The organism is Glutamicibacter sp. AGC84 (genome assembly GCF_053543575.1).
The window spans coordinates 133,620-187,096 of record NZ_JBLVOC010000006.1; the positions used below are offsets into that span (position 1 = coordinate 133,620).

At 60.1% G+C, this 53,477-nt stretch carries 76 protein-coding genes and 1 tRNA gene; 71 read left to right on the forward strand and 6 right to left on the reverse strand.

Translation table 11 applies throughout. The features are described 5' to 3' along the window. The 3 genes from ACNPN0_RS04560 to ACNPN0_RS04570 form a co-directional block, all read right to left on the reverse strand. On the reverse strand, positions 1–1,092 hold a 1,092-nt coding region (locus ACNPN0_RS04560), incomplete at its 3' end, for a tyrosine-type recombinase/integrase (protein ID WP_448938783.1). After that, positions 1,074–1,466, reverse strand: a complete 393-nt coding sequence (locus tag ACNPN0_RS04565; protein ID WP_448938782.1) for an ImmA/IrrE family metallo-endopeptidase — start codon at positions 1,464–1,466, stop codon at positions 1,074–1,076. The genes ACNPN0_RS04565 and ACNPN0_RS04560, both read right to left, overlap by 19 nt. A 52-nt stretch (positions 1,467–1,518) precedes the next feature. Then, positions 1,519–1,992: a hypothetical protein gene (locus ACNPN0_RS04570; RefSeq protein WP_448938781.1), complete on the reverse strand. Its 474-nt coding sequence runs from the start codon at positions 1,990–1,992 to the stop codon at positions 1,519–1,521. Positions 1,993–2,271: 279 nt separating this feature from the next. Between ACNPN0_RS04570 and ACNPN0_RS04575 the strand changes: the two genes are divergently transcribed. From ACNPN0_RS04575 to ACNPN0_RS04720, 30 genes are all read left to right on the forward strand, one after another. After that, positions 2,272–2,547: a helix-turn-helix domain-containing protein gene (locus ACNPN0_RS04575; protein WP_448938780.1), complete on the forward strand. Its 276-nt coding sequence runs from the start codon at positions 2,272–2,274 to the stop codon at positions 2,545–2,547. 40 nt (positions 2,548–2,587) lie between these two features. Continuing rightward, positions 2,588–2,872 (forward strand): hypothetical protein, encoded by a 285-nt coding sequence (locus ACNPN0_RS04580; RefSeq protein ID WP_440102467.1) that lies wholly within the window; start codon positions 2,588–2,590, stop codon positions 2,870–2,872. Then, positions 2,865–3,065 (forward strand): helix-turn-helix domain-containing protein, encoded by a 201-nt coding sequence (locus ACNPN0_RS04585; protein WP_448938779.1) that lies wholly within the window; start codon positions 2,865–2,867, stop codon positions 3,063–3,065. Before ACNPN0_RS04580 ends, ACNPN0_RS04585 begins: the two co-directional genes overlap by 8 nt. After that, positions 3,062–3,208, forward strand: a complete 147-nt coding sequence (locus ACNPN0_RS04590; RefSeq protein WP_448938778.1) for a hypothetical protein — start codon at positions 3,062–3,064, stop codon at positions 3,206–3,208. Before ACNPN0_RS04585 ends, ACNPN0_RS04590 begins: the two co-directional genes overlap by 4 nt. A gap of 3 nt (positions 3,209–3,211) precedes the next feature. After that, a complete protein-coding gene (locus ACNPN0_RS04595; RefSeq protein ID WP_448938777.1) occupies positions 3,212–4,057 on the forward strand; it encodes a hypothetical protein in 846 nt (281 codons plus the stop codon). Continuing rightward, positions 4,054–4,293 (forward strand): hypothetical protein, encoded by a 240-nt coding sequence (locus tag ACNPN0_RS04600; protein WP_448938776.1) that lies wholly within the window; start codon positions 4,054–4,056, stop codon positions 4,291–4,293. Before ACNPN0_RS04595 ends, ACNPN0_RS04600 begins: the two co-directional genes overlap by 4 nt. Before the next feature lie 21 nt (positions 4,294–4,314). After that, positions 4,315–5,205, forward strand: a complete 891-nt coding sequence (locus ACNPN0_RS04605) for a hypothetical protein (protein ID WP_448938775.1) — start codon at positions 4,315–4,317, stop codon at positions 5,203–5,205. An 80-nt stretch (positions 5,206–5,285) separates the two neighbouring features. Continuing rightward, on the forward strand, positions 5,286–6,494 hold the full coding sequence (locus ACNPN0_RS04610; protein WP_448938774.1) for an AAA family ATPase: 1,209 nt from the start codon (positions 5,286–5,288) through the stop codon (positions 6,492–6,494). Between the two features lie 2 nt (positions 6,495–6,496). Continuing rightward, entirely contained in the window at positions 6,497–6,979 is a 483-nt protein-coding gene (locus tag ACNPN0_RS04615; protein WP_448938773.1) for a single-stranded DNA-binding protein, read from the forward strand. A 221-nt stretch (positions 6,980–7,200) separates the two neighbouring features. Then, positions 7,201–7,491, forward strand: coding sequence for a glutaredoxin family protein (locus tag ACNPN0_RS04620; protein WP_448938772.1), 291 nt, complete (start codon positions 7,201–7,203; stop codon positions 7,489–7,491). After that, positions 7,491–7,856: a hypothetical protein gene (locus ACNPN0_RS04625; RefSeq protein ID WP_448938771.1), complete on the forward strand. Its 366-nt coding sequence runs from the start codon at positions 7,491–7,493 to the stop codon at positions 7,854–7,856. Before ACNPN0_RS04620 ends, ACNPN0_RS04625 begins: the two co-directional genes overlap by 1 nt. Positions 7,857–7,885: 29 nt before the next feature. After that, on the forward strand, positions 7,886–8,368 hold the full coding sequence (locus tag ACNPN0_RS04630) for a DNA N-6-adenine-methyltransferase (RefSeq protein WP_448938848.1): 483 nt from the start codon (positions 7,886–7,888) through the stop codon (positions 8,366–8,368). A 157-nt stretch (positions 8,369–8,525) separates the two neighbouring features. Beyond that, positions 8,526–10,091 (forward strand): DNA cytosine methyltransferase, encoded by a 1,566-nt coding sequence (locus tag ACNPN0_RS04635; protein ID WP_448938769.1) that lies wholly within the window; start codon positions 8,526–8,528, stop codon positions 10,089–10,091. Continuing rightward, positions 10,088–10,306, forward strand: coding sequence for a hypothetical protein (locus ACNPN0_RS04640; protein WP_448938768.1), 219 nt, complete (start codon positions 10,088–10,090; stop codon positions 10,304–10,306). Before ACNPN0_RS04635 ends, ACNPN0_RS04640 begins: the two co-directional genes overlap by 4 nt. A 91-nt stretch (positions 10,307–10,397) precedes the next feature. Then, positions 10,398–10,658: a hypothetical protein gene (locus tag ACNPN0_RS04645; RefSeq protein WP_448938767.1), complete on the forward strand. Its 261-nt coding sequence runs from the start codon at positions 10,398–10,400 to the stop codon at positions 10,656–10,658. Beyond that, positions 10,655–11,263 carry a hypothetical protein gene (locus tag ACNPN0_RS04650; RefSeq protein WP_448938766.1) on the forward strand — a complete coding sequence of 203 codons (609 nt, stop codon included), beginning with the start codon at positions 10,655–10,657 and terminating at the stop codon, positions 11,261–11,263. The genes ACNPN0_RS04645 and ACNPN0_RS04650 overlap by 4 nt, the downstream gene beginning before the upstream one ends. A gap of 2 nt (positions 11,264–11,265) precedes the next feature. Beyond that, positions 11,266–11,631: a hypothetical protein gene (locus tag ACNPN0_RS04655; protein ID WP_448938765.1), complete on the forward strand. Its 366-nt coding sequence runs from the start codon at positions 11,266–11,268 to the stop codon at positions 11,629–11,631. 224 nt (positions 11,632–11,855) lie between these two features. Next, a complete protein-coding gene (locus ACNPN0_RS04660; protein ID WP_448938764.1) occupies positions 11,856–12,368 on the forward strand; it encodes a hypothetical protein in 513 nt (170 codons plus the stop codon). 131 nt (positions 12,369–12,499) lie between these two features. After that, positions 12,500–12,883: a hypothetical protein gene (locus ACNPN0_RS04665; RefSeq protein WP_448938763.1), complete on the forward strand. Its 384-nt coding sequence runs from the start codon at positions 12,500–12,502 to the stop codon at positions 12,881–12,883. 102 nt (positions 12,884–12,985) lie between these two features. Further along, positions 12,986–13,252, forward strand: coding sequence for a hypothetical protein (locus ACNPN0_RS04670; protein ID WP_448938762.1), 267 nt, complete (start codon positions 12,986–12,988; stop codon positions 13,250–13,252). After that, positions 13,249–13,518 carry a hypothetical protein gene (locus ACNPN0_RS04675; RefSeq protein WP_448938761.1) on the forward strand — a complete coding sequence of 90 codons (270 nt, stop codon included), beginning with the start codon at positions 13,249–13,251 and terminating at the stop codon, positions 13,516–13,518. The genes ACNPN0_RS04670 and ACNPN0_RS04675 overlap by 4 nt, the downstream gene beginning before the upstream one ends. A gap of 5 nt (positions 13,519–13,523) precedes the next feature. Continuing rightward, on the forward strand, positions 13,524–14,249 hold the full coding sequence (locus tag ACNPN0_RS04680; RefSeq protein ID WP_448938760.1) for a DNA adenine methylase: 726 nt from the start codon (positions 13,524–13,526) through the stop codon (positions 14,247–14,249). Beyond that, positions 14,249–14,575: a hypothetical protein gene (locus ACNPN0_RS04685; protein WP_448938759.1), complete on the forward strand. Its 327-nt coding sequence runs from the start codon at positions 14,249–14,251 to the stop codon at positions 14,573–14,575. Before ACNPN0_RS04680 ends, ACNPN0_RS04685 begins: the two co-directional genes overlap by 1 nt. Further along, the gene (locus ACNPN0_RS04690) at positions 14,572–14,916 is read left to right on the forward strand and encodes a hypothetical protein (RefSeq protein WP_448938758.1); all 345 of its coding nucleotides are present in this window, start codon (positions 14,572–14,574) and stop codon (positions 14,914–14,916) included. The genes ACNPN0_RS04685 and ACNPN0_RS04690 overlap by 4 nt, the downstream gene beginning before the upstream one ends. Then, positions 14,906–15,604: a hypothetical protein gene (locus tag ACNPN0_RS04695; RefSeq protein ID WP_448938757.1), complete on the forward strand. Its 699-nt coding sequence runs from the start codon at positions 14,906–14,908 to the stop codon at positions 15,602–15,604. Before ACNPN0_RS04690 ends, ACNPN0_RS04695 begins: the two co-directional genes overlap by 11 nt. Further along, on the forward strand, positions 15,601–15,918 hold the full coding sequence (locus tag ACNPN0_RS04700) for a hypothetical protein (RefSeq protein ID WP_448938756.1): 318 nt from the start codon (positions 15,601–15,603) through the stop codon (positions 15,916–15,918). Before ACNPN0_RS04695 ends, ACNPN0_RS04700 begins: the two co-directional genes overlap by 4 nt. A 4-nt stretch (positions 15,919–15,922) precedes the next feature. Then, the gene (locus ACNPN0_RS04705; protein ID WP_448938755.1) at positions 15,923–16,246 is read left to right on the forward strand and encodes a hypothetical protein; all 324 of its coding nucleotides are present in this window, start codon (positions 15,923–15,925) and stop codon (positions 16,244–16,246) included. Positions 16,247–16,255: 9 nt separating this feature from the next. Continuing rightward, the gene (locus tag ACNPN0_RS04710; protein WP_448938754.1) at positions 16,256–16,939 is read left to right on the forward strand and encodes a hypothetical protein; all 684 of its coding nucleotides are present in this window, start codon (positions 16,256–16,258) and stop codon (positions 16,937–16,939) included. Next, a complete protein-coding gene (locus ACNPN0_RS04715) occupies positions 16,936–17,760 on the forward strand; it encodes a hypothetical protein (protein WP_448938753.1) in 825 nt (274 codons plus the stop codon). Before ACNPN0_RS04710 ends, ACNPN0_RS04715 begins: the two co-directional genes overlap by 4 nt. A 191-nt stretch (positions 17,761–17,951) precedes the next feature. Beyond that, positions 17,952–18,024, forward strand: a tRNA-His gene (locus ACNPN0_RS04720). Positions 18,025–18,244: 220 nt separating this feature from the next. Here ACNPN0_RS04720 and ACNPN0_RS04725 read toward each other — a convergent pair. After that, entirely contained in the window at positions 18,245–18,439 is a 195-nt protein-coding gene (locus ACNPN0_RS04725) for a hypothetical protein (RefSeq protein ID WP_448938752.1), read from the reverse strand. 114 nt (positions 18,440–18,553) lie between these two features. Between ACNPN0_RS04725 and terL the strand changes: the two genes are divergently transcribed. From terL to ACNPN0_RS04740, 3 genes are read left to right on the forward strand one after another with little or no spacing between them, the layout of a single operon-like run. Further along, positions 18,554–20,059, forward strand: a complete 1,506-nt coding sequence (gene terL / locus ACNPN0_RS04730) for a phage terminase large subunit (protein ID WP_448938751.1) — start codon at positions 18,554–18,556, stop codon at positions 20,057–20,059. 15 nt (positions 20,060–20,074) lie between these two features. Beyond that, a complete protein-coding gene (locus tag ACNPN0_RS04735; protein ID WP_448938750.1) occupies positions 20,075–21,607 on the forward strand; it encodes a hypothetical protein in 1,533 nt (510 codons plus the stop codon). Positions 21,608–21,619: 12 nt separating this feature from the next. Next, the gene (locus ACNPN0_RS04740) at positions 21,620–22,672 is read left to right on the forward strand and encodes a phage minor head protein (RefSeq protein ID WP_448938749.1); all 1,053 of its coding nucleotides are present in this window, start codon (positions 21,620–21,622) and stop codon (positions 22,670–22,672) included. Here the strand turns inward: ACNPN0_RS04740 and ACNPN0_RS04745 are convergent. Continuing rightward, positions 22,652–22,819, reverse strand: a complete 168-nt coding sequence (locus ACNPN0_RS04745) for a hypothetical protein (protein ID WP_441720282.1) — start codon at positions 22,817–22,819, stop codon at positions 22,652–22,654. The two genes, ACNPN0_RS04740 and ACNPN0_RS04745, sit on opposite strands and share 21 nt — an antisense overlap. Before the next feature lie 26 nt (positions 22,820–22,845). Between ACNPN0_RS04745 and ACNPN0_RS04750 the strand changes: the two genes are divergently transcribed. From ACNPN0_RS04750 to ACNPN0_RS04770, 5 genes are all read left to right on the forward strand, one after another. Continuing rightward, entirely contained in the window at positions 22,846–24,039 is a 1,194-nt protein-coding gene (locus ACNPN0_RS04750; RefSeq protein WP_448938748.1) for a hypothetical protein, read from the forward strand. A gap of 3 nt (positions 24,040–24,042) precedes the next feature. Next, complete coding sequence (locus tag ACNPN0_RS04755) at positions 24,043–24,393, forward strand: DUF2190 family protein (RefSeq protein WP_448938747.1); 351 nt, start codon at positions 24,043–24,045, stop codon at positions 24,391–24,393. 18 nt (positions 24,394–24,411) lie between these two features. Further along, positions 24,412–25,488 carry a phage major capsid protein gene (locus tag ACNPN0_RS04760; protein WP_448938746.1) on the forward strand — a complete coding sequence of 359 codons (1,077 nt, stop codon included), beginning with the start codon at positions 24,412–24,414 and terminating at the stop codon, positions 25,486–25,488. A 78-nt stretch (positions 25,489–25,566) separates the two neighbouring features. Beyond that, positions 25,567–25,938 (forward strand): hypothetical protein, encoded by a 372-nt coding sequence (locus ACNPN0_RS04765; RefSeq protein WP_448938745.1) that lies wholly within the window; start codon positions 25,567–25,569, stop codon positions 25,936–25,938. Then, on the forward strand, positions 25,938–26,354 hold the full coding sequence (locus ACNPN0_RS04770) for a DUF6093 family protein (RefSeq protein ID WP_448938744.1): 417 nt from the start codon (positions 25,938–25,940) through the stop codon (positions 26,352–26,354). Before ACNPN0_RS04765 ends, ACNPN0_RS04770 begins: the two co-directional genes overlap by 1 nt. Here ACNPN0_RS04770 and ACNPN0_RS04775 read toward each other — a convergent pair. Beyond that, positions 26,351–26,545 carry a hypothetical protein gene (locus ACNPN0_RS04775; RefSeq protein ID WP_105661323.1) on the reverse strand — a complete coding sequence of 65 codons (195 nt, stop codon included), beginning with the start codon at positions 26,543–26,545 and terminating at the stop codon, positions 26,351–26,353. The genes ACNPN0_RS04770 and ACNPN0_RS04775 overlap by 4 nt on opposite strands. 31 nt (positions 26,546–26,576) lie before the next feature. Between ACNPN0_RS04775 and ACNPN0_RS04780 the strand changes: the two genes are divergently transcribed. From ACNPN0_RS04780 to nusB, 33 genes are all read left to right on the forward strand, one after another. Then, positions 26,577–26,942 (forward strand): HK97-gp10 family putative phage morphogenesis protein, encoded by a 366-nt coding sequence (locus ACNPN0_RS04780; protein WP_448938743.1) that lies wholly within the window; start codon positions 26,577–26,579, stop codon positions 26,940–26,942. Then, entirely contained in the window at positions 26,942–27,364 is a 423-nt protein-coding gene (locus ACNPN0_RS04785) for a hypothetical protein (RefSeq protein WP_448938742.1), read from the forward strand. Before ACNPN0_RS04780 ends, ACNPN0_RS04785 begins: the two co-directional genes overlap by 1 nt. A 12-nt stretch (positions 27,365–27,376) precedes the next feature. Then, positions 27,377–27,595: a hypothetical protein gene (locus tag ACNPN0_RS04790; protein WP_441720260.1), complete on the forward strand. Its 219-nt coding sequence runs from the start codon at positions 27,377–27,379 to the stop codon at positions 27,593–27,595. A gap of 2 nt (positions 27,596–27,597) precedes the next feature. After that, complete coding sequence (locus ACNPN0_RS04795; protein ID WP_448938741.1) at positions 27,598–28,116, forward strand: phage tail tube protein; 519 nt, start codon at positions 27,598–27,600, stop codon at positions 28,114–28,116. Between the two features lie 91 nt (positions 28,117–28,207). Next, positions 28,208–28,426, forward strand: a complete 219-nt coding sequence (locus ACNPN0_RS04800; RefSeq protein WP_448938740.1) for a hypothetical protein — start codon at positions 28,208–28,210, stop codon at positions 28,424–28,426. A gap of 26 nt (positions 28,427–28,452) precedes the next feature. Further along, positions 28,453–29,106, forward strand: coding sequence for a hypothetical protein (locus ACNPN0_RS04805; RefSeq protein ID WP_448938739.1), 654 nt, complete (start codon positions 28,453–28,455; stop codon positions 29,104–29,106). Positions 29,107–29,237: 131 nt separating this feature from the next. Next, positions 29,238–29,456 (forward strand): hypothetical protein, encoded by a 219-nt coding sequence (locus ACNPN0_RS04810; RefSeq protein WP_146112890.1) that lies wholly within the window; start codon positions 29,238–29,240, stop codon positions 29,454–29,456. 23 nt (positions 29,457–29,479) lie between these two features. Then, positions 29,480–32,650 (forward strand): phage tail tape measure protein, encoded by a 3,171-nt coding sequence (locus ACNPN0_RS04815; RefSeq protein WP_448938738.1) that lies wholly within the window; start codon positions 29,480–29,482, stop codon positions 32,648–32,650. 9 nt (positions 32,651–32,659) lie between these two features. Continuing rightward, entirely contained in the window at positions 32,660–33,409 is a 750-nt protein-coding gene (locus tag ACNPN0_RS04820) for a hypothetical protein (RefSeq protein WP_448938737.1), read from the forward strand. Positions 33,410–33,418: 9 nt separating this feature from the next. Continuing rightward, entirely contained in the window at positions 33,419–34,486 is a 1,068-nt protein-coding gene (locus ACNPN0_RS04825) for a hypothetical protein (RefSeq protein ID WP_448938736.1), read from the forward strand. Then, positions 34,487–35,365, forward strand: coding sequence for a hypothetical protein (locus ACNPN0_RS04830; protein ID WP_448938735.1), 879 nt, complete (start codon positions 34,487–34,489; stop codon positions 35,363–35,365). 11 nt (positions 35,366–35,376) lie between these two features. Continuing rightward, positions 35,377–35,550, forward strand: a complete 174-nt coding sequence (locus ACNPN0_RS04835; RefSeq protein WP_448938734.1) for a hypothetical protein — start codon at positions 35,377–35,379, stop codon at positions 35,548–35,550. Between the two features lie 27 nt (positions 35,551–35,577). Continuing rightward, a complete protein-coding gene (locus ACNPN0_RS04840; protein WP_448938733.1) occupies positions 35,578–36,075 on the forward strand; it encodes a hypothetical protein in 498 nt (165 codons plus the stop codon). Between the two features lie 3 nt (positions 36,076–36,078). Then, positions 36,079–37,518, forward strand: coding sequence for a hypothetical protein (locus tag ACNPN0_RS04845; protein WP_448938732.1), 1,440 nt, complete (start codon positions 36,079–36,081; stop codon positions 37,516–37,518). A 1,133-nt stretch (positions 37,519–38,651) separates the two neighbouring features. Beyond that, positions 38,652–39,368, forward strand: coding sequence for a DUF6270 domain-containing protein (locus tag ACNPN0_RS04850; RefSeq protein WP_448938731.1), 717 nt, complete (start codon positions 38,652–38,654; stop codon positions 39,366–39,368). A gap of 77 nt (positions 39,369–39,445) precedes the next feature. Next, positions 39,446–39,928: a hypothetical protein gene (locus tag ACNPN0_RS04855; protein ID WP_448938730.1), complete on the forward strand. Its 483-nt coding sequence runs from the start codon at positions 39,446–39,448 to the stop codon at positions 39,926–39,928. Then, positions 39,921–40,331, forward strand: a complete 411-nt coding sequence (locus tag ACNPN0_RS04860; protein WP_448938729.1) for a hypothetical protein — start codon at positions 39,921–39,923, stop codon at positions 40,329–40,331. The genes ACNPN0_RS04855 and ACNPN0_RS04860 overlap by 8 nt, the downstream gene beginning before the upstream one ends. A 77-nt stretch (positions 40,332–40,408) precedes the next feature. Then, positions 40,409–40,546, forward strand: a complete 138-nt coding sequence (locus ACNPN0_RS04865) for a hypothetical protein (protein WP_448938728.1) — start codon at positions 40,409–40,411, stop codon at positions 40,544–40,546. Between the two features lie 2 nt (positions 40,547–40,548). Further along, complete coding sequence (locus tag ACNPN0_RS04870; RefSeq protein ID WP_448938727.1) at positions 40,549–41,487, forward strand: hypothetical protein; 939 nt, start codon at positions 40,549–40,551, stop codon at positions 41,485–41,487. Positions 41,488–41,495: 8 nt separating this feature from the next. Then, positions 41,496–41,816 carry a hypothetical protein gene (locus ACNPN0_RS04875; RefSeq protein WP_448938726.1) on the forward strand — a complete coding sequence of 107 codons (321 nt, stop codon included), beginning with the start codon at positions 41,496–41,498 and terminating at the stop codon, positions 41,814–41,816. A 64-nt stretch (positions 41,817–41,880) separates the two neighbouring features. Beyond that, positions 41,881–42,225: a hypothetical protein gene (locus tag ACNPN0_RS04880; protein ID WP_388024221.1), complete on the forward strand. Its 345-nt coding sequence runs from the start codon at positions 41,881–41,883 to the stop codon at positions 42,223–42,225. Positions 42,226–42,681: 456 nt separating this feature from the next. Continuing rightward, complete coding sequence (locus ACNPN0_RS04885) at positions 42,682–43,053, forward strand: DUF948 domain-containing protein (RefSeq protein ID WP_105658292.1); 372 nt, start codon at positions 42,682–42,684, stop codon at positions 43,051–43,053. Between the two features lie 80 nt (positions 43,054–43,133). After that, on the forward strand, positions 43,134–43,343 hold the full coding sequence (locus ACNPN0_RS04890; RefSeq protein ID WP_105658293.1) for a hypothetical protein: 210 nt from the start codon (positions 43,134–43,136) through the stop codon (positions 43,341–43,343). A gap of 19 nt (positions 43,344–43,362) precedes the next feature. Next, positions 43,363–46,053, forward strand: a complete 2,691-nt coding sequence (alaS, locus tag ACNPN0_RS04895; RefSeq protein WP_434690544.1) for an alanine--tRNA ligase — start codon at positions 43,363–43,365, stop codon at positions 46,051–46,053. Next, positions 46,046–46,519 (forward strand): Holliday junction resolvase RuvX, encoded by a 474-nt coding sequence (gene ruvX / locus ACNPN0_RS04900; RefSeq protein ID WP_219844133.1) that lies wholly within the window; start codon positions 46,046–46,048, stop codon positions 46,517–46,519. The genes alaS and ruvX overlap by 8 nt, the downstream gene beginning before the upstream one ends. Before the next feature lie 45 nt (positions 46,520–46,564). Continuing rightward, a complete protein-coding gene (gene mltG, locus ACNPN0_RS04905; protein ID WP_400342398.1) occupies positions 46,565–48,016 on the forward strand; it encodes an endolytic transglycosylase MltG in 1,452 nt (483 codons plus the stop codon). 73 nt (positions 48,017–48,089) lie between these two features. Further along, positions 48,090–48,929: a shikimate dehydrogenase family protein gene (locus ACNPN0_RS04910; protein WP_434690539.1), complete on the forward strand. Its 840-nt coding sequence runs from the start codon at positions 48,090–48,092 to the stop codon at positions 48,927–48,929. A gap of 29 nt (positions 48,930–48,958) precedes the next feature. After that, positions 48,959–50,158 (forward strand): chorismate synthase, encoded by a 1,200-nt coding sequence (aroC, locus tag ACNPN0_RS04915; RefSeq protein ID WP_332486132.1) that lies wholly within the window; start codon positions 48,959–48,961, stop codon positions 50,156–50,158. Between the two features lie 13 nt (positions 50,159–50,171). Further along, on the forward strand, positions 50,172–50,660 hold the full coding sequence (locus ACNPN0_RS04920; protein WP_105661294.1) for a shikimate kinase: 489 nt from the start codon (positions 50,172–50,174) through the stop codon (positions 50,658–50,660). A gap of 79 nt (positions 50,661–50,739) precedes the next feature. Continuing rightward, entirely contained in the window at positions 50,740–51,831 is a 1,092-nt protein-coding gene (aroB, locus tag ACNPN0_RS04925) for a 3-dehydroquinate synthase (protein WP_105661293.1), read from the forward strand. A 4-nt stretch (positions 51,832–51,835) separates the two neighbouring features. After that, positions 51,836–52,366 (forward strand): tetratricopeptide repeat protein, encoded by a 531-nt coding sequence (locus ACNPN0_RS04930; protein WP_400342396.1) that lies wholly within the window; start codon positions 51,836–51,838, stop codon positions 52,364–52,366. 110 nt (positions 52,367–52,476) lie between these two features. Next, positions 52,477–53,037, forward strand: coding sequence for an elongation factor P (gene efp / locus ACNPN0_RS04935; RefSeq protein ID WP_013349066.1), 561 nt, complete (start codon positions 52,477–52,479; stop codon positions 53,035–53,037). Then, complete coding sequence (gene nusB, locus ACNPN0_RS04940; RefSeq protein ID WP_105658302.1) at positions 53,037–53,447, forward strand: transcription antitermination factor NusB; 411 nt, start codon at positions 53,037–53,039, stop codon at positions 53,445–53,447. Before efp ends, nusB begins: the two co-directional genes overlap by 1 nt. The last annotated feature ends 30 nt before the right edge of the window (positions 53,448–53,477 follow it).

The window sequence follows — 53,477 nt, forward strand, 5'->3', positions numbered from 1 at the left end:
CCCCCCCACAACTGTATCTGCAACAGCTGCCATAGCCGACCCATCACTATCCCACATATGCGCATAAGTGCGCAGTGTCTCGTTGGCATCCTTATGCCCCAGGCGTGCCGCTACGGCCACCGGAGAGAAGCCGTGGGATATCAGGACGCTCGCATGGTAATGGCGCAGCTGGTGCCACCCTGGGCCGATCTCCGGCAAGCTCTTACGGGCTTTCACCCACACCGCCTCGTATTTCCAGACCTGCACCACACCGGCATCGTGGAATAACCGTCCTTCAGGTCCGGCCGCGTTGCAGAGCTTCAGCAGGGTGTCACGAAGTATCGGCCCAAAGCTCACGCTCCGCCGCGAAGATTTCGTTTTCAACGGTCCCCGGGACAGGCCTCCGTGGCGCCGGCTCGTGTCCTGCAACGTCAACCTGATCACGCTGTTCGGAAAATCAATATCCTGCTTCGACATTCCGAAGAGCTCGCTCGGGCGCAACCCAGTGGCGGCGCCGACACGCATGGCTGTTGCGTATGGTTCCGGGACGCTCTGTATCAGCTTTTCGAGGGTTTCCTTGCTGAACTGGAAGGTCTTGCTCTCCACTGGCGGTAGGCTGATCTTCACGCAGGGAGACTCGCGGACGATCCGCTGGAACACTGCCTCTTTGAACATCTGCCGCGTATAGGTGTAGTAGAGACGTGCAGTGGATGCTGCCAGACCGTCAACCACCCAACCGTTGATGGCTGCCTGGATATCTTCACGCATAATTTCGGTCAGGTATTTCCCTTCGAACGTTGGCAGGATCCGTTTGCGGCCGGCGGAGTCGATCATGCGCAGCGAGCTGGCCCGTTGGTGTGTTTGTTGCTCGCGCCATTTTTCCCAGAAGTCCTTGAACAGCATGTCTGCTTTGAGTCCGTGGGGATTCAATGTGTGGTCGGTTGTTTTGCTGTCCAACCATGCTTGTGCTGTGTCTTTGTAGTCGAATGAGCGTTTCGTTTCTTTTCCGGTGTTGTCGGTCCATACGGCTTGCCAGCGTTTGCCAGTGCCGTATCTGCTGGTTCTGGTTCGGTCTTTGCGGTGCCATAGGTCGACTATTCTGCCGGTGGCCATGGGTGGTTCTCCTGTTTTCGGGTGCGCTTTAGTAGGCGCATGTATGCGTGGGTGTCTCTGGGTAGCACGTCGAGTTCGTGGGCCAAGGGTGTGGCCGTGTTGTAGATGCGGGTTGCCGCGGCCCATTGGGTGGGGTGGATTAGCCAGGAGGCTGAGAGTTCCTCTGCTGCGCGTTCTTGGCGTGGGTGGTGGCCCGTGTGGCCTAGGAGGGCGTGTGCGGTCTCGTGGGATAGCGTGGAGCGCCGCTGGATTGGTGCGAGGCGTGGGCGGAGGAAGATCGTGTGGGTGAGCAGGTCGTATGCTCCCCAGAGCTGGTCAGGAAGGTCAGTTTCTACGATGCGCGGGGCAAGCCGCGCAAGAACTACTTCGAACATATGTTCGAATATAGGGGCAGGGTCCGACAGTTAGAAAATCCTCGGCCATCTATTACTCGGGAAGCTGCTCCGGGTCCACGCCCGGCTCACCCTTGGATGCCGCGATCCGGTCAGCAGGGAAGAGCTGGCGCACTTCACCTATAGCCTCCGGATCGCCATTGGCTATGACGGACTGCTCCTGCCACCACAGCATGTTGTCAGCGGTTTCGCGGATGATGCGCTGGGATGCTTCCGGGAGGTTGCCGGCGCCCGGGAGGGTGAGGCTGGAAGTGTCGGTGTTGACAGGCAGGCCGAGTGACGTGGCGTAGGCGGTGACGACGTCGATGACTCGCACGCCCAGGCCTTTAGCTAGGCCGAGGATAACTGCGTTCTCTTTGGGCCAGCTCAGTACGGGGCGGTTGATCAGGCGATCCAGGTTTGCTCGGGTGGGTACACCACCGCAGGCTTTGGATAGGGATTCGAGGCTGCGATCTCCGCGCTTGTTGAGGATAAGTTCGCGAATGCCTTGGTTTGGGTTCGTGTTCATGTTTTGAATCCTCGGTCGGGTCGGGGGTGGCGTGCCATCGGACGCGTGTTCTACCTGATAACCCCTAATTCTGCCGTACTTGCCACTTGATGATAACCAAATAAACCCCGGAATCACGCGGAACCCCGCAATGTAGGTGAAAAGATTGCTACTAGAGGTTGCATTAGTGATAACCAGTAGTGCATACTATTACTACCAGCGATTGCAAGAAGTGATAACTAGAAAGGTTTGCAGATGTCCCCATTCAGAACCAAACGAAAGTGGCAGGAGGGAACCTACATGCGCTTATCATCCGCGCAGAGACTACGAACCTTCATCTACACCAGGGAAGACATGGACGCCTACCGCAATGGCTCGCCCATCGATCACCGCAAGATCACCCAGCGGTCGCTGGCCCGCCGTGCAGATGTAAGCCAGGCATTTATCAGCCAGCTCGCCTCGGGCAAGAAGACCAGCTGCAAGCCAGAAACCGCCGAGCGCATCGCGGAGGTCATCGGCGTGGACGTCACTGTCCTCTTCGACCCTGAAATTGCAACCAGCGCTTGCGCCGCTTAGCTCTGGTAGTAGCACGTAAGAAATAACGAAAGGACACGCCGTGACTGCACAGCCAATGGCCCTTGAAGACACCACATGGCGCGAAGAAGCGTTGGAGATCGTCGAAAAGCTAGCCCGCCAAGGCAAGCGGTTCACGGCCGACACCCTCCGCGCCGAAATCGGACGACCGGCACCACACCAAAACATGGTCGGCCCGATCTTCACCACTGCGCAACGCCGCGGACTAATCACCAAAGTCGCCAACGCCAACAGCCGGGTCAAATCCCGCAACGGCGGACACCAATACGAATGGATCGGAAACACCTGGAGGGATCACCTTGGCTAAGCACGAAGATGAACTGCTCACCGTGCCGGAAGCTGCCGAGCGGCTCCGTTCGCATCCGGAAACAGTCCGCCAGATGCTTCGCCGCGGCGATCTGGTCGGCATCAAATTCTCTTCCGCTAACCGGCACGGAACGTGGAAGATCCGCGAATCCAGCATCGAACGGTTCCTGCGCCGGCAGGAGTACGCAGCATGAGCCGGTGGATGGAACGCAATGGTTTGAAGCTCACCAGTTTTGGTGAGCGCGTCCTGGTCAGCTTGGCCGGTTTGGGAATCGTCACCTTGTGCGGTGCCGGATTCCTGTTTGAAGCATTCATCAACACTCAGATTGGGGCATAGGTCATGTCGCTCGTATTCAACGAAGCATCCCACCGCTACAAGCTCGATGGAAAACCGGTCAGCGGTGCCACCACCATTTTGGGTGGCGGGATCCCGAAGCCTGCTTTGGTTTGGTGGGCGCCAGGCGTGGTCGCCAAGTTCGTCACCGACCCGGACAACGCAGGGAAGGTCTCTGAACTGCTCGCCGGCGACCGGGATCAGTCCATCAAGTTCTTGCAGCTGCTTCCTAACAAGGAACGCGACAGTGCTGCCGAGCGTGGCACCGAGGTGCACGACCTCGCGGAGAAGCTCGCCACCACCGGTGAAGTCGACGCGCCAGAGGATCTGGTCGGGTTCATCGAAGGGTACTTGGACTTCCTCGACCGCTGGCAGATCACCCCCGTCCTGGTGGAAGTGGTGCTGGCGAACCGTGAGCACTGGTACTCGGGCAAGGTCGACCTCTTGGCAACGTCGCCACTGCTCATGTCCCAGGCGGATATCGATGCTGGCAAGTTGATCCAGATCGACTTGAAGACTTCCAAGGGCGTGTACATGGAAACCGCTCTGCAGACGGCCGCGTATTCCCGGGCCGAGTTCTACATGGACGGCACCAACGAAGTCCCGATGCCGGAGGTAGTCGCAACCTACGTCGCCCACGTCACCCCCATGGACCGTGACGGCATCAACGCCCGGTACGAAGGTTCACCGTTGGGCACCAGCTTGTACCCGCTGGCAACGTCGCCGGCGGAGATCGACGAGCACTTCCAGCAGTTCCTGCACGCCAAGGCAGTCCACGAGGACGCGAAAGCACGGGGCAAGCAGAAGCTCGAACCCATCAACCCACCAACCGAAATGAAGGTAGCAGCATGAGCGCCTACAAGTTCGAGTGCGAAGTCCAGCACAGCAAGCTTTCCCTCTACTACGAGGACGATGCGATCGCAGTCGATATGGGACCAACGGATAAGCACCGCGTATGGGGGAAGCTCCCCAAGCTCCACCGCCCCGACTTCGAAGCCATCATCCCCGTGGACGACGCCGAAACCCTGGTCACTGCATTGCAGGACATGATCACCGAAATCCGGGCACGCCAAACCCGCGCCGCCTAACCCACCACAAGGAGTCAAGCAATGAGCATCCAGCCGTTCAACCCCGCAGGCGAAGTCGCCACCCCGACCAACCTCCCGACCAGCACTGGCACTATTCAGCTCGCAGAGTGGGCCGCCGAGCTTGGCGCCGCACACCAGCTCGGAACCGCCCTGTGCAAGACCGCTTTCGTCCCCAAAGATTTCATGGGGAAGCCGGAAGCCGCAGCAGCTGCGATCCTCGCCGGCAAGAGCCTCGGCCTTGACCCGATGAACGCACTGTCGAACATCTTCGTTGTCCACGGCCGCCCAGCCCTGTACGCCCGAACGATGACCGCGCTGGTCATGGCTCAGGGCCACGAAGTGGTCCGCACGGAAGCCACCCCAGAATCCGTGACTGTCGCCGGCCGCCGCAAGGGGCAGGACCGCTGGCAGGAATTCACCTGGACTATCGACCGGGCCAAGACCGCCGGGTACACGTCGAACAGCAAGTACCAGTCCGATCCGATTGCCATGCTGACCGCGAAGGCGCAGGCGGAAGCTTGCCGAACCATCGCACCAGACGTTCTTGCCGGTATGCCGTACAGCGCCGAGGAAATGGAGCTGGAAGACATGGGGGAGAAGCCAGCAGCTGCCGAAGCTCCCGTGAAGACTCGCAAGCTCACCCGTAAGCCTGCCGAGAAGAAGGCGGAGGACGCGGAGCGCCCGGCGCGCCCCGCCCCAGCATCAGAACCAGAACCGGTTGCGGATGAATCCACCGGCGAGATCCAGGACGATGGCCCGGCCGCGGTACTCGAAACCGACTGGGAAGCCGAACTCGCCGAGGCCAGCAGCAGCCGTGATGCACTGCTCACCCTCTGGAACCGTGCCGTAGCTGAAGGCGCACCGCAGGAGATGGTGTCCCGCATCGTCGATGCCGGATCCAAGTTCGCCTAACCGCAACATCTAACCAAACCGCGTGGGTGCCCAGTCTTGGGGGCCGGGCACCCACCAACAACAAGTAGGAGTCAAACATCATGAAGGTCATCAGCCTAACCACCACGAACTACAAGCGTGCCAAGCACGTCGAAATCAAGCCAGACCCGGACGGCAACCTGGTCATCGTTGCTGGGAAGAACGGGCAGGGCAAGTCGAGCGTTCTGGACAGCATCGCTGCAGCCCTGGGCGGCGCCAACAGCAAGACCACACCGAAGCCGATCCGCGACGGCGAAGACCGCGCTGAAATCGTCCTTGAAACTGAGGAACTCACCGTCACCCGGGTCTTCACCCCATCCGGTTCCCGCCTGACCTTGACCAGCAAAGACGGAGCCAAGTACCCGAAGGCACAAGCGAAGCTCGACGAGCTCGTCGGCAACCTGTCCATGGATCCGCTCGCGTTCACCCTGCTCGATGACAAGAAGCAGCTGGCTCAGCTTCTCGATCTGGTAGACCTGCCATTCAATCCCGACCAGCTGGAAGCCGAACGCAAGCAGGTGTTCGACGAACGCACCGCGGTGAACCGCCGGGTGAAGGAATTCGAATCCGCACTGGCCCAGTTCGGTGAACTCCCTGCAGACCTGCCATCCGCGGAGGTTTCCGTTTCCGGATTGCTCAGCGAATACCACGAGGCACGAAATAAGAACGAAGTTCTTCAGCGGAGCCAGCAGTTCGTCGAGACCCTGCAAGCAGAGATCGAGCAATTGGAAGAACAACTGGCAAAGGCCAAGAACGATCTATCTGAAGCACTGGCAACCGTGGACCCGAACGCCAAGCCAATCGACCTCACTGCAATCCAAGTCCAGATCGACGGGGCGGAGGAAACGAACCGGCTCGTGCGCAAGGCCCAGGAACGCGGTGCACTGTCCTTCCAGCACGAAGCAGCCAAGGGCCAAGCAAACCAGCTCACCGCGAAGCTCGACCAGATCGCCAAGACCAAAGCCGACGGTCTCGCATCAGCACAGTTCCCAGTCGAGGGGCTGGGCTTCACCGAGGAAGGCGTCACCTACCAGGGCGTCCCATTCAAGCAGGCATCCAGCGCCGAGCAGATCCGCGTGTCCATGGCCATGGCCATCGCACTGAACCCGAAGCTCAAGGTCATCCGCATCCAGGACGGCTCCCTGTTGGACACCGATAGCCTCGCCCTGATCGAGGAAACCGCACAGGAGCACGGATACCAGATCTGGCTCGAAGTAGTCGGCGACGACATTGAAGACGCATACACCATCATCGACGGAGAGGTGGCCTAACCATGGCTGGCGAAACTCTAATCACTGTTATCGGCAACCTGACTGCTGACCCGGAACTGCGGTTCACGCCGTCCGGCAGCGCGGTAGCGAACTTCACCATCGCTAGTACTCCACGCACGTTTGACCGGCAGTCGAATGAATGGAAGGACGGCGAAGCGCTATTCCTCCGGGCCTCGGTCTGGAAGGAAGCGGCAGAGAACGTCGCGGAAACGCTGACCAAGGGCATGCGCGTAGTCGCCCAGGGCTTCTTGAAATCCCGCTCGTACGACGCCAAGGAAGGCGAACGCCGGACTGTCATGGAGCTGGAAATTCAGGAGATCGGCCCGTCCCTGCGCTACGCATCAGCCAAGGTCACCCGCACACAGCGGGGCAACGGTGAAGGCGCCGCCGGCCGCTCACCAAACAGCAGCTCGGGGGCCGGCTGGAACAACTCTGCAGGCGCCGGGGGATGGGGCAACCCGCCAGCCCAGGACCCACCGTTCTAAGCCCATGGCAACGCTAATCGTCTGCCCACGCTGTAAACGACCTGCATTCAACCATTCAATCCCGCATTGCAGGAAGCGTTTATGCGGGTGGCTTGTCTGCAGGAAGTGCTCTCTCACCTATGAGATCCCACCAAAGCAGTAACTCGCAGTAACACCCCGGGGTGGTCTGGCCAGCAGTCGGACCAGGCCACCCCGCACCACACCGATCTTCAGGAGAAAAAATGCCTATCGTCACCGTCTACACCACCGAGAATTGCCAGCAATGCCGCGGAACAAAGCGCGTCCTGGACAAGGCCGGGGTCGAATACGAAACCGTCCAAGCCGATGCAGCTGACAAGGTTCAGCTTGCAGATGCGATCCGCGAACGAGCAGCCGAACTCGGTGTGTCAGCGACTATGCCGTACGTGACCGTTTACGACATCCACAACACGCTGATCGCTGACTGGTTCGGCTTACAGCCCGGCAAGATCACCGACTACGCATTGGTACGAGACGCAGAGGATGCTGCGTAATGAGAACCTTCCAAGCGTTATGGCCAGTCGTGGACAGCACGATTCCATACGAAGAACTGAAGGCCGAAGCCCTCGCCGACCTGCCCAAGGTCGCACGCCGTCACGGAGTCATCACCATCGGCGAACCGAAAGTATTCGTCCGCCTAGGAAATGAGATCCCTGGCGCTGGCCCTGCAGCGCTCGTGGTCGTCGTTGAGTCGCCCGTAGCCCAAGTCCCGCCAACCCGGGTCGTAGACCACAAGTATTCGAGAGCTTGCGACCGGTGTGGCGTGGAGAACGCCGTCACTTGGGGAGTTGACGAGTACTTCTGCAAGGACTGCAAACGGTTCGTCATGGCTGACGGCTGGTTGGCGGTTGCGTCATGAGAACAGAATCTCCCTCGCCTCGTCGCGCCATGGGTTCGCACCATTCCGCACGAGCGGATACAACCACCTGGCTAACCCCACCACACATCACTGAGAGCCTTGGGCAGTTTGACCTCGATCCGTGCGCTGCACCCAATTGGCCTACAGCGAAACGCCACATCATCCTCCCTGAAGATGGGCTCAAGGCGGAGTGGCATGGGCGCGTGTGGCTCAACCCTCCCTATGGGAAGGCGGCATGGACGTGGCTCGACAAGCTCGCCGTGCACGGCAGGGGAACCGCGCTGGTATTCGCCCGCAATGAGACCGCTGGATTCGTAAAGCAGGTCTGGGGCAAGGCAACGGCGGTCAAGTTCCTGCACGGTCGCTTGCACTTCCACTACCCGGATGGAACTCGCGCCCCGGCGAACAGCGGAGCCCCGAGCGTCCTCGTTGCCTACGGACTCGCGGACGCCCACGCACTCGAAGCATCAGACCTACCCGGAACATTCCTAAGGATTGGAACCTCATCATGACCTTCTGCAAGAAGTCATGCTGCTGGACTCCGTTCCAGGTGTGCGCGACCAAGAAAGAATGCGGTTGCCATACCAGTGAGCGGCCGATCTATGAGCGGCTCACATTCGAAGAAATCACTCGGGCCAACGCGGTCCTTCAGCTCAAGGGGAAACGAAAGTGCTAACCATTACTGACATGTTCTGCGGTGCCGGCGGATCATCCACCGGGCTGCTAGAGATCCCCGGCGTGACCGTGAAAACGGCGATGAACCACTGGGAACGCGCCGTAGAGACCCACAGCCTGAATCACCCGTCGACTGACCACGTGCTCGCGGATATCCAGGTGACTGACCCGCGCTACGTCGCATCGTCGGATATCCTATGGGCTTCACCGGAGTGCACCAATCACTCGGTGGCCAAGGGCAGGAAGCGGATCGCCAACCAGCCGGATCTATTCGGGGAATCCATCGCTGACGAAGCAGCTGAGAAATCTCGGGCAACCATGTGGGACGTGCCCCGGTTCGCCGAACAGCACAAGTACAAGCTGATCATCACCGAGAACGTCGTGGACGCGGCAAAGTGGGTAATGTTCGATGCCTGGCTGATGGCCATGAGCTCCCTCGGCTACAACCACCACATCGTGTACATGAACTCGATGCACGCCCAGCTTGGCGGCCTGCCAGCACCCCAGTCACGCGACCGCATGTACGTGATGTTCTGGCTCAAGGGCAACCCACGCCCGGACTTCGACAAACTACGCCCCATGGCGTACTGCCCAACCTGCGATGAAACAGTGCGGGCAATGCAGATCTTCAAGAAGCCCAACGAGCGCTGGGGTCGCTACCGGGCCCAGTACAACTACCGCTGCCCGAACTCGACCTGCCGTAACCAGATCATCGAACCTGGCTGGCTGCCGGCAGCGCACGCAATCGACTGGTCGATTCGTGGGCAGAAGATCGGCGACCGTGCACGACCGCTGGCCGATAAGACCATGGCACGCATCCGGGCAGGGCTGGAAAAGTTCGGCAATCAGCGCCTGTCGATCGATGCGGTCCGCGGTGCACCGATCCTCTCGGCTGTCGATCATGAGCCGTTCGCAACTCAGACCACGAGCTACACACGGGGTCTGTTGTCGCCGTTGATCGTGAACAACCTCAGCGGGTCAGATTCGACGCGGACGGACACCGTTGACGGTACGCTCCGGACGCTAGTTGCCGGCGGGCTGCACGAATCGTTACTGATCCCGGTCGAAGGCCGAGATGGGAAGTACGCGCAGCGAGTCCATGAGGCCATGCGCACGCAAACCACCCGCAACGAAACTGGGCTGTTGACCACGCCTGGGCATCACATGCTGATGGAGTACTACGGCAACGGCGTGACCCACCCGGTATCGCGGGCGATCCCGACGATTCCGACCGTGGACCGGTTCGCCATGGTCACCACCATGCGCGGCACTGCGGAGAACCAACTGTCGAACAGCTCCCGGCCAGCCAGCGACCCGCTAGGAACACTCACCGCCGGAGGAAACCACCACGGGCTAACTGAATGGACTACGGAGGATATCAACCAGTGCGAGTTCCGCATGTTGGAGCCACACGAAATCATGGCCGGCATGGCGTTCCCCAAGACCTACCAGATGACCGGGAACAAGCGTGAGCAGGTCAAGCAGTCCGGCAACAGTGTCACCCCGCCGGCAGCCCGCGACCTGGGCACCATCGCAGTAGAAAGCCTGATCGCGGCATGACCGCGCAACCGCATCCCCACCGTTCGCCAAGACCTCAATGCCCGGACCCGTGCTGCACGAAAGTCTGGGCGCCCGACAAGCGCACAGCCAAGCAGCTACGTGCTGAAATCATCGCCGAGAAAGACGGGGCCGCCGAACGTGTGCGCTACTACGAACACGCCGGCGGCTGGCACTGGACACGGCAACTCGATAAGCCGCAACGGCAGTATTTTTAGCGTGAAACATGATGCAAGTGCTGATAGCAATTCTTGTTATTAGCGCTTGCTATGATGGAAATCCAATAGATAGTTAGGAGCAGTAGAGGCCATGAGTGCAGTCTACGAATACCGGCCAGGACCAACCCACGTCCGCGAACGCCGAAGCCACAAAGACCACGCCGACCACATGCGCAAGAACCCCGGAGTGTGGGTCAAGGTCACCGACAAAACCACCCTCGCCGCCGCATACAACATGACATGGCAAATCAAAAACGGGGGACTCGCATCATTCCGCCCCGCCGGCGCATACGACGCATACAGCAACGGCACCGAAGTCATCGCACGCTACACCGGAGGAGTGGAACAGTGACCGACCAGCTATTCGAGACTGCGACCAAATACACCGAGCGCGACATGCTTGACCTGCTGCTCAACCGATACAACACCGAGCGACGGGGAACCATCGCGGACCGATATGTGCGCGCCGAACACGTCCGTTCCTCCCAGAACTTCTATGGCATAAGCATTGCCGACTTCATCGCAATCGATAAGTATGGCGCGAGCCAAGCTCTGATCGGCCACGAAGTCAAAGTATCCCGCTCAGACTGGCTCACCGAACTGCGCGACCTCAGTAAAGCTGAACGGATCAAACGGTTCTGTACCTACTGGTATCTCGTAGTTTCTGACGCATCCATCGTCAGAGCCGAGGAGCTGCCCGAAGGTTGGGGGCTCATGGTCAAAGCAGGAAATCGACTGCGCATCAAGCGCCGCGCCCCGAAGCTAACCCCTGAAGCCATGACGCTTGACTTCGTCGCAGGGCTCGCGGCCGCAGCGCAACGCACGGCCTACCGAGAACCATTGCACCGACCTGCAAGGACGGTCCACCTCTGGCGCGAGAAGCAGCAGGACGTCATTAGCGTCTGCCAATCCTGCGGACAACCCGCACCCTGCCGACTACACCAACGGAAGGACTAGCCGTGGCCTGGTTCAACGCAGACGACAAGATGCACTCGCACCCGAAAATGCGTGTCGCAGGGCTCGAAGCAATGGGCCTGTGGCTCGTGTCCGGCACCTACTGCACCGACTACCTCACGGACGGCGCCGTGCCCACCTGGTTCATCGAGTCCTGGCCTCGCGGGAAAGCTCTCGCGAAACGCCTTGTCGAGGTACGGCTCTGGGAAGAAAACCCAGATGGATACCAGTTTCTCTCATGGGGCGAATACCAGCGAACCAAGGAGAAAGTTCTCAAAGACAAGGCGGATGCAGCTGCACGCAAAGAGAAGCACAGGCTCAAGAAGGAGCAGGAGGAACGCGGTAAAGGTGGGGGAGAAGCCCCGTTCTAGCAATGTTCGGAACGGTGTTTAGAACGCGTTCCGAACACGTTCCAAACGCAGACAAGAACACGCTCGGAACAATGCCCAAGACCAAGACCAAGACCAAGAGTTAAGTGGTCACCTCGAACTCTCATCTTTCTTTTTGAAAATTCAATCAAGAAAGCAGCATTCGTTCAGAAACTTAACGCACGCGAACACAACGATGCTGATGCAAAATCCACCAAGGAGAAACCATGATCCTCACCCAATCCCAAGGCGAACGCCTCACCCGCATGATCGCCGCCATGCGACCAGACTTCGACAGCAACGGCATCGCACGCATCCTCCAAAAAGCCAACCAAGGCCAAGGCCTACCAGCCCACGACATGGACCACGCAATCCGAGCCGCCGCGCACTACACCACCCAGCACGCCCCAGACGGCGCCTACGCCAAGCACACCCCAGCCATGTACCCCGCCACCGGCCAACACTGGGACCAAACCGCGCCCACCGGATCCAGGCACAAAAAACACCCGGAACCGCCCTGCGAAGAACATCCTGACTTCGACGCACGAACCTGCGCCTGCTGCTGGGCCGACATCAAACTCGGGGAACGACCAGAAAACATGCTCGGCAAACGGATCCACGCAGAAGGGAAACCCAACGCGTTCGGAGCCCAAGCCGTCAAGCAAGCGCTACGGACACTCAAAAGCCCCGAGAGCGATGTCGAAGCATCCGAAACAACCCGGGGCGTAGCCCCATTCTAAATCTCTTTGCGCCAACCATTGCTATCAGCAAGCGCTAAACGCAGCACCAGCAGGCGCAGAACGTGCGCTAAAACGAACGAACACCCCTCCGGCGGGTGTTTCCCCATCCGCAGTCCTGAAAGGCTCTCAAAATGGATTCTGTACCCTCCGGCGAACTCCGGCTAGAACTTCCGAAGCTTGCGAACTGGATCAACGCCAACGACAAGCGCCATTGGGCGCCCCAGGCGAAGCTCGTGAAGGCTTGGCGCAACGGAGCGCACATCATGGCCCGACACCAGAAGCTTCCGAAAGGGCTGCAGCGGGTGCAGGTTGACGCGTACGTGTGGAAGAAAACGATGGTGCGGTACGACCCGCACAACCTCATGCCGACGTTGAAGCCTGTGATTGATGGGCTGGTCACGGACTATGGGCTTATCCCTGACGATTCCAGCGAGTACCTGGCCGGCCCATTCATCCACCACGGCGGCTATGGCACCGAAAAGCTCGTGCTGGTGATTCAACCGGTGGACGCATAATTTGCTGGTTGTGATTGCAACCAATGATTGCTAAGGTTGCAACTGTCGATAAGTAAACAAGCTCCCGCTGGTAGCAAACAAGGCGGGGGAGGGGGAACCATCATGTACAAGAAATCTTTGGTAGCCGTCACGGCCGCCATCGTCACGCTGACCGGTTGCGCGCCGGCTGAGCGGGTAGCGGACAGCGTGCCTGTCACCGACGAGGTGAAGGCTGACCTGTTCGGCACCAGCCCCGGGTTCGAACAAGACTTACGCGGCTGTCTGGAAGCGCACCCGATCCCTGCGGATCACGCACCAGACCACCCTGCAGCGGCACCACTCGCTGAGTGCGTGGCCGACGTGTACGCAGCCCACGGCGGTGCGAAATGAGTAACCTACCCGGCAACCCTAATGAGGAAGACGCGATGATGTACAGCTGCGAAGCGTCAGAGATTCAAGCGCACGAAGATCATGAGCGCCTAATCCTCGCGCAGCAGGCCACGACGCACGCCACCCTAGCCCTCGCCTACGAGCAGCGCTTGGCTACCTTGGCAACGCTGTTCAACCTCCCCGATGACAGCGCGATTCCCGGCGTGGACTACGCCGAAGCCGCCCGACAGCTATCTGAAGGACTGGGAATGAGGGCCGAGAAGTGAGGTACATGGGCGGCAAAGGCCGAATCGCGAAGAAAATCGCAGAATCTATCTCCAACCACATCCCTCATCACAGCGGAACCTACTGGGAACCGTTCATCGGCGGAGGAGCAATCGCCGCGAAACTCGGAAACCAATTCGACACCGCAAACTACAGCGACATTCACCCAGATCTCATGCTCATGTGGCAAGCACTCCACGATGGCTGGGAGCCGCCGTCGGTCGTAAGCTACGACGAATATCAGGAGCTCCGATACGCCGAGCAGCCAAGCGCACTGAGAGGCTTCGTTGGCTTCGGGGGATCATTTGGCGGCCGGTTCTTCGAGGGGTATGCGCGAGGCGGGCACAACGCCAACGGAACACCACGAAACCACCAAGCCGAATCAGCCAGAGCCCTGCTGCGAGACGCACCAAAAATGCGAGCCAAAGTAGAAACAAACTACCGGCAAGCTGACGCAATCACGATCAATCCGCAGGTCGGGGATGTCGTGTATTGCGACCCGCCATATGAGGGCACTAAGAACTACTCACGGACCGACCGCATCGACCACGCAGAGTTTTGGGAGGTTGCCGGGGGATGGGCTGCGCGTGGCGCTCATGTATTCGTCAGCGAGTACAAGGCGCCGGATGGCTGGAAGTGCATCTGGGAACAGCCGTTGCGTTCATCCGTCCGTGTCGGGTCAGAAGATCGCCACATCGCCACCGAGCGACTATTCACGATTGGAGCACGATAATGCCTAACCAGCCCCCGCTAAACCCGGACGCGCTCGCCAACCTGAGACTGCTGGCAGACCGAGCGACCGAGGAACTACGCCACGCAGTCATTGAACCGGACATTCTGCATAAGCTACTCGACCTCGCCGTCGCCCAGCCGGCAGTAACCGGTGAGCAGGTCAACCTTGCAGGCTGGACTTGTGACGGTATCCATGAGCCGGGTAGTTACGCCACCTGTGAGGACTGCCGGGGAGCTTGTGACGACCTGGCAAACTTCTACAACAACATGATGCAGCAGCCGAAAGCGGACGGTCCGTGGACGGGGCGCCCGGCGGTGAAGCCATGACCATTCAAGAAATCCTCGAAGCGCACACGGTCAAGCGTCCGTGGAGCGAAGCCAGCCGTATGCGCTGCAAGTGTGGCGAGGTCGTGATGGCTGAGACGGAAGGTCAGCTGTACGCCCTGCACCGCGCTCATGTTGCCGAGGTGCTGGACAAGCACATGCAAGAACGAGAAGCCAAGCTGCGTGATCTTATCCGTGACCTACTGGACATGGATGACTGCTGGTTCGACCACCATGGCGGATGCCAAGCCCACGGCTACCTGTCCCTGAAGCCCGGCGAGCTATGCCCACACGCAGAAGGCAAGCAACTACTCGGAATGGAGGAACCCGCCAATGGTCGTTAGAGTCACTGCGGAGAACCTGGGCAAAGCGATCAAACGGTACAAGGGCGACCCCGCATACGCGCCAGGACAAGAACGCGACGGGAAGCTGATCTGCGGGGCGAAGAAGCGCGGCAAAGACGAAGCCTGCGGATCCTCCCCAGTCCCGGGCGGTGTCCGGTGCGGCCGGCACGGTGGTAATAGCCCGAAAGCGAAGGCAGCTGCCGAAGAGAGGATCGCGGAACAAGAATTGAACCAAGCCATCGGCACCCTCGGCATCCAAGAAAAATATCCTGACGTAGACCCAGCCCAAGCCCTCCTGCAAGAGATCCGGATCAGCCACGCGCACGTCCAATGGCTCCGAACCAAAGTCGCTGAAGTCGAACCTAACGAGCTTGTATGGGGGATAACAAAGACTGAGACTGGTATCGGGGCGCAAGGCCCCGTGGATATGACCGTCCAAGAAGCCGGATTCTCAACTTGGTACACCCTCTACACGAAAGAGCGCGAACACTTCGCCAAGCTCACCACCATGGCACTCAAAGCAGGTATTGAGCAGCGGCGCATCGAACTGGAAGAGCAGAAAGCCGAACTCGTCGTGGTCGCGTTGAAGCAGATCTTCGCACAGCTAAACCTGTCCAAGCTACAAGCCGACATGCTCCCAACCATCGTCCCCAACGCCCTACGCCAACTCACCGGAGGAACGCCATGAAGCGCATCTACTACCTGCCCGACACCCCGCTCAGCACCAATCCGCCAACCCTGGACGAGTTGGGTAACGCCGTCGACCTCACTGACTACGTGACCGATAGCGGCCTGAGATACGAAGCCGGCATACGGCGTGCAGCGGAACAAATGGCCACGGCCATGGGTATCAGGCCAGACGTCGCCGGCGGCTCCCTGCGTGACCTTCTTCAAGCACTCGACGCGCACGTCTTCGAGAAGCCCCGGCCTCCGCAACGCCACATGAACACCAACATGAGATACCCCACCAGCGCACCAGCGTGGGCCAGTAAGAGGAAGTGACCCCATGACCACCACCCGCGAAGCCCGCCACCTATCTGGCGCAGACCTCGGCAAAAACATCGAATTCAAGAAAGGCGACGCCACTCTTAACGGCATCCTCGCCGAAGTGCACCCACAAGCGCAGCTGATAGACGACACCTGCATTGCTGACGCGGTGGCAGGCCGAACCACCTACACCCTGGGCCAACGATTCGTCGGCATCATCATGCTCATAGACGGCGAACCAACCGGCACCAGCCTAACCATGAGCCACCCCGTCACCATCACCGGAACCAACACCCCACCAGGCTTGAACCTCCACCGACCAGTAGCCGACCAGGAAGGATAGGATTAGTGCATGAATCTTGCTGACAAATTCTCCTGTGACATGCCGGATTTCGGCAGTACTATTCTTAACTGCGAGTTACCCAGTGCGGGCTTGCTGGAATGGATTACAGGTATAGGAACGCTGCTTTCGGCTGTCGCGGCAATTGGACTTGCTTGGTTTACTGTCGTTCAGAGTAATAAAGCTGTCGCCCGTGAAGATGAGGATAGTCGTCGGACTACGCTGGAAAAGGAAGCGGAGCTGCTAATCGCCTCAGCTCCAAAACCCCTGGAAAGCCTTTCCGATATTAATGATATTGGATCGGCTGCAGTCGCCTGGAGGAATAGCTCCGAGCGTTATAACCGCGCTGCCCAGACTTTTGGTGACGAAGGTGTGCTACTTGGTAATTTGGTTCTTCGGCTCATAACTGAGACGTCGCAACATCTCGCAAATAAGAGGGTGTTAGTGGGAGGAATTGAGAACGCTGCGGTCCAGAACGCCATAGTTCACAAGTTGACTGATGATGAGCAATTGAGCGAGAACCTGTATCTTTCCTTGCTGCTCGAAACTACTAAAGAAGATGTCGAAACGGCCGTTCTGGCATTTGCTCGATCTGCAGATTCAGAAGAACAGACGAAGGCCCGTGAAGTCCTTCAGGCAAGAGCAAAGATCATTCGCAAGGCGAATAAGGATAGGTCCAATAGGGGTAGGCAATGAGCTGTTTAGTTTGTGAGTACACCACCACACAGGGCCTGTACCTGTGCAATCATTGCGACACGCGTTTCCGTGGCATCTTGGATCGTGTGCCGGCGACGTTGCGGACCGCGCAGGCGACGTTGGCGAATCAGGGTGTGCAGCCCCGTGTCGGCTCCGCGGGAACCAGCGCCCCGGGTGCGCCGTTGAACCTGGATATGGCTGAACGCTTGGGCGAGTATGAGCGCCGGCTTGCCGAGCTGGCGCACTGGGTGAATGGCAGGGAAGAGCCGAACCGCTTGCGGATCTTCACAACCACGTTCCACGCCGCGGAGTACCTCCGCGCCATGGCCCACAACCTGCGCAAACGCGAGTTCGTCGCCGACATCTACCAAGAGCTACGCGACCTTGAACGACGCGTCATCTCAGCAGCTGACAGGCCTATCCAGAAGCGTCCACTAGGGGAGTGCGGGGCACTCAACCTCAACGCTGAGGGAACCGTCACCAAATGCCTGGGTGTAGTCGAAGGCCACGAAACAGCCACCGCCGGGCGCTGCAAAGAATGCCACCGAGAACACGACCTCACCGACCGCATCACCGAACGATTCGCCCAAGCCTGGCACGTCCGCGGCCCACTCCTGCAAATCGTGAAAGCCCTCAACGCCGCCGGCTACACACTGAAATACGGCACAGCGAAACTCTGGGTGCACCGCGGCAAACTCGCACCGAAATGTGACCTAGCAACACGCCAGGAGGGGCACACCCCAGCCGAGGTGCTCGCTGTCTTGCAAGCAGGTGCAATTGACAAGCGCAATAGTAGCAAGCAGAAGTTGCAAATCTCATGAACTGTAACTAGGGTAAGACCCAAGATCGAAGAACTGTGACCAGTGAAGATCTGCGCAGCAGGCGGAACCACTTATCGACAGTAAGAACGCCGAGAGCAGAGCCACGCAACCCCATGGCGTGAGCAGTCTGCCATGACCGGCACCACCCGCACGCACAACCAAATAGCCCCCAGGTGCACGAGCCTGGGGGAGCGACTGTAGCTCGGTGGCATGAGCCCACGGCGTGAGGGCCGTGAATCGCAGGTTCGAGTCCTGCCAGTCGCACGAGGGGTAAACACACCAATGTGTGAAGGCGCCCATGACGGCTGCGAGTAGGGAAACCTAGTCTTCAACAGCCCAAGGCCAACCTGCCCCACCAAACTTGACGGCGGCCAACAAGCCGACAACACAACAAGACGCACACAGTAGTGCCCCGCCACACCGAGTGGGTATAACGGGGCACGCGTGATGCGAAACTACAGCGGACCAGCCGCCGTCAACAAAACTAATTACAACGGGCCACCAGCGCTTGTGACACGAGGGCACGGTGACCGCCAAGATGGGCGTCATAGCTGCACGCCAGTCCGCCTGGGCATGTGGCGCTGGTGATATGAACTTCGCCAGCACTCAGCGTTTTGTAGCGGTAAGTGATTTCTTTCTGGGATTCCGGGCAAATAACAATAGGATCGAATTTCTTCACGAGTACATCCTTCGAATGAGTGGACTTGCTTACCTTAATAGTTTATCATATGCAAATTCTTGTTTATTTATAAACTAATTGAATAGGTATTAAATAAAGAAAGAAGGTGCCACCGTGTCTGCCGCTTATGACTGGGCGGAGTACGCGGCCCGAGCCTTCGAGATACCAGAGCATGATTGGGCTACCCCCGGCCAGCTGGCGAAAGCGATCGAGCCGACCACGTTGCAGACCCCGGCACTTGATCTGATCGACGAGTACCTGGTGAAGGTCGAAGCGGGGGAGATCGACCGGCTGATCATCAACCTTCCGCCCCAGGAAGGCAAGAGCACCCGCGTCACAACGATTGGGCCATTGTGGTTCCTGACCCGTAACCCTGACCGGCGTATCGCCATCGTCTCCTACGCCCAGGATCTTGCCGACGAGTTCGGGCGCAATATTCGTAACCACATCGCTTCCAATGACGGTGACGACGAAACACTCGACCTCGGGCTGCGCGTAGCCAAAGACAATGGCGCTGCACGACGCTGGAAGCTCGACGGGAAAAAGGGTGGAGTCCGCTCCGTCGGTATCCGCGGCGGCCTGACCGGTCGAGCCGTTGACGCACTGTTCATCGACGACCCCATCTCCAACTTGGAACAGGCCTACTCCAAAACCTACCGTGAGCAAGCATGGGGGTTCTGGCAGTCCGTCGGCATCACCCGACTCGCCCCCGGCGCCCCAGTCATCCTCGTTCTTACCCGCTGGCACGCTGACGACCTCGCCGGCCGACTGCTCGCCGGTGAAGACGCTGACCGCTGGACAGTGCTCAACATCCCTGCCGAAGCCGTGGAAAACGACCCACTAGACCGTAAACCCGGTGAATGGCTCGAATCCGCCCGACAGCGCACCCCGCACCAGTGGGAACAGATCAAAGTCTCCGTCGGCCCCAAAGTGTGGCAATCCCTCTACCAGGGCAACCCAACCTTGGACGACGGCGGCGTACTCCCAACAGAGTGGGCCCGCTACGAACAACCAATGTGGATCGAACACGCAGACGGACGGCACACCGTCCCCGGCATCGACCGTGACGACCACGAACTCATACAGTCCTGGGACCTTGCTTTCAAGGGCGAGAACACCAGCGACTATGTTGTGGGCCAAGTCTGGTTGCGCGTCGGCAACGTCGCCTACCTGTTAGACCAAGTGCGCCGGCGGATGAACTTCAACGAAACGTGTGAAGCCATCGAAGCCTTGACAGCGAAGTGGCCGGAAGCAACCGCCAAGCTCGTTGAGGACAAGGCCAACGGCCCCGCGGTCATGAACGCTCTGCAGAAAACAGTGATCGGGCTGATCCCAGTCGAACCAGTTGGCTCGAAATACGCTCGCGTGTCAGCTGTCAGCCCGTTGGCGTTCTCCAAGAACATCGTCCTGCCATCCACGACGCTCTGCCCCTGGGTGGAACACTTCACCCAAGAAGCCCTGTCCTTCCCCGCAGGCGCAAACGATGACCAGCTGGACACCATGTCCCAGGCAGTGAATCAGTTGCTCCTGCACCGTATCGACGGGCTGGGGGATGACATTGTGCAGCCGGATGAATATGACCAACTCGAAACCGACGGATACTATCTGTCGCCCTACTAGGAATGGTGGTGCCGTGTGGATCTGAACCTCGAAGATTGGGCGCCACTAGCCGAAGCTGACACAACCGAGCGCGTCCCAGTAGGCACCGTGTCCACGCTAGAACACAAGCTAGAAACCCTGACTGAGTCCATGGCCCAGCTGTCATTGGCACGTGAAGATGCTGGTTGGGAACGGATCCTGCAGGATGGGCAACGTGAACTCACACCGGAGGCGCGCCGCCGCAATGCTGAGCTGTGCCGTGTGTATGCGATCGCTAACCCGCTGATCAAGCGCGGCCTGGAGCTGCGTGCAGCGTACGTGTTCGGGCAAGGCGTTGGCACCACAGCCACCGGCGAACGCGTCAACGAGCTCGTGCAGACTTGGTTGGACGACCCGGAAGTACGTGAAGTGTTCGCCGGATCCGAAGCGCAGGCACGCAACGAACTAGCCTTGGGCACTGACGGCAACGTGTTCTTCGCACTGTTCACCAACCCTCTCACTGGGCGGGTGAAGCCCCGTGTGATCCCGTTCGAGGAAATCCAGGAGCAGATCACCGACCCGGAAGATTCCCTGTCTGTCCGCTACTACAAGCGGGTCTGGAACCGGCGCGACGCATCCGGCAGAGAGCAGGAGGTCACGACCTACCACCCTCGGTACGATTACCGCCCTCAGATGCGCCAACGCCGATACGGGGCCACCCCGAACAGTGTCGGCCACGACATCATCTGGGATGCACCGATCTACCACATCAAGGTCAACGCCCTCACCGGCTGGCAATACGGCATCGGCGACGCTTTCGCCGCCCTGCCGTGGGCCCGCGGGTACAAGGAATTCCTTGAAGCGTGGGCGATCATGATGAACGCCCTGTCCAAGATCGTTTGGCAGCGCGTCGGCAAGAGCGGGAAGCGTACCGCGGCGACAGGTCGTCGTGAGCTGCAGAAGATCGAGAGCATGGCGCCAGGCGGTGGCGTGAACGCTACTGACGATTCGAAGCTTGAAGCGGTGCCGAAGACCGGCGCCACCATCGACTCTGACTCAGCGAAACCATTGGCAGCCATGGTCGCCACCGCGCTGGGCATCCCAGTCACCATGCTCCTTGCGGATCCCGGCCAAACCGGTGCACGCGCTGTAGCGGAGACGTTGGACTTCCCAACCACCCTGACCATGCAAGGTCGCCAAGAGGTTTGGCGTGAAGCACGCCGGCAGATCCTCGGCTACGTCATCGACCAAGCAGTCATCGCCCCGCGAGGTGTGCTTCGTGGCCAAGGCAGAACGGTGCGAGACGGTGACCGGCTCCAAACGGTGCTCACCAAGGAAGATGACCGGACGCTCACCATCGCGTTCCCGGACATCACCAAGGTTGATCCGAAAACCATGATGGACGCTTTGGAGAAGGCCGACGGGCACATCCCACCACTACTGTTGGCTGAGATGATCATGCGCGCCCTGGGCGTGCGCGACGTTGACGAGTGGCTGGAAGAGATGACCGACGAGGAAGGCAACTTCCTCGACCCTCTCGTGGCGGCTGGGCAGGCCGCGGCTGACGCGTACCGGGCTGGACAAGAATAGGCGGTGATGTTGGTGGCTGTCACAGATGAAACCCTGCTGATAGCCGCCGACACTCGCCGGCGCCTCCAACGGATGACCGACGAACAAGCCGTAGCACTCACAATGGCCTGGGTCGAGGCGTGGGATACGCTCACACCGTTGTTCAACGATGCCTTGCTGGACTTGCTGCAGGGCGCTCCTGACCGGTTGCCTCGTGCAGTAGTCGCACGCAACCGGAAACTACAGGCAGCGCTCAGGCAAGCCCGCACGGTGCTGAACGAGCTCACTCGGGGCGCGAACGAAGTCATCGAAAACAGTTTGGCTGACGCAGTGCTGGACGCGGTGCAATCGCATGAAGCAGTCCTGCGTTCACAACTGCCGCCGGCATCAGCTGGTGTCGAATTCGAACTGGACGCGCCAGCACCAGACGCGCTCGATGCGATAGTTCTTCGCACTACTCAGCAGATCCACTCGGCAACACGGCCACTGGCCGGCTGGGTGGCCGCTGCGATGCGTAAAGAGTTGGTCCGCGGTATCGCAGTGGGGGACAACCCCCGCGAAGTCGCCCGCAAACTGATCCGCGCAACAGAAGGCCAATTCAACGGTGGACTAGCCCGGGCTACACGGATCGCACGAACCGAAATGTTGGACGCCCACCGAAACGGGTCACTCACGTCTGCGAAGCAGAACAAAGAGCTGCTGACCGGCTGGAAATGGCAATGCACCCTAGACCGGCGCACCTGCCCATCCTGCCTGTCCAAGCACGGCACCCTGTACCCAGTAGACCAGTTCGGGCCCGAAGACCACCAGAACGGCCGCTGCGCACGCATCGACATCACCAAGTCGTGGAAAGAGCTCGGGTTCAACATCGAAGAACCAGCCGACACGTTCCCCGACGCCCGAGCTTGGTACGACGGGCTGACCGACGACTCGAAACTATCGATCATGGGCCCCACCAGAATGCAGCTGCTCGCTGACGATCAAATCAAGTGGGAAGACCTCGCAACCCTCCGCCAGGCCGATGCTTGGCGAGACTCGTACATTCAGACACCGGTGAAAGACCTGCTAGGTTCCGTCGCTGGCTGACGGGTAATAATCCACCGTCCCGCACCACTTGCACACCACGGACATTGAACCACCCGTAGGTCGCAAGAACACGCGTCCTACCTTCCATTCGTGGCCTGGGCATGCGCCCGGCTCGCCCGGGGTGTCGTTCGCGTCGTCAGCACTCATGGACACCAGTTTAGGAGATCCAACAGATGACCCATATCCGAGAATCCGCGACAGCTACCCGGCGCGGCCCCGGCCGTATCCTGCTGACTCTGATCAGCCCCGGCCAAGGATCCAGCGGCGACTACACGCCGGAGGTCCTGGCGACTGCCGCCACAGAGCGTGCATTCCCGCGTGGCACCTTGGGCATGATCGACCACGACACCCCCACCGAGATGATGGAACGCCCAGAAGGATCCCTCCGGAACCTCGCCATCGTCCTGGAAGAAGACGCATACGTTGGCGAAGGCGGCGCGCTGCAGGCCGAAGCGAAAGTTGCTTCCGCGTGGCGTGACCTCGTCGACGACTTCCACGAGCACATCGGGGCCAGCATCTTCGCCAGCGCCGAAATCAGCGTGAACGAATCCGGACAGAAGATCGTGGAACGCATCATCCCCGACCCATTCAACCGTGCCGACCTCGTGACCGTGGCAGGCCGCGGTGGAAAGATCGACCAGGTACTCGAAGCCGCGAAGGTCATCGAATCCCGGTCCATCATCGCCGAAGCCACCGCCAGCGACATCCGCATGTGGCTGCAAGCCACCATCCGCGGATCCCACGACGATTACGCATGGGTCGCTGACCACGATGACACCTACGTCTACTACGAAATCGGTGACAAGTACTTCCGGCAAGCCTACGAGCTGACCGGTGTGAACGTCACCCTCTCCGGGGAACCTGTTGAGGTTCGCCGCCGGGTCGAATACGACCCCGTCATTCTCCCCGCCACTCCGGCCGGGGTAACCGAAAACAAGAAGGAGGATGCCACCATGGCAACCACCCAGATTGAGGAAGCGGAACTGACCCAGCTCCGCGAGTCCGCCGGCCGGGCCACCGCGCTGGAAGCAGAACTGCAGGCCGAAAAGGACGCACGAGCCAAGGAAGCCGCCGAGCGCGCAATCGAAGCCGCTGCGAACCGGGTCAAGGAAGCTAAGCGCATCGTCGCCGAAGCTTTCGGTGAAGACGCACCAGCGCTCTACACCCGCCTCGCAGAATCCGTCGCAACCCCGGAGGACTTCGACGCGGACGCGTTCCGCGCTGAGGTCACTGAGGCGGCAGCCAAATCCGAAGCCGACCAGGGCGCAGGCACCCCGCGAGGCATGGGCACCTATACCCCACGCGCCACCGAATCCAAGAAGATCAGCGACGACGAACTGATCGCCGCCCTGCACGGAAAGGCCTAAACCATGGCTCTGAATCAGCGCTACCCCAACGCACTGCACATCGCACTGCCAGTACCATCCGGCACCAAGTCCGGCGAACCAGTCCAGGTCGGCCGCATCTCCGGCGTCGCCCAGATCGACCGCCAGGAAGACGGCAACGCCACCGTATGGCTCGACGGCTCCTGGGACATCGAAGTCACCGGTGCCATCACCAACGTAGGCGACCCCGTCTACATCACCAGCGACCGAAAGCTCGACGCAACCGCCACCGGCAACACCCCATGGGGCGTCGCCTTGGCCACCAAGACTGCCACCGCGGCACCGTTGGAAGTCGTTCCGTTCGGCTACACCGCTCCCGCTCCGGCCGGCGCCTAAGAAAGGAAGTCACACACCATGACTATTGAACTAGCACGTGAAGGCTTCCGCGCCGCACCCACTGAGGAAGAGCGCGTCTTCGAAGCCGCCAAGCTATTCGGCGAAGGACGCAACCCTGCGAACTTCTCCCGCCAGAACACCCTGATGGAAGCGTTCACCACTTCCGACTTCCCGAAGCTGCTTGGTGCCGCTTTCGAGAAGGAAGCGATGGGTGCTCAGAAGGACGCGGTCAAGGAATACGACCTGTTCGCGTTCGAGAAGAACCTGTCTGACTTCCGCCCGAAGAAGATGGTCGACCTGTTCGGCAACGAGTACTTCGAAGACGTGAAGGAAGGCGACGAGTACAAGGGCGGCAAGCTGGCCGAGACTGACGTCGAAATCAAGACCGGCAAGACCGGTAAGAACTTCGGCCTCACCTGGGAGCTGCAGCTGTCCCGCGACTTCTCCGACCTCGCTGACTTCCCGAAGGTACTCGGCAACGCCGCGGTGAACACCGAGAACCGCAAGATCTACGAGGTACTCGTAGGATCGACCGGTTTGAAGACCGGCTTCTTCGGCACCGTGGACACCAAGCCACTCACCGCTGAGAACATGATCGCCGCCATCGAGGGCATCTCGCTGAAGGAGAACCACCGCAAGGAACTGGTTGACGTCAGCACCATCGTTCTCGTGGTAGGCCCTGGCCTGGCCATGCGTGCACGCCAGATCCTCAACGCGGAAAAGATCGTCCGAAAGGTCGACGACGGTGCCGGCAACGTCACCGAGACCGAGGAAACCAACCCGTTCCGAGGCTTGGTGCAGCTGCAGGTGTCCCGCGAGTTCATCAACCTGAACGGCGCGGCCACCAAGAACACCAGCTGGGCGCTCCTGCCGGGCAAGGCTACCGCTAACCCGGCTGTGGTCAAGACCGGCCTGATCGGTCACGAGAACGTGGATATCCGCGTGAAGCGTGACCAGGGCGAGCGCGTCGGCGGTGGCCAGGTGCCAGTGAACGACGGTTCGTTCAACGACGACACCATCTGGTTCCGTGGCCGCCACGTAACCGGTGGCGCCAAGGGCTTCACCGTAGCCGTCTACGGCTCCAAGGGCGCTTAGCCCAAACCCGTAGGGCTGAGGGGCATCACCGGATGGTGGTGCCCCTCAGCTATACCCAAAACTTTCGAAGAGGTGGTCATGGACTACGAAGCAGCAATCCGACAGGTACGCGTACTGATCGCAGACATGGGCACCCCTCCAATAATCGACGACCCAACCCTGCAAACCTATCTGGAACTGCAGGACTGGACCGAAGGCGCCCGATGGGCTGTGAAGCGCGCAGCCGCCGACGCGCTTGAAGCTATCGCAGTGTCCGAGGTGTTGGTATCGAAGAAGATCCGCACGCAAGACCTGACCAGCGACGGCCCTGCAGTGGCTGAGTCGCTCCGCAAACTCGCTGCAGGCCTACGCACCCAGGCCGACGACGACGACCCAACCTTGGGTGGAACGTTTGAAATCATCGACACCGGCCATAGCCGTCTCGAAGCTGAGGAATGGAGGGTCTTCTGATGCCATTCCCCGGAACCAAAATCATTCCAGACGGCTGGTCCGAGCATCACCGGCCAGTCGCCGCGGGCGGCATGACCGCTGATTGCGTGATCGAACGCGTCACTGACGGCCCTGCACCATTCCCTCTGCCTGAAGGCTGGACAGGACGCACTCAACTCTGGTCGGGCAAGGCCCGCATCCAAGAGCTGAAGCGAGAACAAGCCGCAGACCTTGCAGGCCAGCCCACCGAGTCACGCCAATACCTGATCCAACTCCCATACGACGGCACGCTGCCTGAACTTCATGTGGGGGAGCGCGGCGACATCGTCACCAGCGCTGGCACTGAGTACACACTCAAGCAACGCATGACCGGCTCTGAACTCTGGGCACACGACTTCATCGCATGGGAAAACCAAACCCAGCAAAACCCGGCCTAGAGTCCCTTCCGGCCGTTGGCCCAGTTGATCCACCATAAGGCGCCGGTGATCAAGCACATCACGGCACCAATTACACCAATCACGGTGAAGAACGGGGCTGCGGTACCGGCAAGGAAACCGAGTACGGCGACCACGAGGAAGAACAGCGCTGCCCGGTTCAACTTCACAGGCTTGATTGGTTTCTCAGTCATCCATCCACCTTACCCAGCGAGGGGAGGCGTCATGAGCTTTGATGCTTCAGAGTTACGCAACCTAGGCGTGGAATTCGGAACTGTTCCCAAGGTGGTTGGTCAACTGGCGAAGACCGTGGTCAAGAAAACCGCGAAGGACATCGAGGGCACAGCCAAGACCTTGGCGCCGGTGGACACCGGTTTCCTCCGCTCTGGAATCAAAACCTCCGACCTGCGCAATGTCAGCCAGGAATCACCGTCCGCGGAAGTCGTGGCATCCGCCAGCTACAGCCCGTACCTCGAATTCGGTACCAGCCGCATGGCACCTCAACCGTTCATGCGACCAGCCGCGGACAAGCATGCTGACGCGTTCGAGCAGGCGATGGCGCAGATCATCGAGAAAGCAGTGAACAGCTGATGGACGCAACCACATTCAGTGCTGAGCTCGAAGCCAAGCTGAAAGCTATCCCAGCCCTTGGCGGGCGAGCCTACGACGGGTACATCCCGGGCAAGATCCCCACCGACGGCGCAGGATACGTCCTGCCATACGTTTTGTTCTTCGCTGGAATCCCGGCAGACATCGGCGACCCAGATCTGACTGGCATGACGGACACCCTCGTGCATGACTGGGCACCGCAGACGAACTGCGTCGGACCCACGCCGGGCCACGCACGCAAATGCGCAGAAATAGTCGCCGCCGCGCTGACCAACACACGAATCGGGAACCACCGGCTGCACGTCGACACCGAGGCGTTCCGGGTCGCCGTGCCCATCAAAGACGACCAGGCAACACCAGCCCGGTTTTTCCTGCCGCTCTCGTGGCGGCTCACCACCACCTAAAGGAGGCCCACCGTGGCAACCCCTAAACAGGTCACCGAGCCAGCCACCCCCGCGGTGGTAGCCCGGATCACCGAACCCGCACAACCAGACCGCGTCTACGACCCGCGCAAGAAGGTCAAGGTATACGACACCAACACCAAGCAGGTAGTGCGCCGCCCAGTACCAGAAACCTGGCTGGACGGACGCTTCCCAAACCTTGCACCAGTCCCATCCTCGAAAGAAGGTAAGTAGCTATGGCCGCCAAGGGTCCAAAGATGCTCAACATGAACAACCGCGCCCTGTGGTGGGTACCAACCATCGCTAACAAGAACGCGCCAACGGTCGCCGAGGTCGCGGCTGGCATCCAGCTGACGTGCCTCGTGACCGTAGCGAACTACCAGTTCGGCATCACTGGCACCGCCGTGATTACCGACCCTTCGCCGTGCGACTCCATCGAAGCCGGCGCCCCAGGCATGGACACCGTTGAAGCTGGCTTCGACATGTTCCGCTTCAAGGACGCTGTCGAAGACATCGCGTGGACTACGTTCACCGATAAGGGCATCGGCGGGTACCTCGTGGAGCGTATCGGCCAGGTCGCTGACGGTGAAGACCCATCAGAGGTGCCACTGGCCACTGGTGATGAAGTCGCCGTGATGGAGGTCCTGACCTTGTCGCCACGCACTCTGTCGCCGGCGACTGCGGGTTACGAGAAGTTCAACCAGTCGTTCGCGCCGCAGTCCTTCGCGCCTCGCGCCGTGGTCGCTGCAGCGTAACCAAAGACCAGTCCGGGTAGGGGTGCTTGACTCCCGCCCTTGCCCGGACTCTAAACCTTTCTGGGGTCACCACAAACATTAGGAGTCAACCATGGCTGAGAAACGCCACAACGAGGGCACCGTATCCCGCGACCAGCTGAAAGCAGCTGTTGAAGCGTTGGGGCTGAAACCCGAAAACACTGTGTCAATCAACATGACAGCAGATCGTGTCCGCGTCATCGAATACGTACGCGACGAGAACGGCGCCCGGATCCTCAACGAAGCATTCGAAGGCTTCGACCGCCGATGCTACACCCTGCAAGTCAAGTAAAACCCATCCTTTAGGAGTCAATCATCATGTCCGAAAACATTGCACCAAACAGCGAGCTAGACCTCGACGAGTGGCTGGCCATGGGCGAACGCACCGTCCATAACGTCAACCTGTACAACCGCTTCGACCTGATCGCCGAAATCGACGCACTCGAAGCGCAGAAAGTCCCAGTCGAAGAGGTGCCCGAGGGCGACGAAGCCCTCGGCGGGAACAGCAACCCGAACGCCGGACTCGATGCTGAAATCGACGAACTGAAAATGCGGATCCATGCATCCAAGAAGATATTTCGCGTCACCTCACTGACCGACGCTGAAATTGCCGGCATCCGGGAAACCGTCCTCACCGAGTGCTCCAAGGAAATCGACAAGCAGGCTGAGCTCGGCAAGAACGAAGCGCGCAAGACCGCGGCCCGCATGGAAGTAAAAATCCCTGCCGACGTGAACGCCCTCGTGCGCGTCAACGTCAACGAGTTCACCCGGAAATTCATTGAGCGTGAATCTCGGCTCCGCATCATCGCAGCATCCACCACACTCATGAACAAGGGGCAACTGGTCAGTCTAGACCTAGAGCAGGCCCGCACACTCTACGAGAAGCTCGGGGAAGCACAAATGCGGTTGCTTTCCGATGCGAACGCACGCGCCACCCAGGACATCCCCGAGGTGACCGTCCCAAAATCGTAGAAGCCCTCGGAACCCCGCGCTGGGCCCACCTGCTCGACCTGGTGGAAACAGCGCGGGACTGCCGCATCCCCGTCACCGTGCTCCTGGGCGTACGGGAAGACGACGGGACGTACTGCGACCAAGACAAAATCATGCAGATCGCATACACGAAATACCTGAAAACGATCTGCTCCGGCTGCGGCCTACCCGCGCACATCACCCGCGGGGACGACAACGTCGGACGGTTCGAAGTGCACGACGACACCATGTGCCACGGCTGCGAAGCGTTGGAAACGTTTACGTCCAACAAGAACCGCACCACATGGCCGGGCCAGAAACTCCACCTGAAAGACACCCATCTTGACGGATAACTAAATAAAGGCGGTGCCCAGCGGTGGACAAAAAGCTGAGAGTTCTTGTTAGCGCCGAAATCGGTGCGTTCATCAAGGACATGGACCGGGTTTCCGCAAAAGCCAAGGAAACCGCCAAAAAGACCGAAGACGCGGGCACACAGTCCCAGTCCGGCATAGGCCGCCTGGCAGACGTAGCTAAGCAGCACGAAAAAGCGTGGGGCCAAGTCGCCAACACCATGGTCGGCGCTGGCACCGCCATCACCGGTGGGCTTGTCCTGTCCGCCAAGGCAGCCATGGACTGGCAGTCTCAGTTCGCTGGTGTCCGCAAGACCATCGACGACACCGAAGAAGGCTACGCAGAGCTCTCCGACGGGCTACGCGACCTCGCCAAGGAACTGCCGTCCACGCACGCTGAGATCGCAGGCGTGGCCGAGGCCGCCGGTCAGCTGGGCGTGGCCCGCGACGACGTTCTAGGCTTCACCGCCACCATGATCGACCTCGGCGAAACCACCAACCTGACCGCGGAAGACGCGGCCACGAACATCGCCCAAATCTCGAACGTCATGGGCACCATGGAACGCGAAGGCTCGCAAGGCGTGGAACGCTTCGGCTCCGCACTGGTCGCACTGGGTAACGATGGGGCATCCACTGAAGCTGAGATCCTGTCCATGGCCCAACGCATCGCTGGTGCCGCCGCATCGCTGGGCGCTTCCGAAGCTGACGTGCTGGCCCTGTCCAACACCCTGGCATCCATGGGTGTCCGCTCAGAGCTCGGTGGCGGTGTCGCCACCCGCGTCCTGCTGAAGATGCGCACAGCAGTCGACGAAAGCGGAGAATCCCTCGAAGCGTTCGCCGGCGTAGCAGGCACCTCAGCCGAGGAATTCGCTTCCAAGTTCAGCAGCTCCCCAATGGAAGCCCTGCAGGACGTCGCCGAAGGCATCGCACGCACCAACGCCGCTGGCGGAAACCTGACAGCCACGCTAAAGGACATGGGCATCAAGGGCACCGAGGAAATGCAGGTCATGCTCGCCCTCGCCAACTCCGGCGACTTGCTTACCGAGTCCTTGGAGCTCGGAGCCCAGGCGTGGGAAGAAAACTCGGCTCTGGCCGACGAAGCCGCGCAACGCTACGCCACCGCCGAATCCAAGGTCAAAGTCGCCTGGAACAACATCAAGGACGCAGGAATCGACGCGGGAGCCGCCCTGCTACCTGTCATTGCCGGACTGGCAGAAGGCATCGCCGATCTCGTTGGATGGTACACGGACCTGCCAGAACCAGCACAGACTGCGCTAACCATACTCACTGGATTCATCGGTGTTGGCGCGCTGGTTGCGGGCGCGTTCATGAAGATCGCACCAAACATCGTCTCCACTGTCACTGGACTTAGGGACCTCCGTGCTGCCACACAGCGCGCAGAAGGCCCGATGACTCAGCTTGAAACCCGAACCCGCAAACTCGGCAACACTGCCAAGACCGCGGCGACCGGGCTGATGGCGCTAGCCACCGTGGGACCGATCATCGGATCAATGGTTTCCTCCGGCGACCTAGCAAACCTCGACAACCTAAACGCCATGCTTCTCGGAACAGGCGATGCCGGCGCCCAACTAGACGAAATATTCACCGGCAAAGGCAACTTCTTCAACGGGCTGGACGTTGACGGCATCGGCGACGCGTTCAAAATCATCGGCGACCCGTCAATCAGTGACAACATCGACCAGACGCTATCGAAGATTTTGACACTCGGTTCCCGCGGATCCAGCAACATGGAATTCGTTACTAAGAATTTCGAACAGCTGGATTCCGTCCTTACCGGAATGGTGAAGTCTGGCAACACGGAACAGGCAGCGGATACCTACGAGGCTCTGGCCGCGAAGGCTGAAGAAGCTGGCGTGCCGGTGGAGAAGCTTGCTGAGATATTCCCTCAGTACGCGTCTGCACTGAGGCTGGCTGACGCAGAGTCCAAGAACGCGGCCAAGGGTGCCGACGGGACAGCTACGGCCTACGAGAACGCGGCTAAGGCCGCGCAGGAAGCGGCTGATGCTGTTGATGAATGGTACGACTCGCTGGTCAACTCTGGCATGGTCATCATTGGTGAGAACGAAGCGATCCGGCGACTGCAGGAATCAATCAACTCGGCAACGAAGACCATCAAAGAAAACGGTGAGGTCGTCGACAAGAACGGCGAAGCATTCGACCGAACCTCAGACAAGTACCTTGCCAGCTCGTCGGCCCTCGACGGTATCGCATCCAGTACGCTCGCGGTCATTGACCCCATGCGTGAAGCCGGTGCGACCACCGCTGAAATGTCCGAAGAGATCGCGCACGGCCGGGAGAACTTCATCAAGCAGGCAACTGCGATGGGCTACAGCAAGGAAGCAGCTGCAGCCTACGCAGACCAGCTGGGCCTGATACCTGGCAGCGTGTACGTGCAGTTCAACTCCAACACTGATTCGTTGGCGGGGAAGATCACTGAGATTCACGAGTTGGTGCAGTCCACTCCGGACGGCAACGTAACCATCACGGAGAACTCGCCTGAAGTACGGGCGGCACTGGAAACCCTCGGATACATCCTCACCGAACTGCCCGATGGGCGTATCGAAGTCTCCGAAACCGGCACCGACGAAACCGGCAAAAAGATCGACGAGACCGCAGCCAAGAAGCGCGTCGCGAAGATCAACGCGCAAGCAATCACCGGCGCAGCAGAAGAAGCACTGAAGAACGCGGCACGCACACGCTTCGCCACCATCGCAGTAAGCACCCGATTCACTGACTCGGGCGCATCAGCGGTACATCGTGGCGGTACAGGCGGGCTGACCGGCAACTACCGGGGCGGGCAAATCAGTTTGCCTGGCTACGAGGACGGCGGGAAACTCCCACGTACCGGTCTCGGCCGGGACATGATCCTTGGGGTGAATTCTGATGGTCGACCCATTGCGAACGTGGACGACGAAGAGTGGATCATCCGCGCAACGTCAGCCAACAAGTACAACCGTGTGCTTGGCGCGATCAACGCCGACGACCCATCGGTACAGCACCTCGCCAGCTTCGCCGGCGGGGGACGGCCGGGTGGGCACGCGGCATCAGTTGGAGGTAGCGGTGGAACGACAGTGACGCTGAACATTCCGGTCTATGAGGCCACGGATGCCAACGCGGTACGGCGTGAAGTCGCCGACGAGTTGAAGTTCTACTTCGAGAACCAATTTCGCAGTTAGGCGGTGAGTATGAACCTCGTAAAGCTTGGCGTGCAAACGCTCACGGGTGATACCCACGCCCATGAATGGAAAGTTAACTCTTTGGATGGCTGGTGGGATACACCTGACATCAAGGAAAACAGGGAGGACGTGCCATACGGACACGGCGGGTACGTCCTCCCTGAGTTCTACCGGGAACGCTTGATCACCATCACAGGACGTGTGCGCTCGAAAACCCATTCACACCAGCACGAAGCAATCAACGCCCTGAAAGGCTGCCTCATGCCGGGCCAAACCAAAACCCTTCAAGTCCTTGGCCATGGGCCTGACCAGTGGGCGAACGTCGTGCTGGCGCGCCAGATCAAAGCGGTCCCAGTTACGGATGTGCACACCTCATTCCAGATCAGTTTGCGTTCGCCGGACCCTCGGATTTTCGGTATGGCGCGTTCTGAACCTGCAGCTGCTGGCGTAGCGACGATGGTGGAGAACCGTGGCTCGGCTCCGGCATGGCCGAAGATCGTTGTGCCTGGGGCTGTGTCTTCCGGCGGGTACACGATTACAGGCCCTGGAGGTGAGCAATACACGGTGACCGCGTCGCCGTCGTCCTCGCAGACCCATTACGTAGATATGTGGGACGGGATGTTGCGGGTGAATTCCTCGATGGCTGCCGGCGCTGGTCTGGTTGGTGCTGCTCAGACGTTCACCATCCCTCCCGGAGGGAAAGTTCCAGTCACATTGTCCAAGGGCGGACGGATCGAACTGTATGACACCTACATGTAAGGAGTACTCGTGGCTTGGCGTGTTTGGAGTGTTGATACCCGTTCAGGGCAGAAGCAGTCGGTGATCCCGGTGACCGGGTTTACGTGGATGAACGCTTTGAACCAGGGCTCCGGGGGTTCAGCGACCGTGCTGCTGAATGATCAGCGGATGGCTGGCCTGAACTTCCGTGACTTGTTCGACCTGGTCAGGCGAACGCTCGTCATTGAGTGGGATGGTCACCCGGTCTATGCGGGGGTGATCTGGGACTGGACGTATGACTATGATTCGAAGCGACTGAGTATCAACCATTCGGATATCTGGTCAATTCTGTCTCGTCGTTTCCTCTTCACCGCGAACTTCTCAACCTATGCAGAGAACAAACTCACTCTGGCTTCACAGAGCCTGTGGGATCTGGCTCGTGGGGTCGTGGAACAGGGGCTGTCCGGCACAGGAAATAGCCTGCCGATCTTCATGCAGGGAACTACAGGCGGTTCTCATACTCGCACTTGGTACGGGTACGAGATACCGGTAGTTCTTGAAGAGCTGGAAGCGATCATGGAGACCGAAGGCGGACCGGATGTTGCTTTCGTTCCGCGTTGGTCTGACGACGGGTCGAAGCTGGAATGGCTTATGTACGACGGCATCGAAGTTGGCGGGATGATTCCGGTTAACTTGTCCGCGAACCAGAAGATGCTCCACGGGGTGAAGGTAAAGCTTGATGGCAATGAGCTCTCAAACCTCGTGATTGGTACGGGGGAGGGCGCCGAGCGGCGTTTGATGACGGCTTACAAGCTGATGTCAGGAGCGGCGTACCCTCGGCTGTTCTCTGATGCCTCTTTCCCGAAAGAGAAAGTCCAAGCCACGTTGCAGGCCCGAACAAATGCTGAGTCTGACTTGCGTGGCGTACCAACTGAACAATGGTCGGCGAACATGAACGCGTCGGACGCATTCAGGGTGACGATGGTAAAGCTCGGGCGCCCTTTTGAGATCTACACCCACGGCGACCCTTTGCTACCTAACGGGCAGCGAAGGTTTCGCGTGATCCAGTACTCCGGGGATTTGTCGGAGACAGTGAAGCTCGAACTCCAGGAGGTCTGAGTGGGGAAGATCAAGAATACCTCGCGGAGCAATCTGAAGAACCTGCCGAAGCAACAACGGGGGCAACGCTACGCGACACCCTTGAACCGGGCAGCGATCGGCCGTGAAGGTCTTGAAGTTTACGACGGCGGTTGGATTCGCATCCTCAACGGTGGCCTGCAGGTCATCGGCACGGCCACGATTTCAGGAACACTGTCGGTCTCTGGGACAGCTACAATCTCGGGAATATTGAACGTCACTGGCCAGGCTAACTTCTCTGGGCAGGTCGGAATTTCTGGACCGCTGAACGTCACGGGGACGACGACCATTGGCGGCAATACGAACATCACCGGCGAATTGAACGTCACAGGGCCGACCACGCTTGATGGAATCACCGAGATAGGTGGGGACACCACAATCACCGGCGTCTTATCTGTGGAGGGCGACACGGAAATTTCCGGGAACCTAGACATCACAGGCGACACGACCATCAGTGGAACGCTCGGCATCGAGGGTATTGCAACGCTCAAGAATGATCTGAACGTTGTAGCTGGTGGCCGTGTCATCGTTGGCCAGGTTGAAATTGATCCGAGCAGTGACGGCGGGAGCATCGGGTTCGCTGGTGCCGGCATAACCAACGGCAGCGTCATGGGGTTCGCTTTCACCGGAGTCACGCAGCCGGTCACTATCGAGAGCCTTTCTGGTCCAGTAAATCTGCGTGGTGTGACTATCGAAGTGCACAACAGGCTTGTTGCACGGGGCCAAATCGATGTAGCTGGTACAGCGATCTTCCGCAGCTCGATATTTGACCTGCCGAATCTGGGCACAACAAGCAACCCGCCAAATCTTTATATCAATCCGGCCAATGGCCGGCTTGCCAGATCAACATGGACACCCTAGGGAGCAACGCGATGAGCGATAAAAACAACGAGGAGGAACTCGCCAAGCTCAGGGCAGAGGCAGTCATCAAGGACTCGATGATCCTGGAATACCAGCAGGCCTTATCTGATGCGCATTACAAGATCGCGATGCTCAACGGGCAACTGAAACTGGCGAATCTCGGCGCCATGGACTCCACGAACTAGTGGAACAAATCTACTTAGGAGACAAACGTGGCAACAGCGACATTGACCGGTAACCTCCGGACATTTGGCGGCGCAAACTTCAATCATCTCGACCCGGTCATTATCTTCCGACCCATCGGGGCGAGCTTCAACCAATCGAACATCTTCTCAGGGCCAGACGTGCGAGTGAGCACATTCGATTCTGGTGGCGGTTTCACTGTGGATTTGGAACGCACAGACACCATGCTGACCGCTGGCGCTCACTACAAAGTGCTGATTGAGTGGCGTAACCCTGGCATCACCGGATCATCGGGCCCGGGTGTAGCGCAACATGACACGGGCTGGGAAGTAACCGTAAAGGGCAGTGGCCCAATCGGTGACAATGCGACCCCACCGGATCCGAACCAGCTGATCTGGTGGGTGAGCCTCACGCCCCCACCTAACAGGGGATTCATCTGGAACTATCTAGACCCAAACAATCCCGACAGGGAAACAGGCCCCAACCCTGAGTTGGTGCTTGGCGACATCGTGACAAGGTGGTGGTGATACGTGTACGTAGTCATCGGCAATAATAGAGGGCCTCGCGGGCTGAAAGGCGACAAGGGCGACACCGGTAGCACCTACCAGCGTGTCCTGACTACCAGTGACACTATCGCAACCCTTGGTCCCGGCTCTTACACGGTGCCTTCGGTTGCTGTTGCTAACTCTCTGGGCTTGCCCGAAGCCCGCTATGGCGACCTAGCGGTCTCTGGACCGGCCGGCCAGCCCCGCTCGGCCGTGTTCCGGTCAACGGAAATCGATAAGGCTGCTAACCCATCCCGCAGTTGGGTGATGTCTACAGATAACGCGGGAAGCTTTACGGGGCGAAGCTGGCGTGAATTGACTAGCCCGACTCGCGGTGTGCCTGGCAACTACGCAACTAACGTGTGGGCTACTCGCCCGGGGTACAACGGCGTTTGGGCTATCTCGATTTCAGGAGTGGAAGCCGCGGGGAGCCACAATCCGACGCGCTTCTCACACAACCTTGAGCATGAGACCCAGCCGAACGGCGGTTCCGTGCAGCGTGCCTTCGCCACACACGAAGGTGACCAGGGTGCATATTTCCGTGGTGAGAAGTCCGCGGGTGGTGGAGAATTCACCCTGTGGAAGCGGTTGATGGATGAACGCATGAGCCCGGCACTGAACCGCCATGAACTTCTCTTTCAGGAGATGGCAGCAGCTTATGGTGGCAAAGTGTTCACGGGCGATGCCGTCCCAGTCGCATTTACGTGGGACGACTATCCTCGCGATTTCCGTGACCGCATCATGCCATTGCTTCAAGCTCGCGGTTTTCCATGCACCATCGGCTTGTCGTCCAAGATGTACGAGACAACGTCCACTGTGATTCAGCCAGGCGCGGTGGGAACAACTTGGGCTGAAATTGATGCATGGCCGGAATGGATTAGCGTTGCAAACCACTCGGCTACTCATATGGCAGCTGAGGATCGCAAGAGCATGGATGCCGAAATCGTTCTTGGGCTGAAGGACTTGCGCACCGCATTGCCTAACAAGCAGATCTACACCTGGATGCAACCTTCGGTCGCATACGACGCAGGATTCGATAACGGGAACACGTTGGAATCCTACGCGGAGACAATCGCCGGGCACATGCAGCTCGGGCATCACGCGTATGTGACCGGTACTCGGCGTACTGCTGGTATGGCGACAACTTGTGTCATGATTGGCAACCGCCCGATCCAGGGGCTTGTGCGTAACTGGCTAGATACCAAGGCTGGGATCGATATTGCTAAATCTCGTATCACGAGTGCAAGGGCGAAGAAGCACGGATTGATCATCGCAGGCCATGCAGATCGGTATGGGCTGTCCGGCATGGCAACGATGGCAGAGCTCATTAGCTTCTTGGATTGGCTCAAGGCCGAGCAGGACGCTGGCCGAGTCAAGGTGCTCAAGCTGGAAGAGTTCGCTATCGCCCAGTACGGAAGCCTATAGAGAAGCTATTAGTCGGAGGCCCTTAATCCGGGCAGGGCAATCACCATGGGTTGCCCTGCCATCCGGCCGGTACCATTCATTGCACTCTTGGCAGCGGTCAAGGCCTTCGTCCTCCAACAGCTCATCTGAGGTAGGGAGATAATCTTCCGAGTAATTGGGTAGCTCGAATCCCTCATCCATTCCGATTACCTACTTTCTCTCCAAAACTTAACCGACTCACTGAAATGCCAACCATACTCTTCACCGGTAATCTTTGCGTGCCCTGGGACTTCTCCCTCATAGAGTGCCAGCTTGCGGTTTCCGAGAGCGTTCAACCCCGTGGTTGGTGACATGCCGTGTGCTTCAGCGAATGGGGAGAAATGCTTGGCAACATGCTCGGTGTCAGAACTACTCTGCGCATAATAGACAAAATTGCGAGGTTGAAGAGTTCGGTAATGATCGACCATGTCAAACCTCTCGGGAAAAGCCGATCGCAGAAGTTCTGGGTCCCAGCCGGGCCACATAGTTTCAAAATATTTGGAAACAACCGAAGGGACGTAACTCCCAATACGAGTCTGGGGATCCTGGATGAAAGCCAAAGAACCGGGCCACGCAGCCGAAGCTCGAAGCGCAGCGTATCCGCCTCCAGAGCCCCCAACAAAAGCCACATGCGATGCGCCTGTGCGACCAAGAGCCTTGTGTATCACCCTGGAAATTGAAGGTAGCGGATCGAACCCTGGGCCTCCTAAGAACCAAGAGAGCCACATATTCTGTTCCAACCCAGACTGAATCGTCGGGTCCGCAAAAGCTATGAAAGACTTGACCCGCGGTTGCATGGAGTAGACCCGTTCAAACCTTGGATAAAAATGATTCTTGGAAGTGTTTGCTCCATGGAACACTACAAAAAGTTCTGTTGATTTACGGAGCGTAGAGTAAAAGTCGAGAGTCGACCCACTTCCTAGAGGAACCTTATGCACTGCAGTAGGCTGACCGTTCAATCTCAAAGTATTGAGACTTTTCTGTTGAACTAGGGGAACGCCGTAAAAGTCGTGTTTGGTTTCTCGAAGTCCAGTTCTGGGATTAATCGAAGTCACCAGAGCATTCTACAGTGATCCGCAAAATAACCCGATGGGCAATTTCGTTAGACTGAAATCATGAAGCGAATTTTTATTTATGGCAGTTGCGTTACACGGGATGCAGAGACCTTCTTCAACGACTTCGGGTTCGAATTATCTGGGTACGTCGCAAGACAATCCCTAATATCGGCATTCCGCAAAGCTGAAGTCTCCGAGTATGACTTCACCAAGGTGTCCTCCAACTTCCAAAGGAACATGACCAAGGGAGACGTGGAGGGAAACTTACGTTTCGAGATTGCCAAGGTAGCGCCTGACGCTATTTTCTGGGACTTATGCGACGAGCGACTTGGTGTTAAAATTGCCAGATCAGGCGGAATGGTGACGAAGTCCAGAGACCATGTTGTTGAGGGGATTCATCCGGGACCGTTCGGTCGGACGATTAGTTTTGGAACTGATGAGCATTTCGACTTGTGGGGCCGAGCGTTGTCAGAATTTTTGAAATCTTTAGACCGAATCAACTTACGGAACAAGTTGTATTTGAATGCCACCCCATGGGCGGTAGAGGATGAATACGGGCAAAACCACAATGGCCAAGCTGAAACGGCAGCCAAGTTCAACCGTGACGCCGAACGATACCTGGATTATGCGTGGCAATCCGGTGTGAACGTAGTGCCGACTGCTCAAAACGACGCGATCTCCCGTACTGATGGACATAAATGGGGGCCAGCGCCATTCCATTACGTCGAAGGAACGTATCTCTCGATGCTGACCAATCTGAGTAAAGCAATCTCGTAATTCTGGCTTAGACCGAGCTGAAGGCCTCCACATCTTGTGGGGGCCTTTTGCGTACCCAAAAATTTTAGGAGGTAACAATGCCCACCCACGTTTTCAAGCCGACACGTAACCCGCCAAGGTGGTGGGACAGGCTGCTGGTTCACCCGTTGGATACGACCGTTGCGGTAATCGCCGTGCTCTTCGGTGTGCTCGTCGTACTTTCCCTAGCTACCCCGGACTATATTCCGTCCAAGAGCATGGATCAGATGCCGTGGCCTGTCGTCATTCTCGTGTCCGGGTTCCTCGGAACGGGCGGACTCATGGCGCTCACCGGGCTCAACTGGTTTGGCGACAACGTGTCCACCGGTTGGAAGATGGAACAGTTCGGTTGGTGGCTCGCAGCTGGCGGGTTCGTCACCTACGCGATCAGCGTTTCGTGGCATTACCCTGCGTCGCAATTCGCTTGGGGTGTGCCATTATTCCTAGGTATCGGGTCTACAGTCCGCGCAATCTCAATCGTCATGATCGAACGCAGCGTGAGACGAACCTTGCGCGAAGTTGAGGAGCACACCCATGAGTGAAGGCTCAATAATAGCGATCATCGTAGCCCTACTTGGGGTTGTGGGCGGAGGTGGCTATTGGGGGTACAAGCAGTACAGCAAAGAAGCGCCAGTGAAGAAGCGAGACGCTGACATTGCTGTGGCTGAGAAGTCGCAGCAGATGGCTATGGCTATAGCAGACGACCTGCGCGAGGATTACACCCGGTTGCGGGGTGACCTGAACACTGAGCGTGAAGAGCGCACAAAACTATCGGGGCGCGTCGATTCACTAGAAACGCATATCCGGGAGCAGGACAAAACGATTCGCAGACTGCGTGATGCTGTGCGCCTATTCACCGCGGCTTGGGATGACCTGACTAGCCGTTGGGCGCATTACCGCCAGTCTGAGCATCCCCCACCACGACCGAATGTCAACATCGACTGACCGCACGCACGCGGTCATTTTTTATGCCCAGACACCGCCCGGTGTCTGGGCATCGTCGTACCCGAAAGGAGCCCACCGTGGCTAACGATCTGAACCCCATGGAAGCCATCGACAAGGACAACTACGAAGACCCGAACCCCGAGGAAGTCACGGACCCGAAGCATCCGGATTATGTGGCTCCGGCCAAGGGCATCAAGCCGCTAGGAGGCAAGTAGTCATGGCGATCTACAACGGATACACCGGCGCGAAGTCCTGCACCAAGGGGCCAGCAGAGGGCGCACTCGGCGCCATGGCCTGGTTCCTCGCCAAGTACAAGGAATTCGGCGGCCGCAACTCCGGCATCTACAACTGCCGTCCAGTGCGCGGATCCAACAGCACCACCTCGTTGCATGGTGAAGGCCGGGCGATGGACTTCGGCCTGCGCTGGTACGACAAGATCGAGATCTTCGAAGAGTTCGCCGAGCAGCTGCGCCTGAACTCCAAGGAGCTCGGTATCCAGTGCATCATCTTCAACCGCAAGATCTTCTCCGGCGGGTACAAGAACAAGGGCTGGTATAACTACACCGGCGTGAACCCGCACACCGACCACCTGCACGTGGAGATCTCCTGGTCGGCTGCTCGCCGCGACAAGGACGACACCATCGAGCTGTGGGAGCGGGAGCTGGGCGGAAAGCTGACAGGTAAGCCTGTCCCGGTCATGTCGCGTCCGAAGGTCAAGGATCAGTCGCCGACCAACGTTCCGAACGGTTCCACGAACTTCCCGGACAACTACGCCGATCTGAAGATCAACGGCAACTTCCTGTCTTGGGAGGTCGGTGCGCTGCAGATCCTGCTGGAGAACGTCGTGAACGGCCTCAACAAGCAGTGGGATGGCAAGTTCGAAAAGCTGACCATCACCGACACCATGACGCTGATGCAGCGCAACGGGTACTACCTCAAGACCCCGTTCGCCGCCCGCGGTGCCAAGAAGGGCACCCCGCTCAAGAAGGACGGCGACGACGGTTACTGGTTCTGGGTCGAGTTCCAGCGCATGCTGGCCGACGACCTGGGCCACCGCGGCAAGGTCTACTACGACACCCGCAAGTGGCGCCTCGACGGCAAGCCGTTGAAGGAAACCGGCAAGGCCATCCAGCAATGGCTCAACGACAACAACTAGGAGACACCATGGCTAAGCATGCAGCCGTCACCACCCAGTCACAGCACCCCTGGCGAGCTACGATCCGCACGATCCTCGCGGTCATCGTCGCACTCGCGGCCATGGCACCGTCGATCTATACCGCGGCCACGATGGGGAGCCCAGAAGCCGCCACCGGCGCCGCTGCGCTCGCGTTGGGTATCGCTGCGGCAATCACCCGCATCATGGCCCTGCCCGGTGTGGAGGCCTTCTTCCAACGATTCCTGCCTTGGCTGGCCGCTGGCACCAAGACCGACGAACCACCCGCAGGTAATGTCGAGGTAACCGGCTCGGCCACCCTGGACGAATAGACAGAACCGCCCCATCCTCATTGCGAGGGTGGGGCAGTTTTCTGCGTTAAGAGACAATCGAAGCATGGCTGAGTTCTCCGACCCTCGCTTCGAGCAAATGCGTACGTACATGGTCCGGGAATACCCTTACGTGCAGGTGACACACCCGGAGCTCGGCAAGATCCATGCCCGCGTGCGCGGTTGGATACCAGGTGAACTGTTTATCGAGTACCCGTCCAATGGTGCGCGCTGGGTGTACAACGGGCCGTTGGACGTGAAGTGGGTGCCAACCACTTCGGCCACTCGCATCCGGCAGAGCGACAGCCTCTGGCGAAGCACTGAAGACAATCACACATGGCACCAACGCGAAGACCAGAAGATCAGCTTCCGACCAGACCCGTGGACATCAAGCCTCCCGGCATCCGACTAGAATTCGCCTTATGGATCAATACGGAAACCTCGGACCCTACCAAGACCCTAAAATCAGGCAATGGTGGGACGAGCTAGAAGTAGAGAAGCAAGACAACTAATAGTGAGTGCCCCGATCATTTCCATCCCTAGGTGAAAATGATCAGGACCGGCGGGGAGCTGTAGCGGTTTTGTGGCGGATGGCTACCAGTAGACCCCTGTTTCAGCCTTGAAGTGACTGTACTGAGGCAAATCCGGCTACCAGTGGAAACCAAGGTTTTGCCCCGGAATTCCGCATCAATACAGGCCACAGTGTCTATACCTATTAATACGTGCCGGACTACGCACGCTAAATCCGTGCGCTAGTTCCAAGCCCGCAACCGGAAACGGTTGCGGGCTTGTCGCTTAACTACCTATCTGGGCTCTGACTTCGATAAGGTGGACTGGCACCAAAAACCCAAAGCAGAAGAGGAAGCACATGTCGGGTTCGGATATTGCAGGGCTCATCGCCGCCGGCGCGTTTGTTGTACTAGTTGTGCTGCTGGCAGTGCCGATCATGAAGTTGGGCAAGGTGTTCGACGAGCTGCGCAAATCGATCAAGGACCTGGCTGACGGAACCACTCCGCTGATCGGCGAAGTCGCCAACACCGTGGCGACCACCAACGACCAGCTCAAGAAGGTCGATGCCATCACCAGCAACGTTTCTGACACCACCGCCAATGTGTCCGCGCTGTCCTCGCTGGTAGCAGCCACCGTTGGCAAACCGCTGATCAAGGTTGCCGCGTTCACCGAAGGCGTGAAGGTCGCGATGAACACCAAGCCAAGCGGCAAGGCTCGCCGCAGCCGCTAAGCAAGCAACGCTGTTTGATCGAACACGTATCGGCGCGCTGAATAGGATACGGCCAACTGGTGGCCGCCAAGGAGACTAGAATGAAAAAGCTCTTGTGGGTTTCGATTGGAGTGGGCGTTGGCGTGCTCGCGTCCAAGAAATACGCTGAAGTTTCATCCGGGGCGGCGCTAAACCGCCAGGTCGGCAAGTACACCGACCGCGCCTCGGAATATTGGGAAGCCTTCCGCCAAGGAATGAGCTCCCGCGAAGAAGAATTACGTTCCGCCTTGGGCGTGGACGCCGCTAAGTGAAGGGATCATCCGTAACACGATGAAAACGCAGGAAATTGCCCGTCGTTGGGTCGACTTTTTCGTCTCGAAGGGCCATACGGCGGTACCTAGTGCCTCGCTGGTCTCGGCCGACCCTTCGCTGTTGTTCACGGTGGCCGGCATGGTCCCGTTCATCCCTTACCTCACCGCGCGCGAAGAGCCCCCGTACTCCCGTGCGACCTCCGTGCAGAAGTGCATCCGCACCGGCGATATCGAAGAAGTGGGCAAGACCGCGCGTCACGGCACCTTCTTCCAGATGTGCGGCAACTTCTCCTTCGGCGACTACTTCAAGAACGAAGCCATCCACTTCGCCTGGGAGCTGCTGACCAGCTCCGTCGAAGACGGAGGCTACGGCCTGGACAAGGAACGCCTGTGGGTCACCGTCTACGAAGACGGAGACGAGAAGGACCTTGAAGCCCGCCGCATCTGGGAAGAAGAGATCGGCATGCCTACCGAGCGCGTCGTAGGCACCGGCAAGGAAGACAACTACTGGAATACCGGCCAGCCCGGCCCCGGCGGTCCATGCTCCGAGATCTACTACGACCGCGGCCCCGCCTACGGTGTCGAGGGCGGCCCAGCGGTCGACGAGACCCGCTACGTGGAAATCTGGAACCTCGTGTTCATGCAGTACCGACTCTCCGCGGTACGTTCCAAGACCGACTTCGATGTGGCCGGCGAACTGCCCAAGCGCAACATCGATACCGGCCTGGGCCTGGAACGACTAGCCATGATCCTGCAGGGCGTCGAGAACATGTACGAGACCGACCAGGTCCGTCCGGTGCTCGACAAGGCCGCCGAGCTTGCCGGCGTCACCTACACCTCCACCGAGGATCCAGCCGACCCGAACCACGCCACCGACGTGCGCCTGCGCATGATCGCTGACCACATCCGCTCCTCGCTGATGCTGATCTCCGACCAGGTCACCCCGGGCAATGAAGGCCGCGGCTATGTGCTGCGCCGGCTGATCCGCCGTGCCGTGCGCGCAATGCGCCTGATGGGCGTGGACACCGAGGTGCTCCCCGAGCTGCTCCCGGTATCGCGCGACGCCATGAAGGGCGTCTACCCCGAGGTGGAGGCCGATTTCGAGCGCATTGCCCGCATCGCCTACGCCGAAGAACGCGCTTTCCGCCGCACCATCGCTTCGGGCACCACCCGCCTGGACGAGGCACTGGGCCACGCCAAGGAGGAAGGCAAGAACCTCTCGGGCGATGACGCCTTCACCCTGCACGACACCTTCGGCTTCCCGATCGACCTCACCTTGGAGATCGCCGCCGAAGCAGGCCTGTCCGTTGACGAGTCGCGTTTCCGCGAACTGATGAACGAGCAGCGCACCCGCGCCCAGAAGGACGCCAAGGCCAAGAAGGCCGGCCACGCCGACCTTTCGGTGTACACCCAGCTGGCCGAGGCCGGCAACGTGCACTTCACCGGCTATGACACCCTCGAAGGCGAATCCTCCATCCGCGGCATCATCCGCGATGGCCAGGTTGTGCCATTCGCCGAGCAGGGCCAGGAAATCGACCTGGTGCTGAACGAAACCCCGTTCTATGCCGAGTCCGGCGGCCAGGCAGGCGACAGCGGCCTGATCACCGGCGACGGCTTCGTGCTGGAAGTCACCGACGTGCAGGCCCCGATCAAGGGCCTGAACGTGCACAAGGTCATCGTGCGCGAAGGCGAATTGCCAGCCGAAGCACTGGTTCGCACCCAGGTCGACGCGGTGCGCCGCCGCTCCGGCGAGCAGGCGCACTCCGCCACCCACCTGGTGCACGCCGCGCTGCGCGAGCTGCTTGGCCCAACGGCCACCCAGGCCGGTTCCTTCAACAAGGCCGGCTACCTGCGCTTCGACTTCTCCTGGGCCGAGGCGCTCTCCGCCGCGGCACGCAGCGAAGTCGAGGAGGTAGTGAACCTGGCCATCGCCTCGAACTACCAGGTCGTCACCAATGAGATGGCACTGTCCGAGGCGAAGAAGCTGGGCGCCATGAGCCTGTTCGGGGAGAAGTACTCCAACGACGTGCGCGTGGTCGAGATGAACGGCGACTGGTCGCGCGAGCTGTGCGGCGGTACCCACGTGGACACCACCGCGCGCATCGGCCAGCTGACCTTGCTCTCGGAGGCTTCGGTCGGTTCGGGCAATCGCCGCGTCGAGGCCCTGGTCGGCATGGAAGCCTTCCGCCACGGAGCCGCCGAGCGCGCCCTGGTTTCCGAGCTCTCGGGCCTGTTCCGCGTTCCATCCAGCCAGGTGTGCGAGCGCGTCAACGACACCGTTGCCAAGCTGAAGGCCGCCGAGAAGCAGATCGCCGAGCTCAAGAGCCAGGCCATGCTGGCCCAGTCCGCAGCGCTGCTGCAGAAGGTCGCCACCATCGGCAGCACCCGACTGCTGGCCCACAACGCCGGGCAGATCGACTCGGCTGACGCCCTGCGCACCATGGCACTGGACCTGCGCGCCAAGCTGGGTTCCGAAGCCGCAGTCATCGTGCTGATCGGCGTGGCCAACGGCCGCCCGCTGGTGCTGGCTGTGACCAACGACGAGGCCCGCGCCAACGGCTTCAAGGCCGGCGCGCTGGTGCGCACCGCTACCGGCGTGCTCGGCGGCGGAGGCGGCGGCAAGGACGATATGGCACAGGGCGGTGGCCAGGACGCATCGAAGATCGATGACGCACTGGCTGCAATCCAGGCGGCACTGGCCAATGGCTAATGCCGCTCTCGGCGTCGACGTGGGCCTGGCCCGCGTCGGCGTCGCCGCATCTGATCCCTCCGGAATCCTCGCCACTCCGGTGATGACCCTGCGCCGGGATGCGAAGAAGAACTCGGATCTGCGGATGCTTCTGCGCATCATTGCCGATCGCGGCGTCACCGAGGTATTCATCGGGGAGCCGAAATCACTGGCTGGAAACGCGACCGAATCCACTAAAATGGCACGTGACTACGCGATTGCCTTGGCCCAGGAAGCTGCAAGCGCTAATATCGAGCTTGAGGTTTTCATGGTCGACGAACGCCTGAGCACCGTGAACGCGCATCGCTCGTTGCACGCCTCGGGCAAGAAGATGGAAGATCACCGCAAGGTGGTCGACCAGGTCGCGGCCACTGAGATCTTGCAGCAAGTGCTGGAAATGCGACGCAACAATGTGCGCGTACAAGCCAGCCGGATTGTGCTGCGCTAGCCCACAACCGCTAGGGCACCACAAAGACCCGAGAGATGAGAGTTGATGCGAGAAGAAGCCCGCCATGAACGGCAACGCGAAACGCATCGCGCGCTATACGAACGCTTTGCCGCCGGCACTGGCTTGCCGATCGAACAACCCTCAGAACCGGAACTGACCGGCACCGGGCATTACCGCCCATCGCTGGCGGCGGCCGAGGACAGCTGGCAGGAGCCCGCAGACCACGAAGCCCCGGACGGGGAAGGAACCGACACCAGGTTCCTCCCCGCCCAGGCAGCCGCCGCCTCCGATGCGCCAGCATTTGCCGGGCACGAGGATGCCGCCCAGGAGCACTACCCGCACGAGGCCGACGCCGCGCAGCAGGCCGCGGTGCTCAGCAGCGATCCCCACGATGACCAAACTGCCCAGGCCGCCGCCGGCAAGGCCCAGCGGCGCAAGCGCTCCAAGCGCAAGCGCAACCTGGTCATGCTGGCCACCGTGCTGATCTTCGCACTGGTGGTCGCCGGTTCGGTCTACTTCGTCAAGTCCGTGCTCAAGCAGTTCAACCCGGACGACTATCCAGGCCCAGGCGGCGCCGCGGTGGAATTCACAGTGGAAGATGGCTGGGGCTTGAAGATCATTTCGCGCAAGCTTGAGGAGCTCGATGTCGTCTCCAGCGACGGCCTGTTCACCGACGCCGTCGCGGACTCCGAAGCGCAGAGCAAGCTGATCCACCCCGGCACCTACCTGCTCAAGAAGCAGATGCCAGCGGCCGACGCGGCAGATATCCTCGTGAACCAGCGTCCGGACAAGGTCTTCTACATCGGGCTGAAGGCCAATATGCGCCTGGACGCGGCGATCAAGGAGATTGCCAAGGGCTCGGGACTGGCGGAAAAGGACCTGCAGGCGCTGGCCAAGAAGCCGCAGCAATTCGGCCTGCCTGCCTCGGTGCCGAGCCTCGAAGGCTGGCTGCACCCGGGGGAGTACCGCTTCCCGCTGAACGCCGACGCCGAAGAAGTCCTGGGCGAACTGGTCAAGGCCACCAAGGCTTCCCTGGAGCAGGCCGGCATCACCGACCTCGAAGAGGGCTACCGCACCCTGAAGGTCGCCTCGATCCTGCAGGCCGAGGCACGCACCCCGGACTACGCCACGGTCGCCGGCGCGATCGAGAACCGCCTGGACCCGGGCAACCGCGAAACCCACGGGCTGCTGCAGGTCGACTCCTCGGTGATCTACGGGCTGGACCGCTACTCGCTCCAGTTCAGCGCCCAGGAGAAGCAGGACGCGTCGAACAAGTACAACACTTATGTGCACACCGGCCTGCCGCCAACCCCCTTGGGCTCGCCGGCGAATTCCGCGATCGAGGCTGCTGCCCATCCGGAAAGCAACGGCTACTACTACTGGGTGACGGTCAACATCGAAACCGGTGAAACCAAGTTCGCCTCGACCTACGCTGAGCACCGGCAGAACCAGGCGGAATTCCGCGCCTGGTGCAACCAGAATCCAGGAGTCTGCTAGCGCGGATTCCCGTGCTTGCCAGTCGCGCTGCTGCCGCTGTGCGGGCAGCCACAAGCAGAAAGTCCATGAAGCCATGAAGCAGGCAGCCGTTCTCGGCCACCCCATCAGCCACTCCAAGTCGCCGGTGCTGCACCGCGCCGCCTACCAGCTGCTCGGCGTGCCGATCAGCTACAGCGCGATCGATCTGGAGCCGGGGGATGCTGCCGGGCACGCGGCCGCGCTGCGCGCAGGAAACTGGGCGGGCTGCTCGGTCACCATGCCGCTGAAGGATGCGTTCGTGCCGCAGATGGACGAGCTATCCGCCCGCGTGCAACGCCTTGGTGCGCTGAACACCGTGGTGGTCCGCGAAGACGGCACCCTCTACGGGGAAAACACCGACATCGACGGCCTGGTCCAGGCCCTGGCGGATTTCGGGCTCGCCCGCAGCGCGCAAGCGATGGTCCTGGGTTCGGGCAACACCGCGCTGGCCGCCATCGAGGCCGCCGCAGAAGTCGGCGCCCGGCAGCTGACGCTGGTGGTGCGCGCAGCCTCCCGTGCCACCCGCGCTGTCGAATTGGCCCGCGAGCTCGGGATGGAAACGTCCGTCCACGAGATTTCGGGCATCGGCCAGGAGCTGGCCGCCACGCTCAACGAGATTCCGCTGGTCTTCTCCACCCTGCCGCCGCACGCGGCCGATGACTGGGTGCCGGCGATCGGCGCAGGCACCGGAATCCTGCTGGATGTCGCCTACGATCCGTGGCCTTCGGCCTTGGCCCGGTCTTGGCAGGGAACCGTGATCAGCGGGCTGCACATGCTGGTGCACCAGGCGGTGGAACAAGTGCGGCTCTTCAGCGCCGGTGCATGGGAGGAATCGCGTCGCATGGACGTCACAAATGCGATGTATGACTCTTTGGGTCTGGCCCGACACCAGTAATCAGTTCGTGCCATGGCAAAATAGATGACATGTTGCGTTGGTTGACCGCGGGCGAATCGCATGGCCCGGCACTTGTTGGAATTCTCGAAGGACTACCCGCCGGAGTATCGGTGGATAGCGAAGCAGTGCGAGAGGCACTGGCGCGCCGACGCCTCGGCTATGGCCGCGGCGCGCGCATGAAGTTTGAAAAGGACCAGGTCACCTTCCTTGGCGGTGTCCGCCATGGCAAGACCCAGGGCGGCCCGGTAGCCATTGAAATCGGCAACACCGAATGGCCCAAGTGGGAACGCGTGATGAACGCGGATCCGGTGGACCTGGATGAACTGGCCTCGATGGCGCGCAATGCGCCACTGACCCGGCCGCGTCCGGGGCACGCCGATTTCACCGGCATGCAGAAGTACGGCTTCGAGGACGCCCGCCCGATCCTGGAGCGCGCCAGCGCCCGCGAGACCGCGGCCCGTGTCGCCTTGGGCACCGTGGCTTCCCGTTTCCTGAACGACTTGGGCATCCAGCTCGTTTCGCACACCACCGCCGTCGGCTCCGTGGCTGCCCCAGCCGATGCGCCGCTTCCCACGGCCACCGACGTTGCGGCGCTGGATAACGACCCGCTGCGCTGCTTCCACCAGGAAACCAGCGAGGCGATGGTCGCCGAAGTCGATGACGCGCACAAGGCAGGGGAGACCCTGGGCGGCGTCGTCGAGGTCCTGGCCTACAACCTGCCTCCGGGCATCGGCTCCTACGTGCACTGGGACCGTCGCCTGGACGCGCGCCTGGCCGCGGCCCTGATGGGCATCCAGGCAATCAAGGGCGTGGAGGTCGGCGACGGCTTCGCCACGGCCGCCCGCCGCGGCTCGGCCGCCCACGACGAGATCGTGCACGCCGAAGACGGCAGCATCAAGCGCAACTCGAACCGCGCCGGCGGCATCGAGGGCGGCATGAGCATCGGCGAGGTGCTGCGCGTGCGCGCCGGCATGAAGCCAATCGCCACCGTGCCCCGCGCCCTGCGCACCGTGGACACCGCCACCGGCGAGGACACCACCGCGCACCACCAGCGTTCGGATGTCTGTGCGGTGCCGGCAGCCGGCGTCGTGGCAGAAGCAATGGTCGCCCTGGTGCTCGCCCAGTCCCTGCTGGAGAAGTTCGGCGGCGACTCGGTGGCCGAAACCAAGCGCAATATCGAGTCCTACCTGGCGAACATCCCGGGCAACCTGGGTTCGACCGGCGTCTAGGAAGCGCGCTTCAATGATCTACCTCATTGGTCCGATGGCCAGTGGCAAGTCCACCGTGGGCAAGTCACTGGCCACGGCCCTTTCTACGAGCTTTGCGGATTCGGACGCGGCCATCGTCGCCCACCACGGAACCATCGCGCAGATCTTCGCCGAGCACGGCGAGGCGCATTTCCGCGACCTGGAAGTCCAGGCGCTGTGCCGGCTGCGCACCGGCGTGGTCGCCACCGGGGGAGGCGCAGTGCTGCGCGAAGAGAACCAGCAGCTGCTTTCGCGCGGGACGGTGATCTACCTGGAGCTGGGTGAACAGGCCGCAGCCGAGCGCATCAAGGGCGACGGGCACCGCCCGCTGCTGGCTGGTGACCAAGCCCTCAACAGCTGGATCTCCGTTTACGAAAAACGCCGCCCCATCTACGAAATGCTCGCTGACGTGCACGTTCTGGTGGATGGAAAGTCCGTTCCGCAAATTATCGACGAGCTTTTGCCGCAGCTGGAAGCGCTGTGATTAGCCTCACGAGATGCAACTTCTGGCCGAACGCACGCGTACGCTAGAAAAATCACCACCATCAGGAGGAACTAGACTGATGCCTATCGCACCGACCACTCTGAAGGTCACCGGAAGCACCCCAGGGGAGTCATACCCTGTCATGGTCGGCAACGGCCTGCTGGGCCACTTGCCCGAACTGCTTGGCCCCGCGGTCAAGAAGGTCCTGGTCATCCACCCGCGGGCCCTGCGCGCCACCGGCGACGTCGTGCGCGACGAGCTGGCGAAGTCCGGCCTGGAAGCATTGACCGCAGAGATTCCGGACGCCGAAGAGGGCAAGCACATCCAGGTCGCCTCCTTCTGCTGGGAAGTGCTGGGCAAGAACGATTTCACCCGTTCCGATGCCGTGATCTCCGTGGGCGGCGGCGCCGTCACCGACGTCGCAGGTTTTGTCGCAGCCACCTGGCTGCGCGGCGTGAAGGTCATCCATATCCCTACCTCGCTGCTGGCCATGGTCGACGCTGCCGTGGGCGGCAAGACCGGGATCAACACCGCCGAAGGCAAGAACCTGGTTGGCGCCTTCCACCCGCCAGCAGGCGTGCTCGCCGATCTGGACGCGCTGGCCACCTTGCCGAAAAACGAGCTGGTGACCGGCATGGCCGAGATCGTCAAGTGCGGATTCATCGCCGACGAGCGCATCCTGGAACTGATCGAAGAAGATCCGGCCGATGCCATCGACCCGGCCAGCGACCGCTTGCGCGAACTGGTCGAGCGCACCATCGCGGTGAAGGTCGACGTGGTATCCCGCGACCTGAAGGAAGCCGGCGACCGCGAATTCCTGAACTACGGCCACACCCTGGCCCACGCCATCGAGCTGTCCGAACGCTACCAGATGCGCCATGGTGCCGCCGTGTCCATCGGGCTGGCCTTCGCCGCCGAATTGGGCCGCTCGGTAGGGTACACCTCCGACGCGGTGGCCGATCGCCACGTCGCGATCCTCAAGTCCCTTGGCCTGCCGACCACCTACCGCAATGACCGCTGGGCTGCACTGCTCGATGGCATGAAGCGCGACAAGAAGGCCCGCGGCAGCCAGCTGCGCTTCGTCGTGCTGGAAGAAATCGGCAAGCCGCGCATCTACGAAGTCCCCGATAACTCGCTGCTCTTCGCCGCCTACCAGGAAATCGGGGAGTAACTACATGGTCGACTACACCGCATACGCCATTGACGTCGCATCGGTAAACCGCGAAGGTGTCGGCACCGCCGTAGAGGGCGTGCTGATCGACCCCCAAACGCTGAAGCCCTACATCGCCGACGAGGCCGCGGCCGACCAGCAGCTGCTGGTCGGTTCCCCTACCGACCAGGTCATGGTGCTGCTGGCGCGTGGCGAGCTGGTGAAAGCCGGCGAGCTGATCGCTGAATCGCGTTTCGTGGATCCAACCAACGCCCACCTGCGTGTGCTGGACACCGAGCTGACCCGCATGCAGGGCGACTTCGATCGCGCGATCAACCGACTGCGCAAGCTGGCCGAGGAATTCGCCGGCACCGCATACGAGCCGCTGATCCACCACCACGCTGGCCTGTCCTTCTTCGCGAAGGGCGATTTCAAGGCGGCGGCAACCCGTTTCCGCAAGGCCCTGGATCTGCGCATCGCGCTGGACGACGACGCGTACCTGGTCAACGCCGCAAGCACCTGCATGCGAATTGCCGAGGAGCGCGCCGCGCAGTAATGCGCGCCACCGTGTGAAACCCTTTGTACCGCATGGTGCGTAGGGTAAACTTGGAGATGGATTTTTGATAATGCCGGCGCTAGCTGGCGAAAATAGAGGATTGAGGAACCGTGGCGGATACAACTGACATCAAGAATGGACAGGTCATCAAGATCGATGGCCAGCTTTGGACCATCATTGACTTCCAGCACGTCAAGCCAGGCAAGGGCGGCGCATTCGTTCGCACCAAGATGCGCAACGTCATGTCCGGGAAGGTCTTGGACAAGACCTACAACGCTGGCACCAAGATCGAGCTGGCCACCGTTGACCGCCGCGACTACCAGTACCTCTACCAGGATGGCGAAGACTACGTCTTCATGAACCTGGAAGATTACGACCAGATCACCGTGTCCGGCACCACCGTTGGCGATGCAGCAGGCTTCCTGCTGGAGAACCAGGAACTGACCATCGCCATGTACGATGGCAGCCCGCTGTACCTGGAACTGCCAGCTTCGGTCATCCTGGAAATCACCTACACCGAGCCAGGCCTGCAGGGCGACCGCTCGTCGGCTGGCACCAAGCCGGCAACCCTGGAAACCGGCAAGGAAATCCAGGTTCCGCTGTTCGTTGAGCAGAACACCAAGGTCAAGGTCGACACCCGCACCGGCGACTACCTGGGTCGTGTCAACTAGTGAGAGCCCGCGCCAAAGCCCGTCGCCGAGCTCTTGAGTTCCTGTTCGAAGCCGAAGCCCGCGATGTCAATCCGCTGGCCGTAGCCATCGCACGACGGGAAAACTCGGATATCGTACTCAACGAGTACTCGCTGACGATCATCGAAGGCGTTACCGCACACCTGGACCGCATTGACGAAGTTCTCGAGAGCTACGTCAAGGACTGGACCATCGAGCGCATGCCAGCGGTTGACCGCAGCGCACTGCGCATCGGCGTGTGGGAGCTGCTTTACAATGATGACGTTCCCGATGCAGTAGCCGTGGCTGAAGCCGTGGTGAACGTCCGGGAATTGTCCACCGATGAATCGCCGGAGTTCGTCAATGGCGTTTTGGGTCGCATCCAGAGCGTCAAGGACACCCTGGTCGACTAATTCGATCCTCATCATTCCGAGCCCGGGGGG

What these genes read in the sequence shown, in the direction of transcription:
- ACNPN0_RS04565 (WP_448938782.1), bottom strand. Translation starts at nt 1,466, where the DNA reads ATGTTCGAAGTAGTTCTTGCGCGGCTTGCCCCGCGCATCGTAGAAACT.
- ACNPN0_RS04570 (WP_448938781.1), bottom strand. Translation starts at nt 1,992, where the DNA reads ATGAACACGAACCCAAACCAAGGCATTCGCGAACTTATCCTCAACAAG.
- ACNPN0_RS04575 (WP_448938780.1), top strand. Translation starts at nt 2,272, where the DNA reads ATGCGCTTATCATCCGCGCAGAGACTACGAACCTTCATCTACACCAGG.
- ACNPN0_RS04590 (WP_448938778.1), top strand. Translation starts at nt 3,062, where the DNA reads ATGAGCCGGTGGATGGAACGCAATGGTTTGAAGCTCACCAGTTTTGGT.
- ACNPN0_RS04595 (WP_448938777.1), top strand. Translation starts at nt 3,212, where the DNA reads ATGTCGCTCGTATTCAACGAAGCATCCCACCGCTACAAGCTCGATGGA.
- ACNPN0_RS04600 (WP_448938776.1), top strand. Translation starts at nt 4,054, where the DNA reads ATGAGCGCCTACAAGTTCGAGTGCGAAGTCCAGCACAGCAAGCTTTCC.
- ACNPN0_RS04605 (WP_448938775.1), top strand. Translation starts at nt 4,315, where the DNA reads ATGAGCATCCAGCCGTTCAACCCCGCAGGCGAAGTCGCCACCCCGACC.
- ACNPN0_RS04610 (WP_448938774.1), top strand. Translation starts at nt 5,286, where the DNA reads ATGAAGGTCATCAGCCTAACCACCACGAACTACAAGCGTGCCAAGCAC.
- ACNPN0_RS04615 (WP_448938773.1), top strand. Translation starts at nt 6,497, where the DNA reads ATGGCTGGCGAAACTCTAATCACTGTTATCGGCAACCTGACTGCTGAC.
- ACNPN0_RS04620 (WP_448938772.1), top strand. Translation starts at nt 7,201, where the DNA reads ATGCCTATCGTCACCGTCTACACCACCGAGAATTGCCAGCAATGCCGC.
- ACNPN0_RS04625 (WP_448938771.1), top strand. Translation starts at nt 7,491, where the DNA reads ATGAGAACCTTCCAAGCGTTATGGCCAGTCGTGGACAGCACGATTCCA.
- ACNPN0_RS04630 (WP_448938848.1), top strand. Translation starts at nt 7,886, where the DNA reads ATGGGTTCGCACCATTCCGCACGAGCGGATACAACCACCTGGCTAACC.
- ACNPN0_RS04640 (WP_448938768.1), top strand. Translation starts at nt 10,088, where the DNA reads ATGACCGCGCAACCGCATCCCCACCGTTCGCCAAGACCTCAATGCCCG.
- ACNPN0_RS04645 (WP_448938767.1), top strand. Translation starts at nt 10,398, where the DNA reads ATGAGTGCAGTCTACGAATACCGGCCAGGACCAACCCACGTCCGCGAA.
- ACNPN0_RS04660 (WP_448938764.1), top strand. Translation starts at nt 11,856, where the DNA reads ATGATCCTCACCCAATCCCAAGGCGAACGCCTCACCCGCATGATCGCC.
- ACNPN0_RS04665 (WP_448938763.1), top strand. Translation starts at nt 12,500, where the DNA reads ATGGATTCTGTACCCTCCGGCGAACTCCGGCTAGAACTTCCGAAGCTT.
- ACNPN0_RS04670 (WP_448938762.1), top strand. Translation starts at nt 12,986, where the DNA reads ATGTACAAGAAATCTTTGGTAGCCGTCACGGCCGCCATCGTCACGCTG.
- ACNPN0_RS04675 (WP_448938761.1), top strand. Translation starts at nt 13,249, where the DNA reads ATGAGTAACCTACCCGGCAACCCTAATGAGGAAGACGCGATGATGTAC.
- ACNPN0_RS04680 (WP_448938760.1), top strand. Translation starts at nt 13,524, where the DNA reads ATGGGCGGCAAAGGCCGAATCGCGAAGAAAATCGCAGAATCTATCTCC.
- ACNPN0_RS04685 (WP_448938759.1), top strand. Translation starts at nt 14,249, where the DNA reads ATGCCTAACCAGCCCCCGCTAAACCCGGACGCGCTCGCCAACCTGAGA.
- ACNPN0_RS04690 (WP_448938758.1), top strand. Translation starts at nt 14,572, where the DNA reads ATGACCATTCAAGAAATCCTCGAAGCGCACACGGTCAAGCGTCCGTGG.
- ACNPN0_RS04695 (WP_448938757.1), top strand. Translation starts at nt 14,906, where the DNA reads ATGGTCGTTAGAGTCACTGCGGAGAACCTGGGCAAAGCGATCAAACGG.
- ACNPN0_RS04700 (WP_448938756.1), top strand. Translation starts at nt 15,601, where the DNA reads ATGAAGCGCATCTACTACCTGCCCGACACCCCGCTCAGCACCAATCCG.
- ACNPN0_RS04705 (WP_448938755.1), top strand. Translation starts at nt 15,923, where the DNA reads ATGACCACCACCCGCGAAGCCCGCCACCTATCTGGCGCAGACCTCGGC.
- ACNPN0_RS04710 (WP_448938754.1), top strand. Translation starts at nt 16,256, where the DNA reads ATGAATCTTGCTGACAAATTCTCCTGTGACATGCCGGATTTCGGCAGT.
- ACNPN0_RS04715 (WP_448938753.1), top strand. Translation starts at nt 16,936, where the DNA reads ATGAGCTGTTTAGTTTGTGAGTACACCACCACACAGGGCCTGTACCTG.
- ACNPN0_RS04745 (WP_441720282.1), bottom strand. Translation starts at nt 22,819, where the DNA reads ATGAGTGCTGACGACGCGAACGACACCCCGGGCGAGCCGGGCGCATGC.
- ACNPN0_RS04750 (WP_448938748.1), top strand. Translation starts at nt 22,846, where the DNA reads ATGACCCATATCCGAGAATCCGCGACAGCTACCCGGCGCGGCCCCGGC.
- ACNPN0_RS04755 (WP_448938747.1), top strand. Translation starts at nt 24,043, where the DNA reads ATGGCTCTGAATCAGCGCTACCCCAACGCACTGCACATCGCACTGCCA.
- ACNPN0_RS04760 (WP_448938746.1), top strand. Translation starts at nt 24,412, where the DNA reads ATGACTATTGAACTAGCACGTGAAGGCTTCCGCGCCGCACCCACTGAG.
- ACNPN0_RS04765 (WP_448938745.1), top strand. Translation starts at nt 25,567, where the DNA reads ATGGACTACGAAGCAGCAATCCGACAGGTACGCGTACTGATCGCAGAC.
- ACNPN0_RS04770 (WP_448938744.1), top strand. Translation starts at nt 25,938, where the DNA reads ATGCCATTCCCCGGAACCAAAATCATTCCAGACGGCTGGTCCGAGCAT.
- ACNPN0_RS04775 (WP_105661323.1), bottom strand. Translation starts at nt 26,545, where the DNA reads ATGACTGAGAAACCAATCAAGCCTGTGAAGTTGAACCGGGCAGCGCTG.
- ACNPN0_RS04780 (WP_448938743.1), top strand. Translation starts at nt 26,577, where the DNA reads ATGAGCTTTGATGCTTCAGAGTTACGCAACCTAGGCGTGGAATTCGGA.
- ACNPN0_RS04785 (WP_448938742.1), top strand. Translation starts at nt 26,942, where the DNA reads ATGGACGCAACCACATTCAGTGCTGAGCTCGAAGCCAAGCTGAAAGCT.
- ACNPN0_RS04795 (WP_448938741.1), top strand. Translation starts at nt 27,598, where the DNA reads ATGGCCGCCAAGGGTCCAAAGATGCTCAACATGAACAACCGCGCCCTG.
- ACNPN0_RS04800 (WP_448938740.1), top strand. Translation starts at nt 28,208, where the DNA reads ATGGCTGAGAAACGCCACAACGAGGGCACCGTATCCCGCGACCAGCTG.
- ACNPN0_RS04805 (WP_448938739.1), top strand. Translation starts at nt 28,453, where the DNA reads ATGTCCGAAAACATTGCACCAAACAGCGAGCTAGACCTCGACGAGTGG.
- ACNPN0_RS04810 (WP_146112890.1), top strand. Translation starts at nt 29,238, where the DNA reads ATGCAGATCGCATACACGAAATACCTGAAAACGATCTGCTCCGGCTGC.
- ACNPN0_RS04820 (WP_448938737.1), top strand. Translation starts at nt 32,660, where the DNA reads ATGAACCTCGTAAAGCTTGGCGTGCAAACGCTCACGGGTGATACCCAC.
- ACNPN0_RS04835 (WP_448938734.1), top strand. Translation starts at nt 35,377, where the DNA reads ATGAGCGATAAAAACAACGAGGAGGAACTCGCCAAGCTCAGGGCAGAG.
- ACNPN0_RS04850 (WP_448938731.1), top strand. Translation starts at nt 38,652, where the DNA reads ATGAAGCGAATTTTTATTTATGGCAGTTGCGTTACACGGGATGCAGAG.
- ACNPN0_RS04855 (WP_448938730.1), top strand. Translation starts at nt 39,446, where the DNA reads ATGCCCACCCACGTTTTCAAGCCGACACGTAACCCGCCAAGGTGGTGG.
- ACNPN0_RS04860 (WP_448938729.1), top strand. Translation starts at nt 39,921, where the DNA reads ATGAGTGAAGGCTCAATAATAGCGATCATCGTAGCCCTACTTGGGGTT.
- ACNPN0_RS04870 (WP_448938727.1), top strand. Translation starts at nt 40,549, where the DNA reads ATGGCGATCTACAACGGATACACCGGCGCGAAGTCCTGCACCAAGGGG.
- ACNPN0_RS04875 (WP_448938726.1), top strand. Translation starts at nt 41,496, where the DNA reads ATGGCTAAGCATGCAGCCGTCACCACCCAGTCACAGCACCCCTGGCGA.
- ACNPN0_RS04880 (WP_388024221.1), top strand. Translation starts at nt 41,881, where the DNA reads ATGGCTGAGTTCTCCGACCCTCGCTTCGAGCAAATGCGTACGTACATG.
- ACNPN0_RS04885 (WP_105658292.1), top strand. Translation starts at nt 42,682, where the DNA reads ATGTCGGGTTCGGATATTGCAGGGCTCATCGCCGCCGGCGCGTTTGTT.
- ACNPN0_RS04890 (WP_105658293.1), top strand. Translation starts at nt 43,134, where the DNA reads ATGAAAAAGCTCTTGTGGGTTTCGATTGGAGTGGGCGTTGGCGTGCTC.
- alaS (WP_434690544.1), top strand. Translation starts at nt 43,363, where the DNA reads ATGAAAACGCAGGAAATTGCCCGTCGTTGGGTCGACTTTTTCGTCTCG.
- ruvX (WP_219844133.1), top strand. Translation starts at nt 46,046, where the DNA reads ATGGCTAATGCCGCTCTCGGCGTCGACGTGGGCCTGGCCCGCGTCGGC.
- mltG (WP_400342398.1), top strand. Translation starts at nt 46,565, where the DNA reads ATGCGAGAAGAAGCCCGCCATGAACGGCAACGCGAAACGCATCGCGCG.
- ACNPN0_RS04910 (WP_434690539.1), top strand. Translation starts at nt 48,090, where the DNA reads ATGAAGCAGGCAGCCGTTCTCGGCCACCCCATCAGCCACTCCAAGTCG.
- aroC (WP_332486132.1), top strand. Translation starts at nt 48,959, where the DNA reads ATGTTGCGTTGGTTGACCGCGGGCGAATCGCATGGCCCGGCACTTGTT.
- ACNPN0_RS04920 (WP_105661294.1), top strand. Translation starts at nt 50,172, where the DNA reads ATGATCTACCTCATTGGTCCGATGGCCAGTGGCAAGTCCACCGTGGGC.
- aroB (WP_105661293.1), top strand. Translation starts at nt 50,740, where the DNA reads ATGCCTATCGCACCGACCACTCTGAAGGTCACCGGAAGCACCCCAGGG.
- ACNPN0_RS04930 (WP_400342396.1), top strand. Translation starts at nt 51,836, where the DNA reads ATGGTCGACTACACCGCATACGCCATTGACGTCGCATCGGTAAACCGC.